Annotated in this window: 50 protein-coding genes (2 of these 50 only partly in view); 24 read left to right on the plus strand and 26 right to left on the minus strand. The window is 73.4% G+C overall.

Going from position 1 to position 56,356, the window contains the following annotated elements; all coding sequences use genetic code 11:
* Together ACRB68_RS03860 and ACRB68_RS03865 are read left to right on the plus strand one after the other, a co-directional pair.
* Window positions 1-475, plus strand: partial view of a SigE family RNA polymerase sigma factor gene (locus tag ACRB68_RS03860; RefSeq protein WP_153532254.1) — the 3' portion only. It extends 113 nt beyond the left edge of the window; the window shows 475 of its 588 coding nt (coding positions 114-588); its start codon lies off the left edge, out of view; it ends in the stop codon at window positions 473-475.
* A complete protein-coding gene (locus ACRB68_RS03865) occupies window positions 472-1,134 on the plus strand; it encodes a hypothetical protein (protein ID WP_153530849.1) in 663 nt (220 codons plus the stop codon). Before ACRB68_RS03860 ends, ACRB68_RS03865 begins: the two co-directional genes overlap by 4 nt.
* Window positions 1,135-1,149: 15 nt before the next feature.
* On the opposite strand, the gene ACRB68_RS03870 is transcribed toward ACRB68_RS03865, so the two are convergent.
* Genes ACRB68_RS03870 through hrcA form a run of 3 tightly spaced genes read right to left on the minus strand, consistent with a single transcriptional unit; the run spans window position 1,150 to window position 4,039 of the window.
* The gene (locus tag ACRB68_RS03870) at window positions 1,150-1,881 is read right to left on the minus strand and encodes a 16S rRNA (uracil(1498)-N(3))-methyltransferase (protein WP_153530850.1); all 732 of its coding nucleotides are present in this window, start codon (window positions 1,879-1,881) and stop codon (window positions 1,150-1,152) included.
* Window positions 1,882-1,891: 10 nt separating this feature from the next.
* Window positions 1,892-3,025 carry a molecular chaperone DnaJ gene (gene dnaJ / locus ACRB68_RS03875; RefSeq protein WP_328593716.1) on the minus strand — a complete coding sequence of 378 codons (1,134 nt, stop codon included), beginning with the start codon at window positions 3,023-3,025 and terminating at the stop codon, window positions 1,892-1,894.
* Window positions 3,026-4,039 carry a heat-inducible transcriptional repressor HrcA gene (hrcA, locus tag ACRB68_RS03880; protein ID WP_328593717.1) on the minus strand — a complete coding sequence of 338 codons (1,014 nt, stop codon included), beginning with the start codon at window positions 4,037-4,039 and terminating at the stop codon, window positions 3,026-3,028.
* Between the two features lie 114 nt (window positions 4,040-4,153).
* Between hrcA and ACRB68_RS03885 the strand changes: the two genes are divergently transcribed.
* Both ACRB68_RS03885 and ACRB68_RS03890 read left to right on the plus strand, forming a co-directional pair.
* Entirely contained in the window at window positions 4,154-4,972 is an 819-nt protein-coding gene (locus tag ACRB68_RS03885; RefSeq protein ID WP_153530852.1) for a DUF3097 domain-containing protein, read from the plus strand.
* Between the two features lie 28 nt (window positions 4,973-5,000).
* Window positions 5,001-5,486 (plus strand): DUF4870 domain-containing protein, encoded by a 486-nt coding sequence (locus tag ACRB68_RS03890; protein WP_153530853.1) that lies wholly within the window; start codon window positions 5,001-5,003, stop codon window positions 5,484-5,486.
* 10 nt (window positions 5,487-5,496) lie between these two features.
* Here the strand turns inward: ACRB68_RS03890 and hemW are convergent, their stop codons facing one another.
* Complete coding sequence (hemW, locus tag ACRB68_RS03895; protein ID WP_328593718.1) at window positions 5,497-6,705, minus strand: radical SAM family heme chaperone HemW; 1,209 nt, start codon at window positions 6,703-6,705, stop codon at window positions 5,497-5,499.
* 42 nt (window positions 6,706-6,747) lie between these two features.
* Window positions 6,748-7,191, minus strand: coding sequence for an antitoxin YezG family protein (locus ACRB68_RS03900; RefSeq protein ID WP_328593719.1), 444 nt, complete (start codon window positions 7,189-7,191; stop codon window positions 6,748-6,750).
* 148 nt (window positions 7,192-7,339) lie between these two features.
* Between ACRB68_RS03900 and ACRB68_RS03905 the strand changes: the two genes are divergently transcribed.
* The 3 genes from ACRB68_RS03905 to ACRB68_RS03915 all read left to right on the plus strand — a co-directional run bounded on the left by ACRB68_RS03905 (window position 7,340) and on the right by ACRB68_RS03915 (window position 10,299).
* The gene (locus ACRB68_RS03905) at window positions 7,340-8,233 is read left to right on the plus strand and encodes a hypothetical protein (protein ID WP_153530854.1); all 894 of its coding nucleotides are present in this window, start codon (window positions 7,340-7,342) and stop codon (window positions 8,231-8,233) included.
* 79 nt (window positions 8,234-8,312) lie between these two features.
* Window positions 8,313-9,701 (plus strand): hypothetical protein, encoded by a 1,389-nt coding sequence (locus ACRB68_RS03910; RefSeq protein ID WP_153530855.1) that lies wholly within the window; start codon window positions 8,313-8,315, stop codon window positions 9,699-9,701.
* A gap of 88 nt (window positions 9,702-9,789) precedes the next feature.
* Window positions 9,790-10,299, plus strand: a complete 510-nt coding sequence (locus ACRB68_RS03915) for a DUF4870 domain-containing protein (protein WP_153530856.1) — start codon at window positions 9,790-9,792, stop codon at window positions 10,297-10,299.
* Between the two features lie 6 nt (window positions 10,300-10,305).
* Here ACRB68_RS03915 and ACRB68_RS03920 read toward each other — a convergent pair whose 3' ends face one another.
* Complete coding sequence (locus tag ACRB68_RS03920; RefSeq protein WP_153530857.1) at window positions 10,306-11,070, minus strand: Uma2 family endonuclease; 765 nt, start codon at window positions 11,068-11,070, stop codon at window positions 10,306-10,308.
* A gap of 182 nt (window positions 11,071-11,252) precedes the next feature.
* On the minus strand, window positions 11,253-13,094 hold the full coding sequence (lepA, locus tag ACRB68_RS03925) for a translation elongation factor 4 (protein WP_328593720.1): 1,842 nt from the start codon (window positions 13,092-13,094) through the stop codon (window positions 11,253-11,255).
* Window positions 13,095-13,363: 269 nt separating this feature from the next.
* Here lepA and rpsT point away from each other — a divergent pair, with 269 nt between their 5' ends.
* Both rpsT and ACRB68_RS03935 read left to right on the plus strand, forming a co-directional pair.
* Window positions 13,364-13,636, plus strand: a complete 273-nt coding sequence (gene rpsT, locus ACRB68_RS03930; RefSeq protein WP_328593722.1) for a 30S ribosomal protein S20 — start codon at window positions 13,364-13,366, stop codon at window positions 13,634-13,636.
* Window positions 13,637-13,698: 62 nt separating this feature from the next.
* Window positions 13,699-14,226: an RNA 2'-phosphotransferase gene (locus ACRB68_RS03935; RefSeq protein WP_153530859.1), complete on the plus strand. Its 528-nt coding sequence runs from the start codon at window positions 13,699-13,701 to the stop codon at window positions 14,224-14,226.
* On the opposite strand, the gene ACRB68_RS03940 is transcribed toward ACRB68_RS03935, so the two are convergent.
* Window positions 14,171-14,713, minus strand: a complete 543-nt coding sequence (locus ACRB68_RS03940; RefSeq protein WP_153530860.1) for a hypothetical protein — start codon at window positions 14,711-14,713, stop codon at window positions 14,171-14,173. The genes ACRB68_RS03935 and ACRB68_RS03940 overlap by 56 nt on opposite strands.
* A gap of 69 nt (window positions 14,714-14,782) precedes the next feature.
* On the opposite strand from ACRB68_RS03940, the gene ACRB68_RS03945 reads away from it, so the two are divergent.
* Window positions 14,783-15,652, plus strand: coding sequence for a LysR family transcriptional regulator (locus ACRB68_RS03945; protein WP_153530861.1), 870 nt, complete (start codon window positions 14,783-14,785; stop codon window positions 15,650-15,652).
* A 209-nt stretch (window positions 15,653-15,861) separates the two neighbouring features.
* Here ACRB68_RS03945 and holA read toward each other — a convergent pair whose 3' ends face one another.
* From holA to hflX, 6 genes are all read right to left on the minus strand, one after another.
* Window positions 15,862-16,821 (minus strand): DNA polymerase III subunit delta, encoded by a 960-nt coding sequence (gene holA / locus ACRB68_RS03950; RefSeq protein WP_328593723.1) that lies wholly within the window; start codon window positions 16,819-16,821, stop codon window positions 15,862-15,864.
* Window positions 16,822-16,887: 66 nt separating this feature from the next.
* On the minus strand, window positions 16,888-19,080 hold the full coding sequence (locus ACRB68_RS03955) for a ComEC/Rec2 family competence protein (protein WP_328593724.1): 2,193 nt from the start codon (window positions 19,078-19,080) through the stop codon (window positions 16,888-16,890).
* A 305-nt stretch (window positions 19,081-19,385) separates the two neighbouring features.
* Complete coding sequence (locus ACRB68_RS03960; RefSeq protein ID WP_153530862.1) at window positions 19,386-20,069, minus strand: ComEA family DNA-binding protein; 684 nt, start codon at window positions 20,067-20,069, stop codon at window positions 19,386-19,388.
* 61 nt (window positions 20,070-20,130) lie between these two features.
* Window positions 20,131-20,979: a DegV family protein gene (locus ACRB68_RS03965; protein ID WP_153530863.1), complete on the minus strand. Its 849-nt coding sequence runs from the start codon at window positions 20,977-20,979 to the stop codon at window positions 20,131-20,133.
* A gap of 47 nt (window positions 20,980-21,026) precedes the next feature.
* Window positions 21,027-22,241: an imidazolonepropionase gene (gene hutI / locus ACRB68_RS03970; protein ID WP_153530864.1), complete on the minus strand. Its 1,215-nt coding sequence runs from the start codon at window positions 22,239-22,241 to the stop codon at window positions 21,027-21,029.
* A 490-nt stretch (window positions 22,242-22,731) separates the two neighbouring features.
* On the minus strand, window positions 22,732-24,162 hold the full coding sequence (gene hflX, locus ACRB68_RS03975) for a GTPase HflX (protein WP_153530865.1): 1,431 nt from the start codon (window positions 24,160-24,162) through the stop codon (window positions 22,732-22,734).
* Between the two features lie 268 nt (window positions 24,163-24,430).
* Here hflX and aceB point away from each other — a divergent pair, with 268 nt between their 5' ends.
* The 5 genes from aceB (at window position 24,431) to ACRB68_RS04000 (ending at window position 30,911) form a co-directional block, all read left to right on the plus strand.
* The gene (gene aceB / locus ACRB68_RS03980) at window positions 24,431-26,038 is read left to right on the plus strand and encodes a malate synthase A (RefSeq protein ID WP_153530866.1); all 1,608 of its coding nucleotides are present in this window, start codon (window positions 24,431-24,433) and stop codon (window positions 26,036-26,038) included.
* Between the two features lie 110 nt (window positions 26,039-26,148).
* Window positions 26,149-27,603, plus strand: coding sequence for an FAD-linked oxidase C-terminal domain-containing protein (locus tag ACRB68_RS03985; RefSeq protein ID WP_153530867.1), 1,455 nt, complete (start codon window positions 26,149-26,151; stop codon window positions 27,601-27,603).
* Window positions 27,603-28,742, plus strand: a complete 1,140-nt coding sequence (locus ACRB68_RS03990; protein ID WP_153530868.1) for an FAD-binding oxidoreductase — start codon at window positions 27,603-27,605, stop codon at window positions 28,740-28,742. Before ACRB68_RS03985 ends, ACRB68_RS03990 begins: the two co-directional genes overlap by 1 nt.
* Window positions 28,742-30,031 carry a (Fe-S)-binding protein gene (locus ACRB68_RS03995; protein WP_153530869.1) on the plus strand — a complete coding sequence of 430 codons (1,290 nt, stop codon included), beginning with the start codon at window positions 28,742-28,744 and terminating at the stop codon, window positions 30,029-30,031. Before ACRB68_RS03990 ends, ACRB68_RS03995 begins: the two co-directional genes overlap by 1 nt.
* 157 nt (window positions 30,032-30,188) lie before the next feature.
* Complete coding sequence (locus ACRB68_RS04000) at window positions 30,189-30,911, plus strand: hypothetical protein (protein ID WP_153530870.1); 723 nt, start codon at window positions 30,189-30,191, stop codon at window positions 30,909-30,911.
* 6 nt (window positions 30,912-30,917) lie between these two features.
* Here ACRB68_RS04000 and ACRB68_RS04005 read toward each other — a convergent pair whose 3' ends face one another.
* The 5 genes from ACRB68_RS04005 to ACRB68_RS04025 all read right to left on the minus strand — a co-directional run bounded on the left by ACRB68_RS04005 (window position 30,918) and on the right by ACRB68_RS04025 (window position 37,596).
* Entirely contained in the window at window positions 30,918-32,594 is a 1,677-nt protein-coding gene (locus ACRB68_RS04005; RefSeq protein ID WP_153530871.1) for an ABC transporter family substrate-binding protein, read from the minus strand.
* Entirely contained in the window at window positions 32,591-34,696 is a 2,106-nt protein-coding gene (locus tag ACRB68_RS04010) for a dipeptide ABC transporter ATP-binding protein (RefSeq protein ID WP_153530872.1), read from the minus strand. Before ACRB68_RS04010 ends, ACRB68_RS04005 begins: the two co-directional genes overlap by 4 nt.
* Window positions 34,693-35,505, minus strand: a complete 813-nt coding sequence (locus ACRB68_RS40955; RefSeq protein ID WP_328593725.1) for an ABC transporter permease — start codon at window positions 35,503-35,505, stop codon at window positions 34,693-34,695. The genes ACRB68_RS04010 and ACRB68_RS40955 overlap by 4 nt, the downstream gene beginning before the upstream one ends.
* On the minus strand, window positions 35,502-36,500 hold the full coding sequence (locus tag ACRB68_RS40960; RefSeq protein ID WP_153530873.1) for an ABC transporter permease: 999 nt from the start codon (window positions 36,498-36,500) through the stop codon (window positions 35,502-35,504). Before ACRB68_RS40960 ends, ACRB68_RS40955 begins: the two co-directional genes overlap by 4 nt.
* 112 nt (window positions 36,501-36,612) lie before the next feature.
* Window positions 36,613-37,596: a hypothetical protein gene (locus ACRB68_RS04025; protein WP_153530874.1), complete on the minus strand. Its 984-nt coding sequence runs from the start codon at window positions 37,594-37,596 to the stop codon at window positions 36,613-36,615.
* Window positions 37,597-37,700: 104 nt separating this feature from the next.
* Here ACRB68_RS04025 and ACRB68_RS04030 point away from each other — a divergent pair, with 104 nt between their 5' ends.
* Window positions 37,701-38,312 (plus strand): TetR/AcrR family transcriptional regulator, encoded by a 612-nt coding sequence (locus ACRB68_RS04030; protein ID WP_153530875.1) that lies wholly within the window; start codon window positions 37,701-37,703, stop codon window positions 38,310-38,312.
* A gap of 65 nt (window positions 38,313-38,377) precedes the next feature.
* Here ACRB68_RS04030 and ACRB68_RS41945 read toward each other — a convergent pair whose 3' ends face one another.
* On the minus strand, window positions 38,378-39,943 hold the full coding sequence (locus ACRB68_RS41945; RefSeq protein WP_194293181.1) for a S1 family peptidase: 1,566 nt from the start codon (window positions 39,941-39,943) through the stop codon (window positions 38,378-38,380).
* A gap of 160 nt (window positions 39,944-40,103) precedes the next feature.
* On the opposite strand from ACRB68_RS41945, the gene ACRB68_RS04040 reads away from it, so the two are divergent.
* Window positions 40,104-42,065, plus strand: coding sequence for a sensor histidine kinase (locus ACRB68_RS04040; protein WP_153530876.1), 1,962 nt, complete (start codon window positions 40,104-40,106; stop codon window positions 42,063-42,065).
* 181 nt (window positions 42,066-42,246) lie between these two features.
* On the opposite strand, the gene dapF is transcribed toward ACRB68_RS04040, so the two are convergent.
* Together dapF and miaA are read right to left on the minus strand one after the other, a co-directional pair.
* Window positions 42,247-43,065 carry a diaminopimelate epimerase gene (dapF, locus tag ACRB68_RS04045; protein WP_153530877.1) on the minus strand — a complete coding sequence of 273 codons (819 nt, stop codon included), beginning with the start codon at window positions 43,063-43,065 and terminating at the stop codon, window positions 42,247-42,249.
* Complete coding sequence (miaA, locus tag ACRB68_RS04050; protein WP_328594069.1) at window positions 43,052-43,948, minus strand: tRNA (adenosine(37)-N6)-dimethylallyltransferase MiaA; 897 nt, start codon at window positions 43,946-43,948, stop codon at window positions 43,052-43,054. Before miaA ends, dapF begins: the two co-directional genes overlap by 14 nt.
* 108 nt (window positions 43,949-44,056) lie before the next feature.
* Here miaA and ACRB68_RS04055 point away from each other — a divergent pair, with 108 nt between their 5' ends.
* Window positions 44,057-44,299 carry an antitoxin gene (locus ACRB68_RS04055; protein WP_153530878.1) on the plus strand — a complete coding sequence of 81 codons (243 nt, stop codon included), beginning with the start codon at window positions 44,057-44,059 and terminating at the stop codon, window positions 44,297-44,299.
* A gap of 55 nt (window positions 44,300-44,354) precedes the next feature.
* On the opposite strand, the gene miaB is transcribed toward ACRB68_RS04055, so the two are convergent.
* Window positions 44,355-45,890 (minus strand): tRNA (N6-isopentenyl adenosine(37)-C2)-methylthiotransferase MiaB, encoded by a 1,536-nt coding sequence (gene miaB / locus ACRB68_RS04060; protein WP_153530879.1) that lies wholly within the window; start codon window positions 45,888-45,890, stop codon window positions 44,355-44,357.
* Between the two features lie 208 nt (window positions 45,891-46,098).
* On the opposite strand from miaB, the gene ACRB68_RS04065 reads away from it, so the two are divergent.
* The 6 genes from ACRB68_RS04065 (at window position 46,099) to ACRB68_RS42780 (ending at window position 52,692) form a co-directional block, all read left to right on the plus strand.
* Window positions 46,099-46,884: an amino acid ABC transporter ATP-binding protein gene (locus tag ACRB68_RS04065; RefSeq protein ID WP_153530880.1), complete on the plus strand. Its 786-nt coding sequence runs from the start codon at window positions 46,099-46,101 to the stop codon at window positions 46,882-46,884.
* A 38-nt stretch (window positions 46,885-46,922) separates the two neighbouring features.
* Complete coding sequence (locus tag ACRB68_RS04070; protein WP_328593726.1) at window positions 46,923-47,744, plus strand: glutamate ABC transporter substrate-binding protein; 822 nt, start codon at window positions 46,923-46,925, stop codon at window positions 47,742-47,744.
* A gap of 79 nt (window positions 47,745-47,823) precedes the next feature.
* The gene (locus ACRB68_RS04075) at window positions 47,824-48,513 is read left to right on the plus strand and encodes an amino acid ABC transporter permease (protein ID WP_153530881.1); all 690 of its coding nucleotides are present in this window, start codon (window positions 47,824-47,826) and stop codon (window positions 48,511-48,513) included.
* Window positions 48,510-49,463, plus strand: coding sequence for an amino acid ABC transporter permease (locus tag ACRB68_RS04080; RefSeq protein WP_153530882.1), 954 nt, complete (start codon window positions 48,510-48,512; stop codon window positions 49,461-49,463). Before ACRB68_RS04075 ends, ACRB68_RS04080 begins: the two co-directional genes overlap by 4 nt.
* Window positions 49,464-49,535: 72 nt before the next feature.
* Complete coding sequence (locus ACRB68_RS04085) at window positions 49,536-50,627, plus strand: NAD(P)-binding domain-containing protein (RefSeq protein WP_328593727.1); 1,092 nt, start codon at window positions 49,536-49,538, stop codon at window positions 50,625-50,627.
* 964 nt (window positions 50,628-51,591) lie between these two features.
* Window positions 51,592-52,692, plus strand: a complete 1,101-nt coding sequence (locus tag ACRB68_RS42780) for an alpha/beta hydrolase family protein (RefSeq protein ID WP_407924285.1) — start codon at window positions 51,592-51,594, stop codon at window positions 52,690-52,692.
* Window positions 52,693-52,775: 83 nt separating this feature from the next.
* On the opposite strand, the gene ACRB68_RS04095 is transcribed toward ACRB68_RS42780, so the two are convergent.
* From ACRB68_RS04095 to ACRB68_RS40970, 3 genes are all read right to left on the minus strand, one after another.
* Window positions 52,776-53,675 (minus strand): trypsin-like serine peptidase, encoded by a 900-nt coding sequence (locus ACRB68_RS04095; protein ID WP_194293182.1) that lies wholly within the window; start codon window positions 53,673-53,675, stop codon window positions 52,776-52,778.
* Window positions 53,676-53,767: 92 nt separating this feature from the next.
* Window positions 53,768-55,324 (minus strand): ribonuclease Y, encoded by a 1,557-nt coding sequence (rny, locus tag ACRB68_RS04100; RefSeq protein ID WP_153530886.1) that lies wholly within the window; start codon window positions 55,322-55,324, stop codon window positions 53,768-53,770.
* 419 nt (window positions 55,325-55,743) lie between these two features.
* A protein-coding gene (locus ACRB68_RS40970) for a RecX family transcriptional regulator (RefSeq protein WP_153530887.1) crosses the window boundary here: on the minus strand, window positions 55,744-56,356 show its 3' end. The gene runs 1,460 nt beyond the window's last position; the window shows 613 of its 2,073 coding nt (coding positions 1,461-2,073); the start codon falls outside the window, past its right edge; it ends in the stop codon at window positions 55,744-55,746.

Genomic DNA, 56,356 nt, shown 5'->3' on the forward strand with positions numbered 1-56,356 from the left:
GGTGACGGCGCTCTACAGCGCCAACTACCGCTCGCTGGTGCGCCTCGCCGCCATGCTGGTGCGGGACGCGGGAACGGCCGAGGAGGTCGTCCAGGACGCGTTCGTCGCCATGCACGGCGGCTGGCGGCGCCTGCGCGATCCCGACAAGGCCCTGTCGTACCTGCGCCAGTCGGTGGTGAACCGGTCGCGCTCGGTGCTGCGGCACCGCGCCGTCGTGGAGAAGTACGCCCCGAAGGGGCTGCCGGACGCGCCGAGCGCGGAGGCGGGCGCCATCGGGGAGCTGGAGCGCTCCGCGGTGGTCCAGGCCCTGCACCGGCTGCCGGCCCGCCAGCGCGAGGCGCTCGTGCTGCGCTACTACGCCGACCTGTCCGAAGCCGAGATCGCCAGCACCATGGGGATCTCCCGCGGCGCCGTCAAAAGCCATACCGCGCGGGGCATGGCCTCGCTGCGCAACGTTCTGGAGCAGTTCTCATGACCACCGACCCCCACGACGAGCACGGCGAGGTCCTGCGCCGCGCCCTGAACGCGGAGGCGGGCGAGGTCATCCCCTCGGCGGACGGCCTGGAGCGCATCCGGGCCCGGATCGAGGAACGCCGGCAGCGCCGGTTCGGCTGGGCCTGGTTCACCGCCAACTGGGGACGCCCGGTGCTCGCGGTCGGCGCGGCGGTCGCCATCGCCGGCATCGGCGTCTCGGCGCCGCAGACCCTGCACATCATCCAGACCGGCGGCAACGGCGACTCCGGGCACGGCCACCACAGCCCCGAGGGCGCCGACGGCGCGCAGAGCGTGGTCCCCGGCACCCAGCCGCCGGTCCCGCCGGGCCCCGGCAGCACCAGCGTGCCGACCTATCCCTCGTCCCCCACCAGCGCGAGCCCGTCGGGCAGCCCGACCTGCCCGCCGCCGGCCGGCGCCTCCCCGACGACCAGGACCAGCCCGCAGCCGGGCACCAAGGGCGGCAAGCCCAAGAAGGCGTGCCCGACGCCGAGCCCGACGGTCACGCCGACGCCGCAGCCCACGGTCGCCCCGCCCTCGCCGACGCCGCAGCCGAGCGTGACGCCGACGCCCGAGCCGTCCGGCACGCCCGTCGGGTCGGGCGAGGCCAACAACAGCAACCTCACCACCACCACGCCCTGACCGGGCGGGCCGGTTCTACCAGCGTCCCGTGGCGGCCATCAGCACGGCCGCCGCGGCGACGCCTGCGGTGGAGGTGCGCAGCACCGTCGGGCCGAGCCGGGTGGTGCGGGCGCCGGCCGCGGCGAACGCGGCCAGCTCCTCCTCGCTGATCCCGCCCTCGGGGCCGACCACCACCACGATCTCGCCCTGCGCGGGCGGGCGGAGCGCGCTGAGCGGCTCGGCGGCCTCCTCGTGCAGCACCAGGGCGCACGCGGCGGCGGCGATCCGCTCGGCGACGGCGGCGGTGCCGGCCAGGTCCGCGACCTCGGGCAGCCGGCTGCGGCGGGCCTGCTTGGCGGCCTCCCGGGCGGCGTTGCGCCACCGGCCGAGGGCCTTGTCGCGGCGCTCGGCGCGCCACTGGGTGACACACCGCGCCGCCGCCCACGGGACGATCTCGTCCACGCCGGCCTCGGTCATCGTCTCCACCGCCAGCTCGCCCCGGTCGCCCTTCGGCAGCGCCTGCACCACGACCAGCCGCGGCTCGGGCGGCGGCTCGTGCCGGCGCGCCAGCACCTCCAGGGTCAGCGAGACCTTGTCGGCGGCGGCCACGACGCACTCGGCGAGCAGCCCGGCCCCGTCGGTGAGGTCGACGCGCTCGCCGGCCCGCAGCCGCCGCACCGTCGCGGCGTGGCGGCCTTCCGGGCCGTCCAGCACGACCCGGTCGCGCGCCAGCAGGCCGGCGTCGGCCAGGAACACCGGCGGGCTCATCGGTCCCGCCTCAGTGCTGGTTGAAGACGTCGCGGATGCGGGAGAACACCCCGCGCTGCCCCGGCGCGAACTTGCCGGGCGGGCGCTCCTCGCCGCGCAGCTTGGCCAGGCGGCGCAGCAGCTCCTCCTGCTCCTCGTCCAGCCGGCCGGGGGTCTCCACGGTGACGTGGATGTTGAGGTCGCCGCGGCCGCTCTCGTTCAGGTGCCGCACGCCCCGCCCGTACAGGGTGATCACCTGGCCGGACTGGGTGCCGGGCTTGATGTCGACCTCCTCGGCGCCGTCCAGGGTCTCCACGGTGACGCTGGTGCCGAGCGCGGCGGCGGTCATCGGGATCTCCACCGAGCAGTGCAGGTCGTCGCCCTCCCGCTCGAAGATCGGGTGCGGCTTCTCCACGATCTCCAGGAACAGGTCGCCGGGCGGGCCGCCGCCGGGGCCGACCTCGCCCTCGCCGGCCAGCTGGATGTGGATGCCGTTCTCCACCCCGGCGGGGATCTTGACCTTGACGGTGCGGCGGGTGCGCACCCGGCCGTCGCCCGAGCACTCCGGGCACGGGGTGCGGATCACGCTGCCGAAGCCGCCGCACTGCGGGCAGGGCCGGGCCGTCATGACCTGGCCGAGGAAGGAGCGCTGCACCTGCTGCACCTCGCCGCGGCCGTGGCAGGTGTCGCAGGTGTCGGGGTGGGTACCCGGCGCGGTGCCCTCGCCCTGGCAGGACGTGCAGGCCACCGCGGTGTCGATGGACAGCTCGCGGGTGGTGCCGAACGCGCTCTCGGCCAGGTCCAGCTCGACCCGCAGCGTGGCGTTGCGGCCGCGGCGGGCGCGGCTGCGCGGCCCGCGCGAGGCGGCGGTGCCGAAGAAGGCGTCCATGATGTCGCTGAAGGGGAACCCGGCGCCGCCGAAGCCGGCGCCGGCGCCCGCCCCGCCGCGCGCGAACGGGTCAGCGCCCATGTCGTACATCTCGCGCTTCTGCGGGTCGGAGAGCACCTCGTAGGCCTGGGTGATCTCCTTGAACCGCTCCTGCGTCTCGGGGTCGGGGTTGACGTCCGGGTGCAGCTCGCGGGCGAGCCGGCGGTATGCCTTCTTGACCTCGTCCGGGCTGGCGTCCCGCCGGACGCCGAGGGTCGCGTAGTAGTCGTTGGCCACTTACGACCCCGCCAGAATCTGTCCGACGTAGCGTGCCACTGCCCGTACCGCTCCCATCGTGCTGGGGTAATCCATGCGTGTCGGCCCGAGTACTCCGAGGCGGGCCAGCGTCAGGTCGCCGACGCCGTAGTCGGCGGCGACCACCGAGGTGGATCGGAGCCCCTCGTCGGGGTTCTCGGTGCCGATCCGCACCGTAACAGTAGAGGAGTCGCCGGTCTCACCGAGCAGCCGCATCAGCACGACCTGCTCCTCCAGCGCCTCCAGGACGTCGCGCAGGCTCTGTGAGAAGTCCACGTGCGCCAGGTTCGCCGCGCCGGCGAACACGATCTTCTCCTCGTGCCGGTCGACCAGCGACTCCATCAGCACCGACAGCACCGCCGCGGCGATCGGCCGCTCGTCGGGGCCCACCTTCTCCGGCAGGTCCGACACCGTGGTCGGGACCTCGGCGAGGCCGCACCCGTCCAGGCTGGTGTTGAGCAGCGCGCGCAGGTGCCCGATCGACTCCTCCGACACCGGGTCGCTGGTCTCGATCAGCCGCTGCTCCACCCGGCCGGTGTTGGTGATCAGCACCAGCAGCAGCCGCTGCGCGGCGACCGGGACCAGTTCCACGTGGCGGACCGTCGAGCGGGTCAGCGAGGGGTACTGCACGACCGCGACCTGGCGGGTGAGCTGGGCGAGCAGCCGCACCGTGCGGCCGACGACGTCGTCGAGGTCGTAGGCGCCGCCGAGGAAGGTCTCGATGGCGCGGCGCTCGGCCGACGACAGCGGCTTGATCTGCGACAGCCGGTCCACGAACAGCCGGTAGCCCTTGTCGGTGGGGACCCGCCCGGCGCTGGTGTGCGGCTGGGCGATGTAGCCCTGCTCCTCCAGCACCGCCATGTCGTTGCGGATCGTCGCCGAGGACACGCCGAGATTGTGCCGGTCCACCAGAGCCTTGGAACCGACCGGCTCGTTGGTGGAGACGTAGTCCTCCACGATGGCACGCAGGACAGCGAGTTTCCGGTCGTCGAGCACGTGGTCACCTCCTGCCCCGTACTGGCACTCCATCCTTATGAGTGCCAAGTGTACGGCCCGCCGGGGACACTCTGGAGATGCCGGCGGGCCACCCGGTCGTTAGGGTCGGGTCCCATGGCGAGTCGCGACTATGGCGAGGACGTGCTGGCGGGCGACTGGCGGCGGCCCCGCAAGGGGATGATCCCCCAGATCCCGGCCGAACCCGGGCTGGTCGCCGAGGATCCCGGCAGCGGGTTCTGCGGCGCCGTCGTCGGGTGCGACAAGTTCGGGGTGACGCTGGAGGACCGCTTCGGCAAGCGCCGTGTGTTCCCGCTCACCCAGGCCGGATTCCTGATCGACGGCAGGCCGGTGACGCTGGTGCGGCCCGCGGCGGCGGCGCCCGCGCGCCCGGCGCGGTCGGCGTCCGGCTCGATCGCCGTCCGGGGGGTGCGCGCCCAGGTGGCCAAGGAGAGCCGCATCTACGTCGAGGGCGTGCACGACGCCGAGCTGGTCGAGAAGATCTGGGGCCACGACCTGCGCGTCGAGGGCGTGGTGGTGGAGTACCTGGAGGGCGTGGACGACCTGCCCGCCATCGTGGCCGAGTTCGGCCCCGGCGAGGACCGCCGGCTCGGCGTGCTGGTCGACCACCTGGTGCCCGGCTCCAAGGAGAGCCGCATCGCGGCCCAGGTGACCTCCCCGTACGTGCTGGTCGCCGGCCATCCGTTCATCGACGTGTGGGAGGCGGTCAAGCCCGCCGCCGTCGGCATTTCGGCCTGGCCGCGCGTGCCCCGCGGCGTACCCTGGAAGGAGGGCGTGCTGGAGGCGCTCGGCTGGGGGGAGGACACGGGCGCGGCCTGGAAGCGGATCCTCGGCTCGGTCTCCAGCTACACCGACCTTGAACCGGCCCTGCTGGGCCGCGTCGAGGAGCTCATCGACTTCGTGACCGTCCCTTAGCTCCTCCCGGACCGAACAGGAGCGTGCGATGACGTACGGACCCCCCACCGGCGGGCCGGACCACGGTCAGGATCACGGGCAGCAGGGCTACGGCCAGGAGGGCCACGGCCAGTACCCCGGTTACGAGCAGTACCCCGGCCACGGGCGGCAGCCGGGGCAGATGCAGTACTACGGCGGCGGGCCGGGCCCGACCTCCGACGAGCGCACCTGGGGCCTGCTGTGCCACCTCGGCCAGTTCCTGGTCGGGCTGCTCGCGCCGCTGATCGTCTACCTGACCAAGAAGGACGAGTCGCCGTTCCTGCGGCACCACGGCGCGCAGGGGCTGAACTTCGCCGTCACCCAGCTGGTCTACTTCGTCGTCAACTTCATCCTGATCTTCCTGATCATCGGCATCTTCACGATGATCGCGCTGGCCATCGCGCAGGTGGTGTTCCTGATCCTGGCGGCGGTCGCGGCCAACCGGGGCGAGTGGTACACCTTCCCGTCGTTCATGGCGTGGCCGATGTTCCGCTGAGCCCGCGGGCTCAGGTCAGGTCGCGCACCACGGCGTCGGCGAGCAGGCGCCCGCGCAGGGTGAGCACCGCGCGGCCGTCCTCGTAAGGGCCGGGCTCGATCAGCCCCTCGGCGATCGCGCGGCGGGCCGCGGCGTCGTCCAGCAGCCCGGCCGGGCAGCCGCCGGCCAGCCGCAGCTCCAGCATGATCCGCTCGATGTGCCGGTCGGCGTCGTCCAGGACCTCGCGGGCGTGCGCGGGCGTGGTGCCCTCGGCGAGCCGGGCGGCGTAGGCCGCCGGGTGCTTGACGTTCCACCAGCGGGTGCCGCCGACGTGGCTGTGCGCGCCGGGCCCGACGCCCCACCAGTCGGCGCCGGTCCAGTAGAGCAGGTTGTGGCGGCAGGCGGCGTCGTCGCTCGCGGCCCAGTTGGAGATCTCGTACCAGCGCAGGCCGTGCGCCGACAGCAGCTCCTCGGCCATCAGGTAGCGGTCGGCCATGGCGTCGTCGTCGGGGGCGGTCAGCTCGCCGCGGCGGACCCGCGCGGCCAGCCGGGTGCCCTCCTCCACGATCAGCGCGTACGCCGAGACGTGGTCGGGGCCGCAGGCCAGGGCCGCCTCCAGCGAGGCGCGCCAGTCGTCGTCGCTCTCCCCCGGCGTGCCGTAGATCAGGTCGAGGTTGACGTGCTCGAAGCCCGCCGCGCGGGTCCACTCCACCACCTGCGGGACGCGGCCGGGGGTGTGCGTGCGGTCCAGGACGGCCAGGACGTGCTCGCGGGCGCTCTGCATGCCGTAGGAGACCCGGGTGAACCCGGCCTCGCGCAGCCCGCCGAGGTAGGCCGCGTCCACCGACTCGGGGTTGGCCTCGGTGGTGACCTCCGCGCCCGGCGCGAGGCCGAACTCGGCGTCGATCGCGGCCAGCACCCGGCCGAGGTCGTCCGGGGAGAGCAGCGTCGGGGTGCCGCCGCCGACGAACACCGTCTGGACGGGCAGCTCGGCGTCGCCGAGCACCCGCCGCGCCATCCGCACCTCGGCGATCGCGGTCTCGGCGTAGGAGTCGCGGCTCGCGCCCGGCCCGAGCTCGGTCGCGGTGTAGGTGTTGAAGTCGCAGTATCCGCAGCGCGTCACGCAGAAGGGGACGTGCACGTAGAAGGCGAACGGGCGCGTGCCGAGCCCCTCCAGCGCGCTGCGGGGCAGCGCGCCGTCGGCGGGCACGGGGTCGCCATCGGGCAGGGTCGCGGGCACCCCCCAAGTCTGCCCTGCCTGCGGCGCTGCTCGGGCCGGTGCTCAGCCCTCGCCCGCCAGGCGGGCGCGGAGCCAGCCGGGGATGTGCTCGTCGCTGCGGGGGAACCGGTCCAGGTCGGCCTGGAAGGCCGCGGAGGTGAGGGGCGGGTTGAAGCCGGGCTCGCCGTCGTAGTCGAACTCGGCGCTGTAGCGGCCGGAGCGCTCCACCTCCAGGCGGGCGGTGAACCAGGCGCCCTTGTCCTGCCGGTACATGACGCGGCGCAGCTCGTCCATCTTGCCCATCGCCTGCCCGGGGGGCATGGAGGTGCGGGTGGCGCCGGACGCGTCGACGATCTCGAAGAGCACGCTGTCGATCCCGACGATCGCGCGGAACTCGAAGCCGAGCCGCTCCCAGCCGAAGGGGGCCGCCGCGCGCAGCGCGCGCACGGCGCCGTTCACCATCTCCCGCTCTTTGGCGGAACGCAGAACCTGATCTGCGTGGGTCACGCGCGGAACCTCCGGAACGTTCGCCTGCCGTTGCGCTCCGACCGTACCCGCATATCCGCGCAGGCCAGCGGAGGTCGGCCGTGTCGCGGGCCGGCCCCGCCGGACGATCATGGCGTGCCGGCCCGGGCGGTCGGATAGGGTCGGCCGGATGGTGGAAGGCGGCAAGCCCGGGCACGGGCCGGTCAGATACGGGCGGGTGCCCGCGCGGGTACTGCTGCGCGGCGGCCCGGACGGCTGGCACTACGAGATCGTCGACGACAAGGACGGCCGCGAGCGCGTCGCGCTGCCGGGGCCGGGCACCGGCTGGGCGCCGGCGCACCGCCGCGACCCCGAGCCGGCCTGGTGGCCGCGCCGCCTCGCCGAGACCGCCGAGGGCCTCCGCCTGGTCGTCGAGCACGCGCTGACCGACCGGGTGTTCGCCGAGCTCGGCGTCGAGGCCGCCATCTCCTGGTTCGCGGTGGACGAGCCCGCCGAGTGGGAGGGCCTGGTCACGCTGCGCGACCCCGACCCGGCCCGCTTCCCGGGCGAGGTCGCCCCCTACGCGGTGGTGCTGGAGCCGGGGCGCGGCGCCGTCCTGCCGGACGCGCACCTGCTGTTCTCCACGCTCGCCTCCGACGTGCCGGCGGCGCTGGAGGCGGTCGCGCAGCGCTGCGGCAGCCCGCCCGCGACCTCCTCGTTCCTCTGCGGCTACCAGGAGCACCTCAGCGTGCGGATCGGCCGGGGCTCGCTGTCGGCGGCGTCCGCCCGCGGCCCCGACGGGGTGGCGCGGGTGGCGTGGATCTACGGCGAGCGCGCGGCGGGCTGGGGCGGCAACCCCGAGCTGCGGCTCCGGCTGGACGGCGTCGACCTGCTGGACGAGCCCGCCGCCGACGTCGTCGCGCTGTTCCGCGACCTCGGCCACGAGGTGCTGCAGAACGGTTTCCGGGCGCTGCTGCCCGCGCTCGGGGTGAGGCTGTACGCGTCCGGGGGCGGCCGGGCGCCCGGCCGGTTCATCGGCGTCTCGCTCCAGTTCCCCGCGCCGCCCGGCGCCGGGTATAGATGACCCCCGTCAACGGATCCGTCACCCGCGGGGAATCCGATCTTCACCGGAACGCGATCGCGTCCCCCTAACGTCGCGGGGCATGAGAAGCCGCGCGCGTTACGCCGCTTTCGGCCTGTCCGGCGCCCTCCTCGGCGCTCCCCTCCTGGTCTCCCCCGCCGCCGCCGCACCGGGCACCCTGGTCGTCGAGCGCGGCGGCCCCGCCCGCACCCTGCGCTTCACCGCCGGCCACGCGGGCGAGGCGGTCATCGGGTTCACCGCCGCCGCGCCGGGCGTCTCCTGGGCGCGCAAGGGCGCCGAGGCCGCCGTCGTGTCGTTCTCGGTGGACGGGCGGCACGTCACCGACCTGGTGGTGCCGTCCGCCGACGGCGTCGCGCGCAGCCTCGGGCTCGGGCCGGTCGGGCCGGGCGCGCACACGGTGACGCTGCGGTTCGCGCGCGGCAGCGCCCCGGCGGCGCGGCGCGTCGTCCTCACCCGCCCGGCGGTGCGGCTGCCCGGCGGCGACCAGGCCGTGCTGCGGCACGCGCCGGTCGTGGTCGGCCGGACCGGCTGGCCGTTCGGCGACCCGTACCAGAACGCGCGGACCGACACCCCGCTGGTCGCCTGGCACGAGTCGCGCCCGGCGGCCGGCGGCCACCGGGTCCTGGAGTACTCGCTGGTGTGGAGCAACGAGGACGGCGGCACCGACACCCCGGCGCTGATGTCGCGCTGGGGCCGCTCCACCGACATCGAGTGGGTGTACCGGGTCGAGGTGGACGCCGCCGGGCGGCGCGTGCCCGACACCGGCGTCTACCAGGCGCCGCTGCACCAGACGCTGAGGTTCACCGGCCGCTACGAGGGCGACCACCCGGTGCTGCAGACCTGCACCGACAACAACAACATGTGCGACGTGGTGTCGCCGAACGCGCCGCTGCGGTTCCTGCCGGACGCCTCGGCGACCCGCCCCGCCGACCGCGCCCGCGAAGTGATCATGGACCGGAACCCGTGGACGTACCGGGTGGCGGCGCAGGAACTGGTCCGCGAGGGCAAGATCGAGAAGCGGCCCGATCCCGCGACCAAGGCCGTCGGCGACCCGCGCACCTACCTGTTCGTGGAGTACACCAGGACCGCCGGCGCCGCGACGGGGCAGGGCTCGGCGCCCGGCGTCGCGCTCGGGGTGCGGCTGAAGGCGGACCCGTCGCGGCTGTACCGGTCCGACCACGGCGACCGCAGCGTGGCGATCGACCGGGACGGCGCCGTCGCGACCACGGTCGAGCTGCCGGCCGGCACCTCCGTCGGCGACATCGCGAGCGTCGAGGCGCTGCGGACGCCGGTCGGGTCCGGCGACAACGGCGCGCCGGTGACGGTGACCTCGGTCCATCGCGGGTTCTTCCTGGACCGGGCCTACCTGCCGCGGCCCTCGGCGATCCGCTGGACGGGCGCGGCGACGCTGACCGGGGCGCGGCCGACGGCGGTGCTCTGGCGGAACTGACCCGGGCGGGGGAACCCGTGAACCGCCGGTGCGTCCGAGTAGTCGTAGACTTCGAAATCACCTCGAAGCCCTTGGAGAGGACGCCCTCATGGCCTACGGGCCTCCCCCGTCACCGGGCCGCCACGGCGGCCGGCAGCAGCACGGCCAGCCGCAGTACGGGCAGCAGCAGCCCGCGTGGCAGCAGCAACAGCAGCAGCAACCGCCCGCCTGGCAGCAGCAGGCGCAGCAGCCCCGGCAGGCCGCCCCGCCCATGCCCGAGCACTTCGGTCCCGTCGGCGACGACGAGAAGTCCTGGGCGATCATGGCCTACGTGGGCCAGTTCCTGGTCGGCGCGATCGCCCCGGCCGTCGTCTACCTCGGCAAGGCCCGCACCCCGTTCATCCGGCGGCACGCCGCGCAGGGCCTGAACATGGGCATCGCGGCGATCGTCGTCTGGTTCGTCGGGCTGCTGCTGATGTTCGCCCTGGAGGCGCTCATCTGGATCCCGGTGATCTACAGCGCGCTGATCATGGCGGCGCTGGTGTGGGCGGCGATCGCGGCCAACCGCGGCGAGTTCCGCAAGGTGCCCGCCGTGCTGGCCTGGCCCCTGATCAAGTAGCGCCGGCTACCCGCCGTCGCGGGCGGCGGGCACCGCCGGGCCGGGCAGGACCGTCATCGTGCCCGGCTCGCCGGGCGGCTGGTCGAGCCGGACGACCCGGCCGGGGTAGGCGCGCTCGGCGATCTCCACGTCGCGCTCGTCCCACTCCCCGTAGAACACCGGGCAGCCGTCCCACAGCTCGACCTTCTCCGCGCCGGTCGGCCAGCGCCGCCCGAACGCGTCGATGAGGATCGGCTCCTCGCAGTGCGGCAGGTCGGGGCCCGCCTGGTCGGTGGTGTCGGTGGACACGATGGTGCGCCTCCTCGGTGCGCTGCGCCGGGGCAGCCGGTCGAAGATCTCATCGGGGGTGAGCCGGATGCGCAGCGGCCTGGTCAGGTCGGCGGACCGGCCCCCGACGATCCGCTCCTCCTCGGCGTAGCGGCCGTCGTCGCCGAGCTCGAACACCCAGATCTCGGGGTCGTCGCCCTTGGCGTCCACCACCCAGTACGCGGGCACGCCGGCCCGCTCGTACAGGTCCTTCTTGGCGCCGAGATCGGCGGCGCGCGAGGCGTCGGAGGTCACCTCGACCGCCAGCAGGGGGGCGCCGCGGATGTACCACAGGTCGCCCCGGGCCTGCTCCTTGCGGTAGACCATCAGGTCACAGCGCAGCCAGGTGCCGTCCGCCACCCGGGCACCGGATCCCGTGAGGGACTCCTGCCCGGGCGCCTCGGCCAGCCCCACGGGGACGACCAGGTCGGAGACCAGGACCTGATGCAGCAACGTATGCGTCACAACGCCTAGTGTCCTCGCGCGGACACCCCGTCACCACCGGTTTGGCAGAACCCCTCTGGCGGAGCTCACTTCTTCGCCTTGTCCGCCGACGAGTCAGAGGTGGACAGCGCGGCGACGAAGGCCTCTTGCGGGACGTCGACCCTGCCGAAGGGCGCACAGCATCCGCTTCTTGCCACCCCGCGCTACTTCTTCGCCTTGTCCGCCGACGAGTCAGAGGTGGACAGCGCGGCGACGAAGGCCTCTTGCGGGACGTCGACCCTGCCGATCGTCTTCATCCGCTTCTTGCCCTCCTTCTGCTTCTCCAGCAGCTTGCGCTTACGGGAGATGTCGCCGCCGTAGCACTTGGCGAGGACGTCCTTGCGGATGGCGCGGATGTTCTCGCGGGCGATGATGCGGGCGCCGATCGCGGCCTGGATGGGGACCTCGTACTGCTGGCGCGGGATGAGCTCCTTCAGCTTGGAGGTCATCATCAGGCCGTACTCGCGGGCCTTGTCCTTGTGCACGATCTGGCTGAAGGCGTCGACCGACTCGCCCTGCAGCAGGATGTCGACCTTGACCAGCTCGGACTCCTGCTCGCCGCTCGGCTCGTAGTCGAGCGAGGCGTAGCCGCGGGTGCGCGACTTCAGCTGGTCGAAGAAGTCGAAGATGATCTCCGCCAGCGGCATGGTGTAGCGGATCTCGACCCGGTCCTCCGACAGGTAGTCCATGCCGAGCAGCACGCCGCGGCGGCCCTGGCAGAGCTCCATGATCGCGCCGATGTGGTCGCTCGGGGACAGCACGGTGACCTTGACGATCGGCTCGAACACCTTGCCGATCTTGCCCTCGGGGAACTCGCTGGGGTTGGTGACGGTGTGCTCGGTGCCGTCCTCCATCTCCACCCGGTAGATGACGTTGGGCGCGGTGGAGATCAGCGTGAGGTTGAACTCGCGCTCCAGCCGCTCCCGGACGATCTCCATGTGCAGCAGGCCGAGGAAGCCGCAGCGGAAGCCGAAGCCGAGCGCCGCCGAGGTCTCGGGCTCGTAGACCAGCGCGGCGTCGTTCAGCTGCAGCTTGTCCAGGGCGTCGCGCAGGTCGGGGTACTGGTCGCCGTCCATCGGGTACAGGCCCGAGAACACCATCGGCTTCGGGTCCTGGTAGCCGCCGAGCGCCTCGGGCGCGGGCCGGGTGGAGGTGGTGACGGTGTCGCCGACGCGGGCCTGGCGGACGTCCTTCACCCCGGTGATCAGGTAGCCGACCTCGCCGACGCCGAGGCCGCCGACCGCCTTCGGCTCGGGCGAGATGACGCCGACCTCCAGCGTCTCGTGCGCGGTGCCGGTGGACATCATCATGCTCTTCTCGCGGCGCGACAGCTGGCCGTCGATGATCCGCACGTAGGTGACGACGCCGCGGTAGGTGTCGTAGACCGAGTCGAAGATCAGCGCGCGGGCCGGGCCGTCGGGGTCGCCGACCGGGGCCGGGACCGTCTGCACGATGCGGTCCAGCAGCTCGGCGACGCCCACGCCGGTCTTGCCGGAGACCTTCAGCACATCGCCGGGGTCGCAGCCGATGATGCCGGCCAGCTCCTCGGCGTACTTCTCCGGCTGCGCCGCCGGCAGGTCGATCTTGTTCAGCACCGGGATCAGGTGCAGGTCGGCCTCCAGGGCCAGGTACAGGTTGGCGAGCGTCTGCGCCTCGATGCCCTGCGCGGCGTCCACCAGCAGCACCGCGCCCTCGCACGCGGCCAGCGAGCGCGACACCTCGTAGGAGAAGTCGACGTGGCCGGGGGTGTCGATGAGGTTGAGGACGTAGTCGGTGCCGTCCGACGTCCACGGCAGGCGGACCGCCTGGCTCTTGATGGTGATGCCGCGCTCGCGCTCGATGTCCATCCGGTCGAGGTACTGGGCGCGCATCTGGCGGTCCTCGACCACCCCCGTCAGCTGCAGCATCCGGTCGGCCAGGGTCGACTTGCCGTGGTCGATGTGCGCGATGATGCAGAAGTTGCGGATGATCGCGGGGTCGGTCTTGTTAGGCTCGGGCGCTGGCACCGGGATCCGTTCGCATACTCACAGGTGGACGTGGACAGGGAAGTGGCAGATCTTGCCTCATTCCATAGTCCCATGCCCGGCGCCGTGCTCGGTGCAGCGTCCCTTTCCGGCGCTGGTTTGGGCGGGGCGGAGGGCATTGGTAAGCTGTGCCACTGCGTGTGGCGTAGCGTCGTGCCTTGGGGCACCGTCCGCCCCGTTAAACGTTCGTTGGATGCCTGCCCGTATCCCGAGGCAGGCGAGGATCGCAACCAAGGCTGAGGCACTACGACGTGGCTAACATCAAGTCCCAGATCAAGCGGAACAAGCAGAACGAGAAGGCCCGCCTTCGCAACAAGGCCGTCAAGTCCGAGCTGAAGACGGCGATCCGCAAGTTCCGCGAGGCCGCCGATGGTGGCAGCGTCGAGGACGCGGTCGCCGCGCAGCGCGACGCCGCCCGCAAGCTGGACAAGGCCGCCAGCAAGGGCGTCATCCACAAGAACCAGGCCGCCAACCGCAAGTCGGCGATCGCCAAGCGCACCGCCGAGCTGCAGGCCGCCAAGTAAGCCCCCTGCGCTTTCCGACGAGGCCGCGGTCCCCCGGGACCGCGGCCTCGTCGTTATCCGCCATGGACCGTATGACCGAGATCTCCAAGTACCTGTCCAAGCACCTGCGCCACCGGCCGGAACGCATCGGCGTCACACTGTCGCCCGGCGGCTGGGTGGACGTGGACGAGCTGCTGGAAGCGGCCGCCCGGCACGGCTTCCCCATCACGCGGGCGGAGCTGGACGAGGCCGTCGCCGGGAACGACAAGCGGCGCTTCGCCATCGAGGACGGGCGCATCCGCGCCCTTCAGGGGCATTCGGTGCCCGTCGACCTGGACCTGCCGGCCGTCGCGCCGCCGCCGCTGCTCTACCACGGGACGACCGAGCGTTTCCTTCCGGCGATCCGGCGCGAGGGGCTGCGGCCGATGGGCCGGCACGCCGTGCACCTGTCCCCCGACCGCGAGACCGCCCGGCGGGTCGGGGCGCGCCGGGGCCGGTCCGTCGTGCTGACCGTCGACGCGGCCGGCATGGCCGCCGCCGGGCATCTCTTCCAGGTCAGCGCGAACGGGGTGTGGCTGACCGCGGCCGTGCCGCCGGAGTATCTGCGCTGATCAGCTCCGCGGCGGCGGCCCAGTCGGGCACCGGCCGCACCCAGTCGGGCGCCGGACCCTTCTGCGGGCCGAACAGGAACCGATACGGCACGACCTCGCGGACGGCGCGCAGCACGTCCAGCCGGTCGTCCACCATGTGCGTGATGCCGAGCTCGGCGCAGTGGCCGGCCTTGTCGGCCCGTTTGCGGCAGAAGCGCACGTTGCCGCGCGGCAGGCCGGTGCGCTCGTAGAAGTCGTGGTGGTCGAGCCACGCCAGCGTCTTGCGGCGCACCTGGTCGCCGCACTTGGAGATGATCCAGGCGCGGCCGCCGAACCGCGCGACGAGCTCGGGCAGCACCTCGAACACGCCCTCGTTGGCCGGGGAGGCCAGCGCGGCCGCCATGCCGCCGTCGAGGAAGGCGGTGTCGGCGCCGCCGGGGGCGAGCGCCCCGCCCTGGATGACCCGCCCGAAATCGACCCCGAGCCGGGGCTCGCGCAACTGTTCCATGGCTCCAGGGTCAGGCCCTGCTTCCTAAAAGGGAACTATTTCCTGACTGTCCCTCTATAGTTCCTGCCTATGGATCTTCATCGGCTCTCCACGGACGCCCTCGCCTCGTTCGCGGTGTTCGCCGACCATCTCAGCTTCACCCGCGCCGCCGCCGAGCTGCACATCTCCCAGCCGGCCCTTCACGTGAAGGTGGGCAAGCTCGCCGAGACCCTCGGCCACCCCCTCTACCAGCGCCGGGGCCGCGCTCTGACACTGACGCCGCAAGGCGAGGCGGTGGCGCGCTTCGCCCGCGAACTCGACACCAGGATGGGCGCCTTCCTCGCCGAACTGGACGGCGGGCCACCCACCCGCGTCCCGGTCCTGTCGGCCGGCGAAGGCGCCTTCCTCTACCTGCTCGGCGACGCGATCCGCACGGCCGCGCCCCGGCCCCGGCTGCTCAACGGCGACCGCGCCCGCACCCTGGCCGCCGTCCGGACGGGCCGGGCCGACCTGGGCGTCGCCGTCCTGGACGTCCTGCCGGACGACCTGGCCGCCGTCCCGCTGGCGACCTACCCCCAAGCCCTGATCCTGCCCGCCGGCCACCCGCTGGCGGACCGCCCCACCCTGTCCATCACCGACCTGGCGGGCGCGCCCCTGATCGTGCCGCCCCCGCAAGGCCCCCTGCGCGTCACCCTGGAACGGGCCCTGCGCGCCGCCGACGTGCCGTGGACGGTGGCGGTGGAGGCCACCGGCTGGCCGCTGCTCCTGCACTTCGTGTCGCTCGGGGTCGGCCTGGCCGTCGTCAACGGCTGCGTCCGCCCGCCCGCCGGCCTGGTCCGCCGGGAGATCACCGACCTCCCGGCCGCCCCCTACTACGCCCTCCACCAGCCGGACCGCGCGGAGGACCCCCTGGTCACCGACCTGCTGACGACCATCCGCGCCACCCTGCCGCCCCCATGAGACCAGCATGCCCCTGAACCGCCCACCCCTCAGCGCCCAAGCCATGCGCCGCACAATCCACCCAACGCGCAGCATGAACCGCGCGAGCCGCCCCACGCGCGAGTCATCGGGCACATGGATCGCGCGCTGGACGAAGCCCCTCATGCGCGAAGAATCGAGCGCACGGCTCACCGGAAGGTGATTCAGCCCGCCAGGTGAGCGCGGACGGGTCAGCGGGCGGCGCGGGCGGCGACGATCGTCGAGACGGTCTTCTCCAGCGCGTACGCCGGGTCGGCGGCGCCGCCCTTGACCGCCAGGTCGGCCTCGGTGACCGCCATCAGAGCGCGTGCCACGCCGTCGCCGGTCCAGCCGCGAAGCTGGCGCTGGACGCGCTCGATCTGCCACGGCGGCATGCCGAGCTCCTTGGCCAGACTCGCGCCACGGGCGCCGCGCGGGGCGCCGCCCACCTTCGCCAGCCCCCGTACGCCCCTGGCCAGCGCGCTCACGATCAGCACCGGCGGCACGCCGGTCGCCAGCGCCCAGCGCAGCTGCTCCAGGGCCTCGGCGAGGCGGCCCGCGATCGCCTCGTCGGCCACGTTGAAGCCGGTGGTCTCGGCGCGTCCCCGGTAGTAGCGGGCGACGGCGGCGTCGTCGATCCTCCCGCCGTTGTCGGCGACGAGCTGGCTGCACGCGGCGGCCAGCGACCGCAGGTCGTTGCCGACCGCCTCCACCAGGTTGTGCGCGCCGTCGGGGGAGATCTTCCCGCCGGCCCGGCGGATCTCGCCGCGCACGAAGTCGATCCGCTCCCCCGCCTTGGTGATCTTCGGGCAGGAGACCCGGCGGGCGCCGAGCTTGGCCAGCCCGTCCGCCAGCGCCTTGCCCTTGGCGCCGCCGGGATGGACCGCGACCAGCGCGACGCCCTCGGCGGGGTCCTTGGCGTACCTGAGCACCTCGGCGGACAGGTCCTTGCCGAGGTCCTGGGCGGCGCGCAGCACCAGCACCTTGCCGCCGCCGAACAGCGAGGGCGAGGTGAGCTCGGCCAGCCGGCCCGGCTCCAGGCCGCCGGGGCCGAGGTCGACCACCTCGGTCTCCGGGTCGTCCGCGCGGGCGGCGGCGACCACGTCGCCGACCGCCCGGTCCACGAGCAGCTCTTCGTCTCCGACGATCAGGGTGATGGCGTCCGCTGGCACCCCTGCAGCATGCCACGCCCGCCCCCATGATCAGGCCGCTCGACCCCACCTCCCGGGAACCGGGCCTCAGTGCCGGGAGACGACCGCCAGGCCTCCTCTCGTGCGGACGACGGCGATGTCGCCCTCCCGGTCGGTGCGGTGGACCCGGGTCCCGATCCGTTCCAGCAGGTCCAGGGTGGAGCGGGACGGGTGGCCGTAGTCGTTGTCGCGGCCCACCGAGACGATCGAGATCGCCGCGTGCGCGGCGGCCAGGAAGCCCCGGTCCTGGCTGCGGGAACCGTGGTGCGGCACCTTCAGGACCTGGACGGGCGGCACGCCGTCCGCCAGGGAGCGCTGCGCCTCCTCTTCGGCGTCGCCCGCGAGGAGCGCGCTGAAGCCGGGGCGGCGGGCCACCAGCACCACGCTGGCGTTGTTGATGGTGGTCCCGTCGTCGGCCGGGGTGAGGCGAGCGCCCGACGGCGGCGGCCCCAGCACGCTCAGGGAGAGGTCGCCCACGCTCCATCGCGCACCGGCCTGGGCGAACCCGGTGGTCAGGCCGCCGGTGAAGCGCGTCTCGCGGCCGGGGCCGCGCGGGGTGGTCAGCACCATGCGCACCGTGCAGCCCCGCCGGACGCCCGGGACGCCGTCGATGTGGTCGGCGTGCGGGTGGGTGAGCACGAGCAGCGGGACGTCGCGGACGCCGAGGCGGTGCAGGCAGGCGTCGACCGGCCGCGGGTCCGGGCCCGCGTCCACGACCACCGCCCGGCCGGGACCGGCCGCCAGGGCGAGCGCGTCGCCCTGCCCCACGTCGCAGGCGACCATGAGCCAGCCGGGCGGCGGCCAGCCCGGCGCGACGGCCCGCAGCGCCACGACCGCCGCGAACACCCCGGCCAGCGCGGCGGCGGCGAGCAGGCGGAGCCGCCGGGACCGCAGGACCAGCACGGCCACGCCGCCCGCCGCCAGCAGGCCGAGCGCGCCCAGCCCGCCTTGGCGCCACGGGACGGTGGCGTACGGGAGCGCGGCGGCGGTGCGGGCCACCCAGACGATCCAGCCCACGGCGAGCCCGGCGGGCCACACGACGACCTCGGCGGCGGGCGGCCACACCGGGGCGGTCACCGCGCCGAGCGCGCCGAGCAGCGTCGCGGGCGGCACCGCCGGGGCCGCGAGCAGGTTGGCGACGACGGAGACGACGCCGATCTCACCCGACAGCATCACCAGGACCGGCGCGACCGCGACCTGCGCCGCCGCCGCGACCGCCAGCGCGTCCGCGAGGGGCCCCGGCATCCGGCGGCGCAGGCGATCGCGCCACGGCGGCGCGAGCAGCAGCAGCCCGGCGGTGGCCAGCACCGACAGCGCGAACCCGTAGGAGCGCGCCAGCGCCGGGTCGATCAGCACCAGCAGCAGGACGGCGGCGCCGAGTGCGGGCACGCCCTGCCGGGGCCGCCCGCTGAAGAACGCCAGCAGCCCGATCATCCCCATCACCGTGGCCCGCAGCACGCTGGGCTCGGGCCGCGCGATGACGACGAACACCAGCACCGCGACGGCCGCGAGCGGCGGCGCGTACCGCCGGCCCAGCCCGGCGCACCGGCACAGGCCGAGCACCGCCCCGATGACGATCGCCAGGTTGGCGCCCGACACCACGAGCAGATGGGTGAGGCCCGCGACGCGGAAGTCCTCGGCCAGGTCCGGGTCCAGCCGCGAGGTGTCCCCGACGACCATGCCGGGCAGCACCCCCCGCTGTGCCGGCGGCAGGTGCCGGACCGCCTGCCGCAGCCGGGACCGCACCCGCCCGGCGGCCCGCTGCACCGCCGACGGCGGCCCGAGCACGGCCGGCGGCCCGCGCACCAGCACGACCGCCCCCAGCAACCCGGCGCCGCGCGGCGCCTCGAACCGTCCGCTGAACCGCACCCGCCGGCTGGGGACCAGGTCGCCCCACCGCGGGTCGGCCGCGATCAGCAGCACCGGCACCCGCACCCGGATCCGCCGCCCGTGCTCGGTCACCAGCACCGCCCGCGCCCGGACGATGACCATCGGCCGCCCGCCCCCGCGCCGCACCTGCGGGTCCCCGGTCACCACCGCCTCGGCGACGGCCCGCCCGCTGTGCCGCGCCAATTCCCGGACGGGCCCGTTCCCCACGGCCGACATCCGCAGCCCGGTCCCGCCCGCCGACGCGGCCGCACACGCCAGCGCCACCCCCACCACCACCCGCCCCGCCGCCCCACCCCCGAGAACCCGCTCCACCTCCCACCGCCGCACGATCGTCCGAACCCGCTGCACCACCCCCCGGCCACTCCCGCCTCCCCGCACATCACGTCCCCCGAGTCCTTCCACGTCGTGGATCCCCCGCGGGGTTCCGGGGGCTCGGGTAGGGCGGAGGGGTTCCGCAGTGCGAGCTCTTCGAGTGTGGCCAGAGGCTCGGCGGCGAGGTAGAAGGAGTACCGCGGCCATGAGGGCCAGGACGGCTGACAGGAAGTAGGTGACGGTCGGCGGGGTGCCCAGGGTCAGGACGGCCGACAGCCATACCGCCAGGGCGGACGGGACCAGGCGCAGGTCGTGGGGTGGGCGCTCCTTTTCCGGGACGGTGTTCATACGCGGAGCAGAGGTTTCAGGTCGGCCAGGCGGCGAGCGCCGATGCCGGTGACCTCCTGGAGCTGGTCGACCGAGCGGAACGCGCCGTGCTGGGTGCGGTGGTCGAGGATGCGCTGGGCGAGGACGGGGCCGACGCCCGGCAGCTGGTCCAGTTGCTCCAGGGTGGCCGTGTTGAGGTCCACGGGTGTTCCGCCGGGCGCCGCCGGCGAGCCGGGGGCGGTGGGCGGCGGGCCCTGGGCTCCCGCGACGCCGACCGGGATCTGCTCGCCGTCCACCAGCCTGCGGGCCAGGTTCAGCTCGCCGGTACCGGCGTGCGGGCGCACTCCGCCGGCCGCCTTGATGGCGTCGGTGACGCGGGAGCCCGCCGGGAGGGTGATCACGCCCGGGCGCCTGACCTTGCCGAGGACGTGGACCAGGAGCGTGCCGCCCGGGGACGGGGCGGCGGACGGCGCGGTGTCGGAGGCCGAGAGCCGGACCGGGGCGGCGGGCACGGGTTCGGGGCGGGGGCGGGCCTGCCACAGGTAGGCCGCCCCGGCGACGACCGCGACCAGTGCCACGGCCACCAGGGCGCGGATGCTCGGCGGGCGTTCCCTGCCCGGCGGTTCGGGGCCCGAGCGCAGGCGGACCGAGGGCGGGGCGCCGAAGGTGGCCGGCTGGCGCAGCCGGTCGGTGAGCTTCATGTCACCGACGGTAGGGAGCGGGGCGCGGGGGGCGGTAGGGGTGCGCGGAACTGTGGATAACTCAGCCGAGCTGGGGTGCGACGACCACGCCGATCATGCCCGGGCCGACGTGGGCGCCGATGACGGGGCCGACCTCGCCGACGTAGACGTCCTCGACGTCCGGGATGCGTTCGCGCAGCCGGGCCGCCAGGGCCTCGGCGCGCGACGCCGCCGCCAGGTGCTGGACCCCCAGGTCCACCCGGCGGGTGCCGGCCTCGGCGACCGCGAGCTCCTCCAGGCGGGCCAGGGCCCGGGAGGAGGTGCGCACCTTCTCCAGCGGGGTGATCTTGCCGTCGGCGATGCCGAGCAGCGGCTTGACCATCAGGGCCGAGCCGAGCAGGGTCGCCGCGGCGCCGATGCGGCCGCCGCGCCGCAGGTGCTCCAGGGTGTCGACGTAGAACAGCGAGCGCGACTCGTCGGCGCGCCGGTTCGCGGCGGCGACGGCCTCCTCGGCGGTGCCGCCGGCGAGCGCGGCGGCGGCCGCGGACAGGGCGGCGAAGCCGAGACCGAGGCCGATCGTCCCCGAGTCGACGATGTGCACCGGCACCGGCGCCGATCCGGCGGCCAGCCGCGCCGCCTGGGCGGTGCCCGACATCTCGGCCGACAGGTGCACCGAGACGATCGCGGACGCGCCCGCGGCGGCGGCCGCGGCGTAGGCCGCGGCGAACCGCTCGGGCGCCGGCCGGGAGGTGGTGACCGGGCGCCACTCCTTGAGGGCCGCGGCGGTCTCGGCGGCGGTGGTGGCCCCCTCGTCGCGGACCGTCCCGCCGATCATGATCTGCAGCGGGACGACCGTCACCCCGTGGCGTTCGGCGAGACCCGGCGGCAGGTAGGCGGTGGAATCGGTGACGACGGCGACCGCACTGGCCATGGGGGGAGGGTGCTCCTCGCTGTCGGTCGCGCCGGGACGGTGCGGGGTCAGGGCTGGACGGGCACGCCGCCGCGCCAGACGCGCAGGGCCCGCAGCCCGAACGCCCAGGCGAACGCGCCCTCGTGGTCGGCGTCCCACAGGACGATGTCGGCGCGCATGCCCGGCGCCAGCGAGCCGCGGTCGCCGACGCGCAGCGCGGCGGCGCCGCCGAGGGTGGCCGCGCGCAGGGCCTCGGTGACCGACAGTCCGTACATCGCCACCGCCAGGCCGATGACCAGCGGCATCGAGGTGATGCCGCACTGGCCGGGGTTGTGGTCGGTGCCGAGCGCGACGGTCACGCCGCGCTCCAGCATGGAGCGGACCGGGGCGGGCGGCCGGGAGCTGTTCAGCGCGCTGCCGGGGCAGACCGTGGCGGTGACGCCGGCGTGCGCGAGGGCCTTGATGTCGTCGTCGTTGGCCTGGGTGAGCAGGTCGGCCGAGGCGCAGCCGACCTCGGCGGCGACCTGGGCCGCGCCGATGCGCTCGTTGGCGCAGGCGTGCATGCGCGCCTTCAGCCCGGCGCGCTTGCCGGTGAGCAGCAGGACGCGGGCCTCCTCGGCGGTGAAGTGGCCCTCGTCGCAGTAGACGTCGATGGAGTCGGCGCCCGCGGCGGCGGCGTCGCCGGCCCACAGGCGGACGGCCTCGATGTAGTCGCGGCGGCGGCCGAAGAACTCCGGCGGCAGGATGTGCGCGGCCAGGAAGGTGGCGTGGATGCGCGGCATCGACGGCTCGCCCTCCAGCGAGCGCAGCATCCGGATGTCGGCGAGCTCGCCGTCGCGGGTCAGGTGGTAGCCGGTCTTGGCCTCCACGGTGGTGGTGCCGGCCAGGATCCACTGCCGCAGCCGCTCGCGGACGCCGTTGCACAGCGTCCAGGGGTCGGTGCCGCGGGTCACGGTGACGGTGGAGTTGACGCCGCCGCCCGCCGCGGTGATGGCCGAGTGGGACGAGCCGCTGGTGCGCATGGCGAGCTCGGCCCAGCGGTTGCCCGCGTAGACGGGGTGGGAGTGGGCGTCGATGAGCCCGGGGGTGACCAGGCCGCCGCCGAGGTTCTCCACGTGGTCGACGTCGACGATGTCGTCGATGATGCCGGGGACGCTCTGCGGCAGGTCCGACGCCGGGCCCGCCCAGACGATCCGGTCGTCGTGGATGAGGACGGCGGCGTTGCTGCAGACGTCGGTGCCCGTCCAGAGCCTGCCGATGTTCGTCAACAGCCGTACCGTCATAGGGTCACCGACCGGGAAGGGGCAATGCGCCGTACGGCGCTGTACCGGACGCCATGGAGGGGGCCACCTGCTCTCGAACCGGGACGCCGACTGGGTGCCGGCGGCTCTCCGCTGGGGGGACGGGTGGCCGGATGACCACCACGAGCAACGAGACCGGAGATATCGGTTTCGTCACGGTAGTGCACTGAAGGCCCGCCCGACAACCTCTGGCGGGGGAACGCGGGGGCCGGCGGAAAGGTTCCCACCGGAAGGGCATGCCGATGCACGCGCATATGCACGTTCACCCAGGTCATCGCAGCCCGTCAATCCGACAAAGACCGCAGTTCTCCCGATATCCGGTGAATATCCGCTCGCTGAACATCGACAGTCATCACCCGCCCCTTGGTGATACGACCGTACGGAATCCGGGCGTCCCGTCAAGCGGAATCGAAAAGCTGTCACCGTTCGGCGACCGCCTCCGGGCCGGGGCGCGCCGCCCCGGCCCGGGAGGTCAGTGCGTGCGGGCCAGATCCTCGAAGGTCTCCAGCTCGTCCACCAGGTCCACCGGGACGCGCGCGCGCAGCACCGTGCCCGCCGCGACGTGCTCCTGCTCCAGGACCTCGCCGCGCTCGTGCACGCGGGTGACCAGGTCGCCGCGCCCGTAGGGCAGCAGCACGCGCATCTCGCGCTCCAGGCCCGGCAGCCGCTCCTCGATCGCCGCGCGCAGCCCGTCGATGCCGGCGCCGGTCTTCGCCGACACCACCACGCTGTTCGGCTCGCGCCGCTGCAGCCGGGCGAGGGTCAGGTCGTCGGCCGCGTCGGCCTTGTTGATGACCACCAGCTCGGGCAGCCTGTCGGCGCCGATCTCGCGGAACACCTCGCGGACGGCGGCCAGCTGCGCCTCGGGGTCGGGGTCGGAGGCGTCCACCACGTGCAGCACCAGGCCGGCGTCGGTGACCTCCTCCAGGGTGGAGCGGAACGCCTCCACCAGCTGGTGCGGCAGGTGCCGGACGAACCCGACGGTGTCGGCCAGGGTGTAGGCGCGGCCGCTCGGCGTCTCGGCCCGCCGCACGGTCGGGTCCAGCGTGGCGAACAGCGCGTTCTCCACCAGGACGCCGGCGCCGGTGAGCCGGTTCAGCAGCGAGGACTTGCCGGCGTTGGTGTAGCCGGCGATGGCCACGGCCGGGACCTCGTTGCGGCGGCGCTCGCCGCGCGAGGTGGTGCGGGCCTTGGACATCTCGGCGATCTGCCGGCGCAGCTTGGCCATCCGGGTGCGGATCCGGCGCCGGTCCAGTTCGATCTTGGTCTCACCGGGGCCGCGGCCGCCGATGCCGACGCCGCCCGCGGCCCGGCCGCCGACCTGGCGCGACAGGTTGCCGCCCCAGCCGCGCAGCCGCGGCAGCAGGTAGTTGAGCTGGGCCAGCTCGACCTGGGCCTTGCCCTCGCGGCTCTTGGCGTGCTGGGCGAAGATGTCCAGGATCAGCGCGGTCCGGTCGATGACCTTGACCTTGACGATCTCCTCCAGGTGCCGCAGCTGGCCGGGGGCCAGCTCGCCGTCGCAGATGACGGTGTCGGCGCCGGTGGAGATGACGACGTCGCGCAGCTCCTCGGCCTTGCCCGAGCCGATGTAGGTGGCCGGGTCGGGGCGGCTGCGGCGCTGGGTGAGCCCCTCCAGCACCTCCGAGCCGGCGGTCTCGGCGAGCAGGGCCAGCTCGCGCAGCGAGTTGTCGGCCATCTCGGCCGTGCCCTCGGTCCAGACGCCGACCAGGACGACCCGCTCGAGCCGCAGCGCGCGGTACTCGACCTCGGTGACGTCGGTCAGTTCGGTGGACAGCCCCGCGACGCGGCGTAGTGCGCGGCGGTCCTCGAGATCGAGCTCCCCGGTGAGCGGCTCGGCCTCGTAGCGGTCCGTGGTGTGGTCTTCAGAGAAAGATTGAGTCATATGTCCTCTGTAGAACGCCGCAGCGCGGCTCTGTCTTCCCGGGCGATCGTCTCACGCGCACGACCTGGGGTCATTCGATTATCACCCGCGCGCCGGGGCATGCCCGGAAGGAGACGGCCCACCCCTCATGACCAGGGCGGCGGACGTCCGGGACGGGGTCCGCGGGGTGGCCGAGACCACCGGACCCCGCTTTGACCCGGGTCAGTACCGGCGAGTAGCGTCTCCACGTAACAGAAGTGGAATTTCACGATACGAAAGGGCGGGCCAGATGGCTGCACTCGAAGGCATCGAGATCACCGGTCCTCTCAACGAGCGGTACGACGAGATCCTGACCCCTGAGGCGCTGAGCCTGCTGGCCTCCCTGCAGCGCGAGTTCGGCGGCCGCCGCAAGGAGCTGCTGAAGGCGCGCGAGGAGCGCCAGCAGCGCCTGTCGGCCGGCGGCACGCTGGACTTCCTGCCCGAGACCGCCGGCGTCCGCGCCGACGACTCCTGGCGGGTGGCCGAGGCCGGCCGCGGCTTGGAGGACCGCCGCGTCGAGATCACCGGCCCGACCGACCGCAAGATGACCATCAACGCCCTCAACTCGGGCGCCAAGGTCTGGCTGGCCGACTTCGAGGACGCCAACACCCCGCTGTGGAACAACATGATCGAGGGCCAGCTCAGCCTGCGCGACGCCCTCGACCGCACCATCGACTTCACCGACGAGCGGACCGGCAAGTCCTACGCGCTGAAGGCCGACGAGGAGCTGGCGACGATCGTCGTGCGCCCGCGCGGCTGGCACATGGAGGAGAAGCACCTGCTGGTCGACGGTGAGCCGATGTCGGGCTCGCTGTTCGACTTCGGCCTCTACCTGTTCCACTGCGCCCGCCGCCAGCTGGACAAGGGCAAGGGCCCCTACTTCTACCTGCCGAAGATGGAGAGCCACCTGGAGGCGCGTCTGTGGAACGACGCCTTCAACCTGGCGCAGGACGAGCTGGAGATCCCGCGCGGCACCATCCGCGCCACCGTCCTGATCGAGACGATCCCGGCCGCGTTCGAGATGGAGGAGATCCTCTACGAGCTGCGCGACCACTCCGCGGGCCTGAACGCCGGCCGCTGGGACTACCTGTTCTCGGTCATCAAGAAGTTCCGCGACCGCGGCGAGGAGTTCATCCTGCCCGAGCGCAACGCGATCACGATGACCGCGCCGTTCATGCGGGCCTACACCGAGCTGCTGGTGCGCACCTGCCACAAGCGCGGCGCGCACGCGATCGGCGGCATGGCGGCCTTCATCCCCTCCCGCAAGGACGCCGAGGTCAACAAGGTCGCACTGGAGAAGGTGCGGGCCGACAAGACCCGCGAGTCCGGCGACGGCTTCGACGGCTCCTGGGTCGCCCACCCCGACCTGGTCCCGATCTGCCGCGAGGTCTTCGACGGCGTGCTCGGCGACAAGCCGAACCAGCGCGACCGCCTCCGCGAGGACGTCAAGGTCGCGGCGTCGGACCTGCTGAACGTGGCCGCCACCCCCGGCGACATCACCGAGGCGGGCCTGCGCGGCAACATCGACGTCGCGCTGCGCTACCTGGCCGCGTGGCTGAACGGCTCGGGCGCGGTCGCCATCCACAACCTGATGGAGGACGCCGCCACCGCCGAGATCTCCCGGTCCCAGGTGTGGCAGTGGATCTACAACGGCGTCTCCACCAAGGAGGGGCAGAAGATCACCAAGGAGTGGGTGGCCGAGCTGCTGGACGAGGAGCTCGCCAAGATCCGCGCCGAGCTGGGCGACGCCTACAACGAGCCCCGCTACGAGCAGGCCGTGGCGCTGTTCAAGCAGGTCACGCTCGCCGACGAGTACTCCGAGTTCCTGACCACCCCGGCGTACGAGACGATGCCGTAGCACGGTCGTCGCTCAGGCCGCGTAACCCCAGGTCAGCGCGCCGGCCGCCCGTGGGCAACGGGCGGCCGGCGTCCCTGTGTTCCAGCCCCCCGGCATGGAAAAGTGGTGACATGACCGAGAAAGTGACCCGCCTGGCGGAACGTCTCGCCGTGCTGCTCGGCCCGGACGCGGTCATCACCGACCCCGTCCGGCTGCGCACCTACGAGTGCGACGGGCTCACCAACCACCGCGCCCGGCCCGCCCTCGTCGTGCTGCCGGACGACGGCGCGCAGATCGCGCAGATCGTCCGGGCGTGCGTCGCGGCCGGCGTGCCCTACGTGGCGCGCGGCTCGGGCACCGGCCTGTCGGGCGGGGCGCTGCCGCGCACCGACGGGGTGCTGATCGTCACCTCCCGGCTGCGCCGCATCCTGGAGATCGACATCGCGAACCAGCGGGCGGTGGTCGAGCCCGGCGTGATCAACCTGGACGTGACGCGGGCGGTCCGCCCGCACGGCTACTACTTCGCGCCCGACCCCTCCAGCCAGCAGATCTGCTCGGTCGGCGGGAACGTGGCGGAGAACTCCGGCGGCGCGCACTGCCTGAAGTACGGCTTCACCGCGCACCACGTGCTGTCCTGCGAGGTCGTCACCCCTGACGGGGAGGTGGTGGAGCTGTCCGCGGACGGCCCCGGCTACGACCTGCTCGGGGTGTTCGTCGGCGCCGAGGGCACGCTCGGCATCGCCACCAAGGTCACGGTGCGGCTGACCCGCGTGCCGCAGACCGTGCAGACGCTGCTGGCGGCGTTCGGCTCCATCGAGGGCGGCGGCACCGCGGTGTCGGCGATCATCGCGGCCGGGGTGGTGCCCGCCGCGATCGAGATGATGGACGCGCTGTCCATCGAGGCCGCCGAGGCGTCGGTGGCGTGCGGCTACCCGCCGGGCGCGGGCGCGGTGCTGATCGTGGAACTGGACGGCCCGCAGGCCGAGGTCGAGCACCAGTTCGCGCAGGTCAAGGCCCTGTGCGAGGAGGCCGGCGCGTTCGAGATCCGGGTCGCCGCCGACGACGCCGCCCGCGCGCTGATCTGGAAGGGCCGCAAGTCCGCGTTCGCCGCCGTCGGCCGGATCAGCCCCGCCTACCTGGTGCAGGACGGCGTCATCCCGCGCACCTCCCTGCCCCGGGTGCTCGCCCGCATCGACGAGCTGTCGGCCGAGTCGGGCGTGCGCGTCGCCAACGTCTTCCACGCCGGCGACGGCAACCTGCACCCCCTGGTGCTGTTCGACGACGCCGAGCCGGGCGCCGCCGAGCGGGCCGAGGGGGTCTCCGGCGCCATCCTGGACCTGTGCATCGAGCACGGCGGGTCGATCACCGGCGAGCACGGCGTCGGCGTGGACAAGGCCCGCTACATGCCGCGCATGTTCACCGCGGCCGACCTGGACACCATGCAGATGGTGCGGTGCGGCTTCGACCCGGCCGGGCTGTGCAACCCCGGCAAGATCTTCCCGACGCCGCGGCTGTGCGGCGAGGTGCCCGGCGTCCGCAAGGGCGTGCATCCGCTGGTCGAGCAGGGAAAGGCGGACCTGTTCTGATGAAGGCCCTGGAAGCGGTCTGCGCCGATGTGCGGCCCGCCGCGTCCGGCGACGCCCTGGTGGCGGCGCCCGCGTCGGTCGAGGAGGCCGCGGCCGTGCTGCGCGTCGCCGCCGAGCACGGCCTGGCGGTGATCGCGCGCGGCGGCGGCGGCCGGCTCGGCTGGGGGCCGCCGCCGTCCCGGCGCGACCTGTTCGTCGACACCCGGAACCTGGACCGTGTGGTCGAGCACGCCGCCGGCGACCTGGTGGTGAAGGTGCAGGCCGGCCTGCGGATGGACCGCCTCGCCGCGGTGCTCGCCGAAAGCGGCCAGCGCCTCGCCCTGGACGCCCCGCTGCCCGCCGCGACGGTCGGCGGGACGATCGCCACCGGCGCCGCCGGGCCGCTGCGCCACCTGTACGGGACGCCCCGCGACCTGGTCATCGGCCTCACCATCGTGCGCGCGGACGGGGAGATCGCCCGCTCGGGCGGCAAGGTCGTCAAGAACGTCGCCGGATACGACCTCGGGCGGCTGTTCAGCGGCTCCTTCGGCACCCTCGGGCTGATCGTGGAGGCCGCCTTCCGGCTGCACCCCGTCCCGGCCGTCCGCGAGTACCTCACCGCCGTCTACGCCGATGCCGACGCGGCGCACGAGGCCGTGCAGGCGGTGCTGCACTCCCCCGCCGCCCCGAGCGCCGTCGAGTGCGCGACGATCCCGGACGGCATCGCCGTCGGCGTCCTGCTCGAAGGCGCCACCGGCCGCGCCGCGCAGGTCCTCCCGCTCCTCGGCCAGGGCGCCCGGGTCGGCGACGCCGCGCCGGAGTGGTGGGGCCGCTATCCCGAGGGCGCCGTCCTGATCGAGGTGACCGGCAAACCCACCGCGCTCCCCGACTTCCTGCGGGCGGCGCCGAACCTCACCTGGTCGGCGTGCGGACACGGATACGTCGGCCTCGCCGGGGAGACCACCCCTGCGCAGGTCGCCGATCTCCTCGTGGCACTACGCCGCATCGGCGGGGCGGTGGTCCGGAGCGCGCCCGCGCAGATCCGGGACGCCGTGGACGTGTGGGGCCCGATTCCGGCGCTGTCGCTGATGCGGCGCGTCAAGGACCAGTTCGATCCGGAGCACCGGCTGTCCCCCGGCCGCTTCGTTGGAGGGATCTGATGAGCGCCTCGGACGAGGAACTGCCCAAACTGCTCGGCGACTGCGTGCACTGCGGGTTCTGCCTGCCGACCTGCCCCACCTACGTGCTGTGGGGCGAGGAGATGGACTCCCCGCGCGGCCGCATCCACCTGATGCAGCAGCACGCCGAGGGCGCCCCGCTGTCGGAATCGATGGTCGGGCACTTCGACGCCTGTCTCGGCTGCATGGCGTGTGTGACGGCCTGCCCGTCCGGCGTCCAGTACGACCGGCTGATCGAGCACACCCGGGCCGAGGTGGAAAGCGAGCATCCGCGCCCGCTGCGGGAGCGCGCGCTCCGTGAGGCGATTTTCGCGCTGTTCCCCTACCCGCGTCGGCTGCGCGCCCTACGCGGGCCGCTCCGCCTCTACCAGCGCGCGCGCTTGGACGAGCTGGTGCGCCGTACCGGTCTGCTGGAGCGCATCTCCCCCTCGCTCGCCGCCATGGAACGGCTCGCGCCGCCCCTCGGCAAGGCGCCCCGGCTGCCCGAACGGGTCGCCGCACGCGGCGGCCGCCGCGCCACTGTCGGGATGCTGACCGGCTGCGTGCAGCGTGAGTTCTTCCCCGGCGTGAACGCCGCGACCGCCCGCGTGCTGGCCCTGGAGGGCTGCGACGTGGTCATCCCCCGCACGCAGGGCTGCTGCGGCGCGCTGTCGCTGCACTCGGGACGCGAGGACGAGGCCAAGGAGTTCGCCCGCCGCACCATCGAGGCGTTCGAGGCCGTCGACGTCATCGTGGTCAACGCGGCGGGCTGCGGCTCGTCGATGAAGGAGTACGCCGCGCTGCTCGCCGGCGACCCCGCCTGGGCGCGCCGGGCCGAGGCGCTGTCGGCCAGGACCCGCGACCTGGCCGAGTACCTCGTGGAACTCGGGCCCCGCGCGGAACGGCGGCCACTTCCGGTCACCGTCGCCTACCACGACGCCTGCCACCTCGCCCACGCGCAGGGCGTGCGCAGCCAGCCGCGCGCGCTGCTGGCGGGCATCCCCGGGCTGACCGTCCGGGAGATCACCGACCCCGACGTGTGCTGCGGATCAGCCGGCGTCTACAACCTGCTGCAGCCCGAGGCGGCGGGCGAGCTGGGCGACCGCAAGGCCGGGCATGTGCGCGGAACGGGCGCCGAACTGCTGGTCGCGGCCAACCCCGGCTGCGCCATGCAGATCGCCACCGCGCTGCGCCGGCAGGGCGCCGAGATCGCCGTCGCGCACACCGCCGAGGTGCTGGACGCCTCGCTGCGGGGCCTCGGCCGGGGGGCCCTGATCACCGATGCTCCGTAGCATCCGCCCAGCTTGATCATCCTTTTCGGGCAGCCGGCCACCCCCGCCGCAACGGATACGGTTGTCCTGTATTGTGTCGTCCCCCCCAGCCGGGACGCGATCGCCGACCGGCCACGTGTACCAGCCTGGGATGGCCCGAGGGAGCACGGGAACCACCATGTCCAACCGCCACCGTTCGTCAGGAAGCCGCCGCCGGCGCAAGCAGGGCAACGCCGGCCGGCTCGGCCTCGTCGGCGCGCTCACCGGCGCCGTCGGGATCGCCGCGGTGGCCGGGGCCATCGTGGTGATGCGCCCCGACGGCAAGGAGGACAAGGGCTCGCCGGTGCTGGCCGGGCAGGACGGCGCGAGCGTCGCGCCGGGCGCCCCCGGCACCACCCCCTCCCCCAGGTCCGGGCCGGTGCTGTCGTTCAACACCCCCGAGGGGTACGGCTACGGGCTGGCCGCGGTCAAGGCGGGCGTCGACGCGCACCCGCTGAAGACCAGCAAGGCCACCACCGCGGGCGCCACGTTCGCCTACGCCGACTACGTGCTCACCAACAACCAGAAGCGCCCGGTGCTGCTGGACTACCCCGCCGACCTGTTCGTGCCGGCCGCCCAGGTGCCCGCGGCCGCCCGCGACCGCTGCATGCCGCAGCCGGGCATCCCCGGCAGCATGTGCACGCTGCCGAACCACAGCCAGATCCTCGCGCGGCTCGGCGGCTCCAAGCCGCCCGTCCGGCAGGACGCCGACACCATGATCCCGGCGGGCGCGTCCTACCTGGTCCGGATCGCCACCGACCTGCCGGTGCAGAGCGGCCTGGACGCCGGCGACATCAAGCTGTACGTGTGGAACGTGCGTTTCACCAGCGACCGCAAGGGCGTCGGGCTCGACTTCCCCTAAGGGGCGCTAGGGCACGTCCACGCCGGTGAAGCCGATGTCCTGGTAGGCGGGCTCGGAGAAGCCGCCCGCGCCGAGGTTGGCCAGGCCCGCGCGGGTCGCCACGATCTGCGGCCGCTGGTAGAGGGGCAGCACGGTCGCCTCCTGCCAGACGAGCCGGTCGGCCTCGTTGGTCAGCCGCCGGGCCCGGGCCGGGTCGAGCGCGCCGATCGCGCGGTCCATCGCGTCGTCGATCGCGGCGGTCCCGGTCCGCGCGTAGTTCTGCTGGATCCGGTCGCCGTGCGGCTTGGCGAACACCGACCGCAGCGACGACAGCGGGAACGCGGTGCCGAGCCAGGAGAACGCGACGATGTCGAAGTCGCCCGGCGTGATGTAGCGGTCGAACAGGTCGTCGGTCGGCACCGGCCGGATGTCGACCCGGATCCCGACGCGCTCCAGCAGCGCCCGGGTCAGCTCGCCCTCCTGCTTGCTGCCGGGCACCCCCGACGGCACGACGAACCGCAGCGCGAGCGTGCGGCCGCCGCGGGCCCGGTACCGGCCGCGGCGCGGCCAGCCCGCCTCGTCCAGCAGCCGCCCGGCGGCCTGCGGGTCGTAGCGGCCGAGCCCGCCGGAGTTGTCGGCGTACCCCTCCTGGGTGTTGACGAAGAAGTGGTTGCCGAGGGTCTGCACCGGCCAGCCGAGGTCGGCGAGGCCGGAGCGGGCGATGGCGCGCCGGTCGATGCCGAGCATCACCGCGCGCCGCACCCGCGGGTCCGACAGGACCGGCCCGGCGGCGTTCAGGGTGAGGTGCCGCCAGTCGGGGCCGCCGGCGCGGTGGATCACCGCGCCGGGCACGCCCGCGGCGCGGCGCAGCGCGCCCGCGTCGGTGCCGATGTCCATCAGGTCGACCTCGCCGTTGGCGAACGCGCCCGGCGCCGCGCTGGAGTCCATCGCGCGGAACACGATCCGGTCGAGCTTGGCGGGCCGCCCCCACCAGCCGGGGTCGCGGTCGATCGTGACGGTCTTGGCGACCTGGTCGATCCGCCCGGCCTGGAACGGCCCGGCGGTGACCGGCAGCCGGTTCAGCCAGCCGTTGTTGAAGGCGGCGGGGTCGTCGCAGGTCGTGGCGGGGTACAGCGGGCTGAACAGGCTGCGCCAGTCGGCGTAGGGGCGGTCGAAGGTCACCTTGACCTCGCCGGCGCGGCCGCGCTCGACCCGGGCGATCTGCCGGTAGCCGGTGACGTTGGCGACCTGGAAGCGCGGGTCGCGGCCTGACAGGGCGTGCGCCTGCGCGGCGAAGTCGCGGTATCCGATCGGCCGGCCGTCCGACCAGCGCGCGCGCTTGTTGAGCCGGTAGGTGACGACCTGCCTGGGCTTGGTGCGGGTCACCTCCGCCGACACCACGTATTCGGGCACCGGGTGCGGGACGCCTCTGGCGTCGGCGCGCATCAGGAACGGCAGCAGCCCCCGCACGACCACGTCGACGACGCCCCTGCTGCCGTTGATCTGGTGGAAGTTCCACTGCGCGGGGAACTCCGGGAGGGGCCAGCGCAGGGTGCCGCCGGAGTGGATGCGGTCGCGGGCCGTCGGGTTGACGTCGGAGGCGGGCAGCCGGCCGGCGGCCGACGGGCTGTCCCCGCCGCCGCCCGAGCATGCGGCGGCGGCGACGGCCAGCACCGCCGCCATGACGATCGGCCCTGTTCTCATGGCGACTTCCACCACGGGGTCTCCCCTTGGGGGTAGTGGCAGGCCGCCCGCTGGTCCTGGCCGCCGGGGGCGGCGCGCAGCACCGGGTCGATCTCGGCGCACAGCCGCCGCTGCTCGCCGTCCAGGCCGGCGTGGCGGGGGCAGCGCGGCCGGAACCGGCAGCCTTCGGGGGGTGCGGACGGGTCGGGCGGGTCGCCGGCCAGCGGGGTCCGGCGGCGGCGGCGCTCGCGCTCGGGATCGGGGTAGGGGACGGCGTCCAGCAGCGCGCGCGTGTAGGGGTGGGCGGGCGCCTCGTACACGGCGTCGACCGAACCGATCTCCACGATCCGGCCGTGGTACATCACCGCGACCCGGTCGGCGATCTGCCGGACGACCGCCAGGTCGTGCGCGACGAACAGGTAGGCCAGGCCCATCCGGGCCTGCAGTTCCTCCAGCAGCTCGGTCACCCCGGCCTGGACGGACACGTCCAGCGCCGCGACGGGCTCGTCCAGCAGCAGCAGGCGCGGCTCCAGCGCCAGCGCGCGGGCGATGCCGACGCGCTGGCGCTGCCCGCCCGACAGGTCCTGGGGGTAGCGCGAGGCATGCTCGGGCTCCAGCCCGACCAGTTTCAGCAGCTCCTGGACCCGGCCGGGGATGAGCGCCTTGCGCACGCCATGAGTGGTGAGCGGTTCGGTGAGGATCGCCGCCACCCGCATCCGGGGGTCGAGGGAGGCGAACGGGTCCTGGAACACCACCTGCAGGTCGCGGCGCAGCGCCTTGCGGCGGGCGGCGGTGAGCGCGGCGGTGTCCTGCCCGAACACCGTGATGCGGCCCTGCTGCGGCGTGCCGAGGCGCAGGATCTCCATCAGCGCGCTGGTCTTGCCGCAGCCCGACTCCCCGACCAGGCCGAGGGTCTCCCCGGCGCGCACGTCCAGGCTGATGCCGTCGACGGCGCGGACCGCGCCGACGCGCCGCTTGTAGAGCGTGCCCCGGTAGCGCGGGTGGTGCTTGACCAGGCCCGTCACCTCCAGCACGGGCGGCCGCTCGTGCCGCGGCGGGCGCGGTGAGCGCAGCACCGGCTCGGGGTCGGGGAACACCCTGTCCTGCCGCTCGGTGGCGGCGGTGTTGACGCAGGCGGCCACGTGGCCCGCCGGGCCGACCGGGGCGGGCGGCGGCTCGCCCCGCGCGCAGGCCGGCAGCACGACGGGGCAGCGCGGCGCGAAGGGGCAGCCGGTCGTGGCGGGCGCGCCCTCCATCGGCAGCGCCCGGGCCGCGCCGCCGTCCAGCCGCGGCAGCGACCGCATCAGCCCGATCGTGTAGGGCATCCGGGGCCGCCGGTACACCTCGCCCACCGGGCCGGACTCCACCGCGCGGCCCGCGTACATGACCATGACGCGGTCGGCGAACCCGGCGACGACGCCGAGGTCGTGGGTGATCAGCACGATGGCGGCGCCGGTGGCCTCCTTGGCGACCCGCAGCACCTCCAGCACCTGCTCCTGCACGGTGACGTCCAGCGCGGTGGTCGGCTCGTCGGCGACGATGGCCAGGGGGTCGTTGGCGATGGCCATCGCGATCATCACGCGCTGGCGCATGCCGCCCGACAGCTCGTGCGGGTAGCCGCGCGCGACCCGGGCCGCGCCCGGGATGCCGACCAGCTCCATCAGCTCCACCGCGCGGGCGCGGGCGGCGCCGCGGGTGGCGCCGGCGTGCACCCGGATCGTCTCGGCGATCTGGTCGCCGATCTGGTGCACCGGGGTGAGGGCCGACAACGGGTCCTGGAACACCATCGCCAGGTCCTTGCCGCGCACCCGCGACAGCTCGGCGTCGGAGCGGCCGAGCAGCTCGCGGCCGCGCAGCCGGACCGAGCCGCGCACCCGCGCGCTCTCGGGCAGCAGCCCGAGCGTGGCGAGGGCGAGGGCGGTCTTGCCCGACCCGGACTCGCCGACGACGCCGAGGACCTCGCCGCGCCGCACCGCGAACCCGACGCCGCGCACCGCGCGCACCCCGGGCGCGTAGGTGACGTGCAGGTCGGCGATCTCCAGCACGGGCTCGGCCGCGGGTTCGAGCACGGGTTCGGCCGCGGGATGCAGCACCGGGGGCGGCACGGGCTCGGGCACGGTCATGGCATCGTCCGCCGGGTCGCCGGGTCCAGGGCGTCGCGCAGGCCGTCGCCGAGCAGGTTGACCGCGAGCACGATCAGCACCAGCAGCCCGGCGGCGAACCCGAACAGCCACGGGTAGGCGGTGGTGCTGCCGCGCGCGTCGGCGACCACGGTGCCGAGCGAGGTGTCGGGCGGCCGCACCCCGAACCCGAAGTAGGACAGGCCGCTCTCGGCCAGGATCGCGACGCTGACGTTCAGCGCGGCGTCCACGGCCAGCAGCGACGCCAGGTGCGGCAGGATGTGCCGGGCGATGACGCGCGGGGCGCTCACCCCGAGGAAGCGGGCGGCCAGCACGTACTCGCGCTCCTTCAGGGAGATCGTCATGGCCCGCACCATCCGCGCGGTCACCATCCACATGAACCCCGCGAGCAGCAGCACCAGCATCGGCCAGCCGCCCGGCAGCACCGGCGACAGCACCGCCACGACCAGGAACGACGGCAGCACCAGCAGCAGGTCGACGCCGAAGGTCAGCGCGCGGTCGGGCCAGCCGCCGCAGAAGCCCGCGACGGTCCCGACGAGGGCGGCCAGGCCCGTCGACAGGACCGCGACGAGCAGCCCGATGAGCAGCGAGCGCCGCATGCCGCGCAGGGTGAGGGCGAACACGTCGTGGCCGCTCTGGGTGGTGCCGAACCAGTGCTCGGCCGACGGCGGCGCGCGGAACGCGGCGAAGTCGGTGTCGTCCCAGCCCCACGGGGACAGCAGCGGGCCGGCGAAGGCGAGCAGGAACAGCGCCGCGAGCAGCGCGAGCCCGGCGCGGGTGCGGCGGTTCACCGGGCGCCCACCCGTACCCGCGGGTCCAGCACGCCGTACAGGACGTCGGAGACCAGGCCGGCCAGCAGCACCGCGACGGCGGCGAAGCAGTCGACCGCGGCGACGACGTTGGCGTCGCCGCGGGTGATGGAGTCGATCAGCCACTCGCCGAGGCCGTGCCAGCCGAAGACCTTCTCGGTGAACATGGCGCCGAGCAGCAGCAGCCCGCTGGTGTAGGCGAAGTAGGTGCACATGGGGATCAGCGCGGTGCGCAGGCCGTGCCGCAACAGCGCGTCGCGGCGGCGGAGGCCCTTGGCGCGGGCGGTGCGCACGAAGTCGGCGTCCAGGACGTCGAGCATCATGCTGCGCTGGTAGCGGCTGTAGAGGGCGAGCTGGGCCAGCGCGATGGTGGCGGTCGGCAGCAGCAGGTGGCGGACGCGGTCGCCGAGGCCGCCGAGCGCGCCGAACGTGCCGTCGGCGGCGCCGGGGCTGGACTCGCCGACCCATTCGAAGACCTGCAGGCCGGTGACGTCGTTGACCTGCTTGGCGGCGGTCTGCAGCAGCATCGCCAGCACGAACACCGGGACGGCCAGCAGCAGGTAGGAGCCGAGGGTGATGAGGCGGTCGGGCATCCGGTGCCGCTTCATCGCCGCCCAGGCGCCGAGCAGGACGCCGAGCGCGAACCCGGCGACCGCGCCGAGCACGAGCAGCCGCAGGCTCACCTGCAGCCGCCGCCACAGCTCGTCGTTGACGGGGGAGCCCTGCCAGGTGCGGCCGAAGTCGCCGTGCAGGACGCCGGTGGCCCAGACGCGGTAGCGGTCCGCCAGCGGGGTGCGGTCGTTGAGGTTGAGCCGGGTCAGCTCGGCCTCGACGACCGCCGCGGGCGGACGGGGGGTGCGGTCCTCGAAGTTGGCGCGGGGCTTCAGCGCGGCGGCCGCCAGCAGGTAGGCGAGGCTGGCGGCGACGACGACGAGGACGGCGTGGTTCACCAGACGGCGTAGCAGGAAACTCGCCATCCTCCCCCTCCCCGCGCGCGAGCCGGTCACGGAATGCTATTGAGCATTCACGGTACGCGCGGGGAGAACGAGGAAACTCGCAACCCAACGTGACCCAACGGTGACGTTGGGGCTAGGAGGCCAGCGCCGGCTCCCGCTCGGGGGCGGGGGCGCCCTTCGCCCGGCCCCGGCCCCGGACGAGGCCCACGCCGAGCAGGGCGGCGGCGCCGGCGATCCAGAGGCCGAGGACGAGCAGCGGGCCGCCCGCGCGGGCGCCGTCGAAGAAGGCGACCGAGCGCAGCAGCGTGGCGGCGGCGCCGGGCGGCAGGGCCTGGCCGATCGCGCCCCAGGGCTGGGGCAGCAGCTCGGGCGCCGAGGTGGCGGCCGACAGCGGGTTGCCGAGCAGCAGGAACGTCAGCGCGCCGATGCCGATGCCGGGCCGGCCGACCGCGGCGGCCAGCCCGACGATGCTGCCGGTGACCGACAGGATCGTCAGCGCGACGGCGCCAGCGAGGGGGGGGTAGGAGCCGGGCAGCAGCGACAGCCAGCCCTGCGCGATCGCGGGCACGGCGAGCCCGCCGAGGAGGGCGAAGGCGCCGACGCCCGCGGCCCGCCAGGCCAGGGACGAGATGAGCAGGGTCAGCAGCACCGCGGCGGCGATGCCGGACATGACCAGCGGCAGCGCGAGGGCGCCGAACCCGGTGCCGCGCGGGTCGTCGGGGTCGGCCGCGACGACGTCCTGGACGGGCGCGGGCCGCTCCCCCGCCATCTGCTGGGCCACCTGGCCGAGCAGCTGGGCGGTCAGCGGCGAGGCCGCGGAGGCGACCAGGACCTTCGGCCCGGCCGGGGTGGTGACGATGGCGCCGTAGGCGGAGCGGCCGGTGAGGGCGGCGCGGGCGGCGACCTCGTCGGGCTTGGCCGTGATCTCGAACGCGCCGGGGCGGGCGTGCTGGAGCCGCTCGGCGACGGCGGCGGACTGCGGCCCGGCGACGACGATCGGCAGGTCGCGCGGGGCGACGCGGGCGGCGGGCCAGGCGAACGCGACGACCATGACCAGCTGCAGGACGGTGGCGGCGAGGGCGACGCCGAGCGCGCGCCCGGCGATCGGAGACGACATGGGGAGCCTCCACTAAAAGCGAATGTTCGTTCTCTTTACTGGACCCAGCGTGGCACCGGGCTGCCACGGTTGTCAAGAACGAGCGTTCGTTTTAGATTGGGGTCATGCCCCGAGTCAGCGAAGAGCACCTGGAACGCCGCCGGCAGCAGATCCTGGACGCCGCCCGCGTCTGCTTCATCCGCAAAGGCCTGCACGAGACCTCGATGCAGGACATCTTCACCGAGTCGGGGCTGTCGGCGGGCGCGGTCTACCGCTACTTCCGCAGCAAGAACGCCATCATCGAGGCGATCACCCTCACCACGATCGGCGACGTGCGGGCCCTGCTGACCAGGCTGGCCCACCAGGACCCCGTCCCGCCCCTGGACGAGACGATCGGCACCGTCTGCGCCCGGCTGATGGAGCTGACCGAGAACGACGGGCCCGTCCGGCTCGCCCCGCAGGCCTGGGCGCTCGCCCTGTACGACCCCGAGGTCGGCGGGCACGTCCGCGAGACCGTCATCGCCATGCGCGACCTGTGGGCGCTGTACATCCGGCGGCTGGCCGAGGCGGGCGCGCTGCCCGCCGACACCGACGCCGAGGCGGCCGCCAAGGCGCTGTTCGGGCTGATGCCCGGCTTCCTGCTGCAGCACCTGCTCATCGGCGACGTCACCCCCGAGGACCTGCGGCACGGGGTGCGCGCCCTGGCCCGGCAGAGCACGCTCGCCGCTCCCGTCTGACCACGGCGAACGGCCCGCCCGGTGCGTGCACCGGGCGGGCCGTTCGGTCAGGTGTCACCCGCGCGTCACCACGGCGGGGGCGTACCGCCCTGCGGGACCGGCGGGGTGTGCGAGGCCGGCGCGGACGGGCCGGGAGGCGGCGGCAGCGACGGCAGGCCCTGCGGCGCGGGCGCCGCTCCCGGGTAGGGCAGGCCCATCCCCTGCGGTCCGCCGAACCCGCCCCCGGGAGGACCCGCGGGACGGCGCCGGCGCCGCGTCACCAGCAGCAGGACCACCACGACGCCCGCGACCGGCGCCAGCACGACCACCGCGATCACCACCAGGGTCCCGGCGCCCATGGGCGTCTCGTCCTTGCCGGCCGTGATCGCGCTCTGCGCGTCACTGATGTACTTGCTCACGTACGGGTGGGCCGGGTAGAGGTTCTGCACTTCCTTGAACTTCGGCACCGCGGCCTTGTAGTGGTGCTGGTGGTAGGAGTCCAGCGCCTCGTTGTAGGCCCTGCTCGTGGGCGAGACGACCGGCTGCACGTTCTTCTCGCGCAGCTTCTCCTTGACGATGCTGACCGGCAGGACGAGCTGCTCGTTCTGCGCGGACTGCCCGTCGGCGGTGTTCAGGCCCGCGATGAGGATGCCGACGACCTTGCCGTTGTCGGCGAACACCGGGCCGCCGGAGTTGCCGCCGTAGGCGGGCGCCTGCGTCTGGAAGTAGGGCACGCCGCCCTGCGTGGCGCGCTGGGCGTTGTAGGGGCCCTGGGTGAAGGCCGGCTGGAGCCGCGAGTCCACGCTCAGCGACCCGTTGTTGGTCACCGTGCCGGGGAACCCGTCGATGTACAGGGTGTTGCCGACCTGCACGTCGTGGTCGTCGCCGAGCCCCAGGGTGGGCAGGTTCGCCTGGCCGCCGACCTTCAGCACCGCCACGTCCTTGCCGGGGTAGCTCTCCCCCGCCGCGACGACCTCGGCCGGCAGCTCCTTGGCGCTCTTGTCGACGCCGCCGCCAGGCACGCTCTGCAGCACGCTGGTGCTCTGGGTCAGCCCGCGCATCTTCAGGTGGCGGGCGTTGAAGGTGGCGAACATCGCGGCGCTGGTCCGCTTGATCTCGTCGTCGGCGCGCACCCCGTTCAGCAGCGCCCGCACGTTGGCCGCGTCCCCCTTGGCCAGGTCGGTGAGGGCCTGCTTGGCGAAGGTGGTGGCGATCTGCTTGTCGTCGGGCTTGACGCAGTGCGCGGCGGTGACCATGTAGCCGTCGCCGGTGACCCACCAGCCGGTGCAGGTGCCGGCGGTGGACGCCTTGACCGTGCGGTCGGGCCCGACCGGCCTCAGGTAGGTGTCGACGTCCTTGGCCATCCGGCCGATCAGCGCCTTGGCGATGTTGAGCTTGTCGCGGGGGATCTCACCGGCCACCACGTCCTGGGCGACCTCGCGGGTCAGCCGGTCGAAGTTGTCCTTGCGGAGGTCCACCGAGGGGACCACCAGCTCGGCCGAGTACCTGGTCACGATGAGCTGCACCGCCGGATGCGACCGGGCGGCCAGCCTGGTGGCGCGCGGCACCTCCTTGCCGTCCGCCGCCGCGACCCCGGGCGTGGTCAGCACGACCATCCCGGCCGCGACCAGCGCTCCCATCACCCTGCGCATGTCCCCGTCCCGCCTCTCCGGCCCCCGTAGGCCCGTTCTGTTCCGAGGTGCCCAGGATCATCCGCCCGAAGTCCCGCCGTCCTGAGGCCGGCGCCCCGCTCGTTCGAGGACATGCCCCCAGGACGTTTACCATTCATTTACTTTGATCGCAGGAGAGCCCATGGGAACGGTGCAACGGCCACACCCCGGCGGGCGGGCCGCCATGCCGCTCGCCCTGGTCGCGGTGACCGCCGTCGTCGGCACGCTGGTCCTCGGACTGTGGGTGCCGCCGGGACGGCGGCTGGTCTGGTGGCATCCCGAGATCGTCATCGCGCTGTTCTGGACGCCGGTCGCCGCGCTGCTGCTCCGGCACCGCCCCGGCCTGCGCGTCGGCTGGCTGATGCTGACCGCCGGCCTCAGCGCGGCCCTGTACGTGCTGGCGCTGAACCTCGGCCCCTGGATGCAGATCCGGCACGTCCCGGGCGCCGGGGCCTTCCTCTGGCTCGGCCAGTGGCTGTGGGCGGTCGACACCTTCGCGCTCACCCTGGTGCTGCCGCTGGTCTTTCCCGACGGCCGGCTGGTGTCGCGCTGGTTCGCGCCGGTGCTGGCCGCCGCCTTCGCGGCGCCGGTGATCGTCTGCGTGCACCTGACCGTGGACCCCGGCGCGCGCCGGTTCCACAACGGCGTCTCGGTCTACCCCTTCCAGGACATCCCGTGGCCGATCGCCGCGACGATCCTGACCACGCTCGCGCTCGGCTTCGTGTCGGTCGTGGTGCGGTTCGTGCGCGCGCCCTCGGACGTGCGGCGGCAGATCGCCTGGGTCATCTACCCCGGCGTGCTGGCCCAGACCATCATCTACGTGGGCGAGTCCACCCCGATCGGCGACCCGATCCGCAATGTCACGATCGCCGCCGTGCCGATCTGCATCGCGATCGCCATCACCCGCTACCGGCTGTACGACATCGACCTGGTCATCAGCCGCACCCTGGTCTACGCGGGCCTGGCCGTCATCATCACCGGCGTGTACTTCGCGCTCGTCGGGACGGTCAGCTCGCTGGTGGCCGACCACGGCCAGCTCGCCGGGCTGGCGGGCGCGATCGCGGCGGGCGCGGTGTTCGAGCCGGCCCGGCGCCGGCTCCAGCGCGCGGTGGACCGGCTGCTGCACGGCGAGCGCGACCCGTACCGGATCGCCGACCGGCTGAACCGGACGCTGCAGACCATCTCCGACCCCGCCGCCGCGCTCGCCGCCGCCGCCGCGACGGTCCGGCACGCCCTGCACGCCGACGGCGTGATCATCGAGGTGCTGGACCGCGAGGGGCAGACGATGGCGGCCGAGGACGGCGCGCTCGGCGACCGGCCGCAGCTCATCCCCCTGGTCTGGCACAGCGAGCCGGTCGGCCGGCTGATCTTCGGCGTCACCCGCACCCCCGACGCGCGGCTGGCCGGCATCCTGGCCCGCAACCTCGCCGAGCTCGCCAGCTCGACCCGGCTCGCGCTCGACGTGCAGCGCTCGCGCGAGCGCATCCTGCGCACCCGCGAGGAGGAGCGGCGGCGCCTGCGCCGCGACCTGCACGACGGGCTCGGCCCGACCCTGGCCAGCCTGGCGATGACGGTCGACGCCGCCCGCATCACCCTGAAGACCGACCCGGCGGCGGTGGACCCGCTGCTGGAGCACCTGCGCACCACCATGGGCCAGACCATCGGCGACATCCGCGAGCTGGTCTACGGCCTGCGCCCGCCGGCCCTGGACGACCTCGGCCTCACCGGCGCGATCGAGGCGCTCGGCGGGGTGGTGGCGTCCGGCGACGGGCCGCAGGTGGACGTGCGGGTGGAGGGCGAGCTGGACTGCCTGCCCGCCGCCGCCGAGGTCGCGGCGTACCGGATCGTCCAGGAGGCCCTGACGAACGTGCACCGGCACGCCAAGGCCGACCGCGCCGTCGTCCGGCTCACCGTGAACGGCGACCTGCACGTGTCGGTGCGCGACGACGGCATCGGGCTGCCGCAGCGGACCCGGTCGGGCGTGGGGATGTCCTCGATGCGCGAGCGGGCGGCCGAGCTCGGGGGGACCTGCACGGTCGAGCCGGCTCCGGAGGGGGGCACCCTCGTCCGCGCCCGGCTGCCCCTGACCGGGGCGCTCAACTAGCTGAGGCTGGTGGTGGGAGGGCCGGCCGCCGCCCCCCGCCAAGAAGGTCGCGACCGGCCCTCAGGCGCCGCATGGATCCGGGGCTCCCATCCCGAACCCGGCGGGCCTCTCCACCAGAGGGTGTGCACGTCAAAAATTAAACCTCTTGCGGTCCCGGCGGTAGGGGACCGTAGTCCCGACCCTACCGGGATCGGCGGCCACCCGGCCGAATGTCTCCCTCGGCGACCAGAACAGCCGGTCCGCTGAGATAGCTGGTACTGCCGTCCAGGGTGACGGTGACGCGCCCGCCCGGCACGTCGACGGTCCACTCGCCGGCGGGCACGGCGTCCCCGGACGCCAGCGACGCGGCCACCGCGACCGCGACGGTCCCGGTGCCGCACGAGCGCGTCTCCCCCGAGCCGCGCTCGAACACCCGCATCTCCACGTGCCGGTCGCCGAGGAAGCGGAAGAACTCCACGTTGACGCCCTCGGGGAACATCGCCGCGTCGAAACCGGGCGCCCGGGACAGGTCCAGGCCCGCGACCGGCTCGTCGACGGGGCAGGCCAGGTGCGGGTTGCCCGTCGACACGCCCTGGCCGGCGAACGTGCGGCCCGCCAGCTCGGCCTCGCCCGTCCCGAGGAGGACCGGCGCGCCCATGTCCACCCGCACGTCACCGGCGGCGCCGACACTGATCCCCCGCAGCCCGGCGCGGGTGGCCACGTCCCACTCGCCGGGTTCGGCGAGGCCCGCGTCGACCAGGTAGCGGGCGAACACGCGGATGCCGTTGCCGCACATCTCGGCGATGCTGCCGTCGGCGTTGCGGTAGTCCATGAACCACTCGGCGGCCTCGTCCTGCCCGGCCGCCTTGCTGCGCACCACGCGCAGCACGCCGTCGCCGCCGATCCCGGCGCGCCGGTCGCACAGCCACGCCACCAGCTCCGGCGTGAGATCCAGCCCGCCGTCCGGGTCCGGCAGGATCACAAAGTCGTTCTCGGTCCCGTGCCCCTTAACAAACCGCATGTGCCGATCGTATTGCCTGCTCCAGCAGGTCCGGCGCGTCGTAGGGCAGCCAGACGACGCGCGGGTCGCGGCGGAACCACGACTCCTGGCGGCGGGCGAAACGGCGGGTGGTGCGGACCGTGTCCTCCTTGGCCTGCTCCTCGGTCCACTCCCCCGCCAGGAACCGCAGGACCTGCGCGTATCCGAGGGCGCGGCCGGCGGTCAGGCCGTCGCGCAGCCCCGCCTTGTCCAGCTCGCGGACCTCCTCGACCAGGCCCGCCGCCCACATCCGCTCGACCCGCAGCGCGATCCGCTCGTCCAGCTCGGGGCGCGGCACGCTCAGCCCGATCTGCACCGCGTCGTGGCGGTAGCGGTGCTCGGGCAGCGTGGCGGTGAACGGGCGGCCGGAGATCTCGATGACCTCCAGCGCGCGCACGACGCGGCGGCCGTTGCTCGGCAGGATCGCCTCGGCGGCGGCGGGGTCCAGCTCCCGCAGCCGCCGGTGCAGGGCGCCCGAACCGTGCTCGGCCAGCTCCTCCTCCAGCCGCGCCCGCACCGCCGGGTCGGTGCCGGGGAACTCCATGTGGTCCAGGGCGGCCCGCACGTACAGCCCGGACCCGCCGACCAGGACCGGGACGTGCCCCCGGCCGCGGATGCCCGCGAAGGCCTCCTCGCTGAGCCGCTGGTACTCGGCGACGCTCGCGGTGACGGAGACGTCCCAGATGTCCAGCAGGTGGTGCGGGACACCGCGCATCTCGGCCGGCGTCAGCTTGGCGGTGCCGATGTCCATGCCGCGGTACAGCTGCATGGAGTCGGCGTTGACCGCCTCGCCGCCGAGGCGCAGGGCCAGTTCCACGGCGAGGTCGGACTTGCCGGCCGCGGTCGGCCCGACGACGGCTATCACGTCTCTGGAGGTCACGTGCTAATTGTGGCAAGGATCTGGGTAGGGGCCGAATGCACGGGCGCCGCCCGGGACGGACGGCGCCGCCGGACAGGGCATGGAGGGATGCACATGTCGTTCGTCGACAAGGTCAAGGAGATGCTCGGCCAGCACGGCGACAAGGCCAAGCAGGGCGTCGAGAAGGCCGGCGACATGTTCGACCAGCGCACCGGCGGCAAGCACGCCGACAAGGTGGACAAGGCGCAGGAGCAGGCCGGCAAGTACATCGACAAGAACAACACGGGCGGCAACGCGGGCCGTACCGCCCCCGATCCGCAGGCGCCGCCTCCGGAAGGCGGTCAGCCCTCGTCATAGCCGGCGGCCTGCACCCGGCGGCGCGGCCGGCATCGGGACGCCCGATGCCGGCGCGCTACGGGCAGGTGGCGCAGCCCGCCGACGCCGCCGCGGGCTGCGCGGGACGGCCGATGGACGGCATCCCAAGCCCGACGGCGGGCTTCGCCGTGCCCTGGCGCGCCTCCCAGGCGTCGCCCGCGCGGGTGCGGCGGACCGGCCCGGCGAGCTCGTCGGCGACCAGGTGGTGCGGCGCGGCGTAGGTGACCACGACGGGCACCATGTCGCCGGGGCGCACCGGCCCGTCCGGGGCCGCGAAGTGCACCAGCCGGTTGTCGGCGGCGCGGCCCGACAGCCGGCGCGTGGCCTCGTCCTTGCGGCCCTCGCCCTCGGCGACCAGCACCTCCAGCGTGCGGCCGAGCTGGCGCTTGTTCTCGGCCCAGGAGATCTCCTCCTGCAGCGCGACCAGCCGCTCGTAGCGCTCCTGCACGACCTGCTTGGGGATCTGGCCGTCCATCGTCGCGGCCGGGGTGCCCGGGCGCTTGGAGTACTGGAAGGTGAACGCCGAGGCGAACCGGGCCTCGCGGACCACGTGCAGGGTCTGCTCGAAGTCCTCCTCGGTCTCGCCGGGGAAGCCCACGATGATGTCGGTGGTGATCGCCGCGTCCGGGATCGCGGCCCGCACCTTCTCGATGATGCCGAGGTAGCGGTCCTGCCGGTAGGAGCGGCGCATCGCCTTCAGCACCCGGTCCGAGCCGGACTGCAGCGGCATGTGCAGCGAGGGCGTCACGTTCGGCGTCTCGGCCATCGCCGCGATCACGTCGTCGGTGAAGTCCTTGGGGTGCGGCGAGGTGAACCGGACCCGCTCCAGGCCCGCGACGCCGCCGCAGGCCCGCAGCAGGCCGGCGAACGCGGACTGGCCGCCCGCGGTCATCTCGCGGACCTCGGCGGGGGCCGCGGCGAGCGCGCCGAAGCCGCTGCCGTAGGCGTTGACGTTCTGGCCGAGCAGGGTGATCTCCACGACGCCGTCGGCGACCAGCGCCTCGATCTCGGCGAGGATCTCCCCGGGGCGGCGGTCCTTCTCCTTGCCGCGCAGCGCGGGCACGATGCAGAACGTGCAGGTGTTGTTGCAGCCCACCGAGATCGACACCCACGCGGCGTAGGGCGACTCGCGGCGGGTCGGCAGCGTGGAGGGGAAGGTGACGAGGGACTCCTCGATCTCCACCTGCGCCTCGGCCTGCACCCGCGAGCGCTCCAGCAGCGCCGGCAGCGCGCCGATGTTGTGCGTGCCGAACACCACGTCGACCCAGGGGGCGCGCTGGACGATGGTGTCGCGGTCCTTCTGCGCCAGGCAGCCGCCGACCGCGATCTGCATGCCGGGGTGGCCGTCCTTGACGGGCCGCAGATGGCCGAGGTTGCCGTACAGGCGGTTGTCGGCGTTCTCCCGCACGGCGCAGGTGTTGAACACCACCACGTCCGGCTCGGCACCGCCGGCCCGGACGTACCCGGCGTCCTCCAGCAGCCCGGCCAGGCGCTCGGAGTCGTGGACGTTCATCTGGCAGCCGTAGGTACGGATCTCGTACGTGCGGGGGCCGCTCTCGTCGGTCGCAGTCATGACAGTGCAAGGGTACGCGTCGCGCACCACTCCCCGTGCGCCCCCGCGGCCCCTCCCAAGATCGTTCCCCCCGGGCGCCACGCCCGTCGCGACCCGCGCCGCGCGGCCGTCGTGATCTCCTGAATCCCCTGTCGACGTGGGCTTCTGTGACCTGATCGGAACGTCGCGTACCTTGCCGCGTGATGGAGATGACGTAAAGTCCGGGCCCATGACGGACATCGGCAACGTGGCGGATGACGAGGTGGCGCCGGCCGGGGGCGGGCCTCTGGTGGTCTTGGAGAACGTCAACAAGCACTTCGGCGAGCTGCACGTTCTCAAGGACATCAACCTCACCATCAACCGGGGTGAGGTCGTCGTGGTGATCGGCCCCTCCGGCGGCGGCAAGTCGACCCTGTGCCGGTCGATCAACCGGCTGGAGCCCATCGACGGCGGCACCATCCTGCTGGACGGCAAGAAGCTCCCGAGCGAGGGCAAGGAACTGGCCCGGCTCCGCGCCGATGTGGGCATGGTGTTCCAGTCCTTCAACCTGTTCGCCCACAAGACCATCCTGGAGAACGTCACGCTCGGGCCGATCAAGGTCCGCAAGCGGGGCAAGCAGGAGGCCGAGAAGCACGCCATGGAGCTGCTGGACCGGGTCGGCATCGCCGCCCAGGCGCAGAAGTTCCCCGCGCAGTTGTCGGGCGGCCAGCAGCAGCGCGCCGCCATCGCCCGCGCGCTCGCGATGAAGCCCAAGGTGATGCTCTTCGACGAGCCCACGTCGGCACTGGACCCCGAGATGGTCAAGGAAGTGCTCGACGTGATGACGGGCCTGGCGCAGGAGGGCATGACCATGATCGTGGTGACCCACGAGATGGGCTTCGCCCGGCGCGCCGCCCAGAAGGTCGTCTTCATGGCCGACGGGCAGGTGGTCGAGGAGAGCACGCCCGAGGAGTTCTTCACCAACGCGCGAACCGACCGCGCCAAGGACTTCCTTTCCAAGATCCTCTCGCACTGAGCCGCGGGGCTCCGGCGTTAAACAGCACAGGGAGAGTAATGATGCTCGTTCGCAAGTTCGGGGTTGCGCTCGCCGCGCTGGCCGCGACCTCCATGGTGGCGTCCGGCTGCAGCGCCAAGAAGGAGAGCACGGTCGACGGCAAGAAGGAGCTGATCGTCGGCGTCAAGGCCGACCAGCCCGGGATGGGCCTGAACACCCCGCAGGGTTACCAGGGCATCGACATCGACGTGGCGAACTACATCGCCAAGAAGCTCGGCGCGACCAAGGTCACCTTCAAGGAGGCCAAGTCCGCCAACCGCGAGTCGTTCCTGGCCAACGGCACCGTCGACATGGTCGTGGCGACCTACTCGATCACCCCCGAGCGGCTGCCCAAGGTCACCTTCGGCGGCCCCTGGGTGATCACCCACCAGGACATCCTGGTGCGCGCCAACGACAGCGCCATCAAGAGCGTGGACGACCTGAAGGGCAAGAAGCTCTGCCAGGTGTCGGGCTCCAACTCCTGGAAGCGCGTCACCGAGGAGAAGAAGGTCGCCGCCAAGCTGGTGCCGGCGCAGGGCTACGAGGACTGCATCACCAAGCTGAAGGGCGGCACGGTCGACGCGGTCTCCACCGACGCGACGATCCTGGCCGGTTACGCCCAGCGCGAGGGCACCGCCTTCAAGCTGGTCAACGCCCCCTTCACCGACGAGAAGTACGGCGTCGGCCTGAAGAAGGGCGACAAGAAGGGCTGTGAGGCCGTCAACAAGGCCATCACCGACATGTACAAGGACGGCACCGCCAAGCAGCTGTGGGACAAGTGGTTCGGCAAGACGAACCTGAAGTTCGACGCCACCCAGCCGCCCGCCCAGGGCTGCAGCTGATCGCCTCCTGTCACCGTCTCCCCGGAACGCCGGCGGGCCCGTGCGGGCACGCCGGCGTTCCGCCAGAGGATGAAGCTCAATGAACTGGGACGTTCTCTTCGACTTCAGTCCGTTCGCCAAGGAGTCCGACAAGGTACTTGAGGCGTTCTGGGCCACCATCCGGCTGTCGGCCACCACCGGCGTGCTGTCGCTGATCCTCGGCACGCTGCTGGTCGCGATGCGGGTCTCGCCGACGCCGGTGCTGCGCGCCATCGGCACGTTCTACGTCAACACCTTTCGCAACACCCCGCTGACGCTGATCCTGGTGTTCTGCAGCCTCGGGCTCAGCGACACCCTCAAGATCAATATTTCGGACGAGACGTCGGTCAACAGCTTCTGGCTGGCGGTCTTCGGGTTCTCTGCCTACACCGCGGCGTTCGTCTGCGAGTCGCTGCGCGCGGGCATCAACACCGTGCCGCTCGGCCAGGCCGAGGCGGCGCGCGCGATCGGCCTGCCGTTCACCCAGTCGCTGCGGCTGGTGATCCTGCCGCAGGCGTTCCGGGCGTCCATCGCCCCGCTCGGCAGCGTCCTGATCGCGATGATCAAGAACTCGACGGTCGTGCTGGTGGCGGGCTATATCGAGGCCGCCGCGCAGATGAGGCAGATGTTCGAGGACTACGGAGCGACCTTGCCGATCTTCCTGGGCTTCGCCGCCGGGTTCATGGTGCTGACGCTGCCCGCGGGCCTGCTGGTCAGCCACCTCAGCAAGCGGCTGGCGGTGATCCGATGACCACGCTGACCAGTGCGACGCCGCCCAAGAAGAAGTCCAAGCGGCCCAAGGCCGAGCCCACGGTGCTGTTCGACGCGCCCGGGCCGAAGGCGCGGCGGCGCAACGCGATCCTCACCGTCCTCGGTGTGGTGGTCGTGGCCGGCATCCTGTACGCGATCTACCACCGGCTGGACCAGGCGGACCAGTTCCAGGGCCGGCTGTGGAAGCCCTTCGTCGAGGGCAGCACCTGGACCAAGTACATCCTGCCCGGCCTCGGCGGCACGCTGAAGGCCGCGGTCGTCGCCGCCGTGCTGGCGCTGCTGTTCGGTGTGGTCTTCGGCCTCGGCCGGATGTCGGACCACGCCTGGTTGCGGGTGCCGAGCGCGATCGTGGTGGAGTTCTTCCGCGCGATCCCGCTGCTGCTGCTGATCTTCTTCATCTTCTCCGGCCCGGCCACCATCGCGACCGGCCTGAACCGGGAGCCCCCGCACATCAGCGCGTTCACCGCGGTCGTGGCCGGGCTGATGCTCTACAACGGCTCGGTGCTGGCGGAGATCTTCCGGTCCGGCATCCAGTCGCTGCCGCGCGGCCAGTCCGAGGCGGCCTACGCCATCGGCCTGCGCAAGAACGCGGTGATGCGGCTGATCCTGGTGCCGCAGGCCACCACGGCGATGCTGCCGGCGATCATCAGCCAGCTGGTGGTGCTGTTGAAGGACTCGGCGCTCGGCTACATCATCGCCTACGAGGAACTGCTGAACGAGGGCTTCAAGCAGATCCCGGCCAACTACGGCAACCTGCTGCCGGCCGCGATCGTCATCAGCGTCATCTACATCCTGCTCAACCTGACGCTCAGCCGCATCGCGACGGTACTGGAGCGGCGCTCGCGCCGCAGCCGCAAGAGCTCGGCGCCGACGATGGCGGCCGGGGCTCCCACCCAGATCGAATCCGGGATGGGCAACGCCGCGTTCTAGCCGCCACTGTCTCGTCCACCACACGGGGGCGCCGCCGGGAATCCGGGGGCGCCCCCGCTGGTTTGCGCGGGCGTGACGTACGACGTGGACGTGGCCGTGATCGGGGCCGGGCAGGCGGGGCTGTCGGCCGGGTACTTCCTGCGGCGGGCGGGACTGGGCTTCGTGATGTTCGACCACGCTCCCCGCGCGGGGGGCGCCTGGCAGCACCGCTGGCCGACGCTGACGCTCGGCAAGGCGCACGGCATCCACGATCTGCCCGGGATGCCGCTCGGCGAGCCTGACGGGTCCCGGCCTGCTTCGGAGGTCGTCTCGGAGTACTTCGCCCGCTATGAGCGGACCTTCGACCTGGACGTGCACCGGCCGGTGGACGTGATGGCGGTGTCGGACCTGCCGGACGGGCGGCTGCTGCTGGAGACGTCCGAAGGCGAGTACGCCGTCCGGGCGCTGATCAACGCGACCGGGACGTGGGAGCGGCCGTTCTGGCCCTACTACCCCGGGATGGAGTCGTTCGGCGGGCGGCATCTGCACACGGCGGACTACCAGGGGCCCACGGAGTTCGCCGGGAAGCGGGTGGTGGTCGTCGGCGGCGGCGCCTCGGGCGTCCAGGCGCTGCTGGAGATCGCTGAGGTGGCCGCAGAGACGACGTGGGTGACGCGGCGGCCTCCGGTGTGGGTGGACGGCCCGTTCGATCACGAGCGGGGCCGTGCGGCCGTCGCGCGGGTGGCCGACCGGGTCCGGGCGGGGCTGCCGCCGGCGAGCGTCGTCAGCGTGACCGGCCTCACCGTCACCGATGAGGTGCGCGCGGCCCGCGAGAGCGGGGTGCTGGCCCGGCGGCCGATGTTCGAGCGCGTCACCCCGGGCGGCGTCGCGTGGGCGGACGGCGCCGAGGTCCGCGCCGACGTGATCCTGTGGGCGACGGGCTTCCGCGCCGCGCTGGACCATCTGGCGCCGCTCCGGCTGCGCGGCCCCGGCGGCGGCATCGCGATGGACGGCACGGCCGTCGCCGCCGACCCGCGGATCCACCTGCTGGGTTACGGTCCGTCCGCCAGCACGATCGGAGCGGGCCGCGCGGGACGGGCCGCCGTCCGGGAGGTCGGCGGGCTGCTGACCGGCGCCCGGAACACCGGAAATGTGGCGGCGGTGACGATCTCCGCCGCCGGCTGAGCCCGCCCCGGTCCGCGGCTTGTATCTTTCCGAGGTCAACTGCCCCGTCATGGCCCCAACCGATCGCCGTATGCGGGACGATTCGGTTATGACCGCTCGCGCGACCCTCCCCTACGGCTCCTGGCCCTCCCCCATCTCCGCCGCCGACGTCGCCCGCGCCCGGCTGCGCCTCGCCTTTCCCACCGTGTCGGGTTCCGACGTGTGGTGGCAGGAGTCCCGTCCGGAGGAGGACGGCCGTACCACGGTCATGCATCTTGAGGGCGGGCAACGCACCGAGCTGCTGCAGGCCCCCTGGGACGCCCGGACCCGGGTGCACGAGTACGGGGGCCGCTCCTACCTGCCGGTCCCGGCCGACGACGGCCATGTGATCGTCTTCTCCAACTACGAGGACCAGCGGCTGCACCGGCTGGATCCCGGCGATCCGAAACCGCGGCCGCTCACCCCCGAGCCCGCCGAGCCCGGCGGGCTGCGCTACGCCGACTACGTGCTGTCGCCCGACGGCACCGAGATCTGGTGCGTCTGCGAGGGGCACACCCCCGACGGCGGGATCCGGCGCGCCATCGTCGCGGTCCCGCTGGACGGCAGCGCCGCCGAGGACGCCGGGGCCATCCGCGAGCTGGTCACCGGCGCGCACTTCTACGCCTCCCCCGCGCCGTCCCCGGGCGGCGGCCACCTGGCCTGGGTGCAGTGGAGCCACCCCCGGATGCCCTGGGACGGCACCGAGGTGCGCGTCGCCGCGCTGGAGGACGGCCGCACCGTCGTGCCGCAGTCGGGCCGCACCGTCAAGGGCGGGCTCACCGAGTCGGCGCTCGCGCCGCTGTGGGCCGGCGACAGCGCCCTGTACGTGATCTCCGACTGGCCCGGCTGGTGGAACATCTACGAGGTCGGGCTGCACGGCGAGTCGGCGCAGGCGCTCTACCCGGCCGAGGAGGAGTTCGCCGGGCCGCTCTGGCAGCTCGGCGGGATGCCCTACGCGCTGCTCGGCGACGGGCGCCTGGCCGTCCTGCACGGCGAGGGCGACCAGCGTCTCGGCGTCTACGACCCCGAGACGCTGGAGCTCACCGACCTGGACGTCCCCTACGACGACTGGCAGCTTGCGCTGTCGGCCGACGGCACCACCATCGTCGGCATCGCGGGCGGCGCCGACGTGCCGCCCTCGCTGGTGCGGGTCGACGTCACCACCGGCCGCGTCGAGGGACTGCGCCGCGAGCTGGCCGAGGTGCCCGACGTCGCCTACCTGCCGAAGCCGCGCGCCGAACGGCTGGAGGGCCCGTTCGGGCGGCCGGTGCACGCCTACGTCCACCCGCCGGCCAACCCCGAGGCCGCCGGGCCCGAGGGCGAACTGCCGCCGTACGTGGTGTTCGTGCACGGCGGGCCGACCAGCCGGGCGTCCAGCACGCTCAGCCTGGAGCGGGCCTACTTCACCAGCCGCGGCATCGGCGTGATCGACGTCAACTACGGCGGGTCCACCGGCTACGGCCGCGCCTACCGCGAGCGGCTGCGCCGCCAGTGGGGCGTGGTCGACGTGGAGGACGCGGTGGCGGCCGCGCAGGCCCTGGTCGACGGCGGCATCGCCGACCCGGCGCGGCTGGCGATCCGGGGCGGCAGCGCCGGCGGCTGGACCACCCTCGCCGCGATCACCCAGACGGACCTGTTCAAGGCCGCCACGTCCTACTTCGGCATCAGCGACCTGCAGAGCTTCGCCGCCGCCACGCACGACTTCGAGTCGCAGTACCTGTTCGGCCTGATCGGGCCGCTGCCCGGATTCGAGCGGGCCTACGAGGAGCGGTCCCCGCTGAACCGCGCGGACAACGCCTCCTGCCCCGTCCTGCTGCTGCAGGGGCTGGACGACCCGGTGGTGCCGCCGGACCAGTCCGAGCGCTTCGCCGTCGCGCTCGCGGACAAGAAGATGCCCTACGCCTACCTGACGTTCGAGGGCGAGTCGCACGGCTTCCGCAAGGCCGCGACGACCATCGCCTGCCTGGAGGCCGAACTGGCCTTCTACGGGCAGACCCTCGGCTTCGAGCCGCGCGGGGTGCAGCCGATCGACCTGGCCGCCGGCTGAGCCGTGCCGCGCCCAGGCCCGCGCGGCTCGCCGCTGGACCGGCGCCGGCGCGCCCCGGGGCTCCCCCGGGGCGCGGCGCGCGGTCAGGCGCGCTTGTCGGCGGCGGTGCGCAGGTCGTAGACGTCCCTGTCGAAGTAGGGCGAGTACGAGGTGGAGGCGGTGCTGCCGCCGCCCTGGTAGCCGCCGATGACGCCGTTGATGTAGCCGGTGTGGGTGCGGCCGCTGTAGTTCAGCAGCCAGGGGCTGCCGCTCGTGCCGCCGTAGAACCCGGTGCAGTCCATCCGGATCTGGTACTTGCTCTTGCGCTTGGTCTTGGTGCGGCAGTAGATCGGGTGGTCCCGCCGGTCGTGCACGATCTTGGGGTAGCCGGCGATGTTGACCCACTTGCCGGTGCCCTGGTTGATCGCCAGCTTGTTGTAGCCGACCGCCTTCTCGATGGTGCGGCCGCCGCGCTTGTTCAGGGCGGCGTAGCCGAAGTCCAGGTCGACGTCGCCCTTGCTCACCCAGTTGCGGTGCACGGTCATCGACTTGACCGTCCAGACGCCGTAGGGGCGCCGCCCCCGGTCGTACTTGGGCACGAAGGCGATCTTGCGCGCGTAGTGGCCGCCGCGGCCGCCGTGCAGGCAGTGCGCCGCGGTCAGGATCAGGCTGTGGGACCCGCTGTGCACGACGCTGGCGGTGCAGTAGTGGTCACCGCCGCCGTTGTTGAAGAACAGGGCGCCGAGCGTCGGGATGCCGCCGAAGGTCTTGGACCGCGCGACACTGCCGGACGCGGCCCGCACGCCGTCGTCGGCCCGCTGGTCGATCGGGGTGGCGCCGCCCATCCGCCGGTCGGTCCAGTACCGCTCGGTCTCACCGGCGTCGGTGGCGCTGATCAGCACCCCCGCCGACATGTCTCCGACGACATGCCCCTGTGCCCGGTTCCCGGCCAGCAGGACCGCGCCTGCCCCCGCGACGACCACCCCCGTGGAAGTCGCGGCCACTACCGTCCAACGCGTGCGCCCCATTCGCATTCGCACGAAACTACCGACTCGAGCGCCCCGTCACAATCCGAATGATCATTTATCCCGGTGTGTCAGCGGGCGAACTCGGTCGCGCGCGACTCCCGCACGACCGTCACCCGGATCTGGCCCGGGTAGGTCAGCTCGTCCTCGACCTGCTTGGCGATGTCGCGGGCGATCACCTGGGCCTGGATGTCGTCGACGGCGTCGGGCTTGACCATCACCCGGATCTCCCGGCCGGCCTGCATGGCGAAGACCTTCTCCACGCCCTCGTGCTTCTCGCGGGCGATCTCCTCCAGCCGCTCCAGCCGCTTGACGTAGGCCTCCAGCGACTCGCGGCGGGCGCCGGGCCGGCTGCCGCTGATGGCGTCGGCGGCCTGGGTGAGCACCGCCTCGACGGTGCGGACCTCGACCTCGTTGTGGTGCGCCTCGATGGCGTGCACCACGTCCTCGTGCTCGCCGTACCGGCGCGCGATCTCCGCGCCGATCAGCGCGTGGCTGCCCTCCACCTCGTGGGTGAGGGCCTTGCCGATGTCGTGCAGCAGCGTGCAGCGCTTGGCCGGCTCGACCGGCAGCCGCAGCTCGCTCGCCATGATCCCGGCCAGGTGCGCCGACTCGATCAGGTGCTTCAGCACGTTCTGCCCGTAGGAGGTGCGGTACCTCAGCTGGCCGAGCAGCGCGATCAGCTCCGGGTGCATGTCGGTGATGCCGACCTCGACCAGGGCGTCCTCGCCGGCCCGCACGCACAGCTGCTCGACCTCGTGCTTGCTGCGCTCGTAGATCTCCTCGATGCGCTGGGGGTGGATGCGGCCGTCCAGCACCAGCTTCTCCAGCGTCAGCCGGCCGACCTCGCGGCGCACCGGGTCGAAGCAGCTGAGCAGCACCGCCTCCGGCGTGTCGTCGATGATCAGGTTGACGCCGGTGGTGGACTCGAAGGAGCGGATGTTGCGGCCCTCGCGGCCGATGATCCGGCCCTTCATCTCGTCGCCGGGCAGGTGCAGCACCGTCACCACCGACTCGGCGGTCTGCTCGCTGGCCACCCGCTGGATGGCCAGCGTCACGATCTTGCGGGCGCGCTTGTCGCCCTCGGCCCGCGCGGCGTTCTCGATCTCCCGGGTGAGCGGGATCGCCTCCCGCTTGGCCTGGTTCTCGATGGCGGCGACCAGCTCGCCCTTGGCGTCCTCGGCGGTGAGCCCCGCCGCCCGCTCCAGGACCCGCCGGCGCTCCTCCGCCAGCTCCCCGATCTCGGCGCGGCGCTCCTCCAGGGCGCGCTCGGTGCCGGTGAGCCGCCCGGCCCACTCCTCCAGCCGCCGCGCCTCGCGGTCCAGCCGCTGCTCGCGTTCGGCGAGCCGCTCCTCCCGGCGCTCCAGCTCGGCGCGCTGGGCGCCGAGGGTCTCGCGCTGCGACCTGGCCTCCTCCTCGGCCTCCTCGCGGGCCGCCCCGAGGAGCTCCTGGGCGCGCGTGTCGGCCTTGCGCAGCATCTCCTCGGCGTCGGCCCTGGCCTGGAGGAGGATCTCCTCGGCCGCCCGCGCGGCCTCCTCCCGCGCCGTGGTGCCGGGCCGCCGGACCAGCAGCACGACCAGAGCGACCAGGGTCACCAGCAGCGCCGCACCCAACAGGACGCTCATCATGAGGCAGACCCTTCCTCGCCGATGGGCCCCGTGGGAGTCGGAGCCCTGCCACGCGAGGATCTACCCGCACCCCTGCGGACCACCGGGTACGCCGATCACCCGGGCGCCGCGACGCGGGCCCGGTGACCACCGGCCCCTCGGCCGAGGCGGTGTCGCCGCTCTACCTCTCAGCTGCTCGAAATGCTCAGATGTATGACAATCCGCAGTGCGCGGAGTAACTCCTCACTGCCGTTACGGTAAGCGGCGGGAAGGTAATGAGCAAGCAAACGCCTGGCATTCCGGACTAACCGAACGCCCTCGTGAGGAGTTCCTTACCGAACCCCACCCTGGCCCACCTGCATCATCGCCCGGCCACCGCGAGTCAGCGCGCCGTCACCATCGCGTCAGGATCGCGCGTCACCCCGGCGTGTCGCCGCGCCTCACTCCCAGTCGCCCTCGGCCGCCTCCTGCCCCTCCTCGGCGAGCGCCTCCTTCACGACGCGGTACGACAGCCCGGCGGAGTACCCCTTGCGTGCGAGCACCCCCACCAGCCGCCGCGTCCGCTTGGCGGGGTCCAGCCCCTGCGTGGACCGCAGCTTGCGCTCGATCAGCGCCCGCGCGGTCTGTTCCTCCTGGTCGGCGTCCAAAGTGTGCACGGCCTCCTTGACGATCTCGTTGTCCACGCCCCGCTGCCGTAGTTCGGCGGCCAGGGCCCGCTTGGCAAGGCCGCGCCCGGCGTGGCGCGACTGCACCCACATCTGCGCGAACGCCTCGTCATCGATCAGTCCCACGTCGGTGAACCTGCCGAGCACCCGCTCGGCGACGTCGTCGGGGATCTCCTTGCGCCGCAGCGCGTCCGCGAGCTGCGCCCGCGTCCGCGGCGACCCGGTCAGCATCCGCAGGCAGATCTCCCGCGCCTTGGCCTCCGGATCGGCAGGCGCCTTCTCCGCCCGCCGCTCCCCCGAACCGCGCCCGAACGGCCCCCCGGACTCCCACTCTCCGGAACCGCGCCCCTTCCGCCGGCCCCCGAACCCCTGCCCACGCCGCCGCGGC

The organism is Actinomadura macrotermitis (assembly GCF_009604375.1).
Taxonomy (GTDB): Bacteria; Actinomycetota; Actinomycetes; order Streptosporangiales; family Streptosporangiaceae; genus Spirillospora; species Spirillospora macrotermitis.

Bases quoted from the DNA above. Each gene is read 5' to 3' on its own strand.
- ACRB68_RS03865 (WP_153530849.1), top strand. From the start codon at position 472: ATGACCACCGACCCCCACGACGAGCACGGCGAGGTCCTGCGCCGCGCC.
- ACRB68_RS03870 (WP_153530850.1), bottom strand. From the start codon at position 1,881: ATGAGCCCGCCGGTGTTCCTGGCCGACGCCGGCCTGCTGGCGCGCGAC.
- ACRB68_RS03885 (WP_153530852.1), top strand. From the start codon at position 4,154: ATGGCGAGTCGCGACTATGGCGAGGACGTGCTGGCGGGCGACTGGCGG.
- ACRB68_RS03890 (WP_153530853.1), top strand. From the start codon at position 5,001: ATGACGTACGGACCCCCCACCGGCGGGCCGGACCACGGTCAGGATCAC.
- ACRB68_RS03905 (WP_153530854.1), top strand. From the start codon at position 7,340: ATGGTGGAAGGCGGCAAGCCCGGGCACGGGCCGGTCAGATACGGGCGG.
- ACRB68_RS03910 (WP_153530855.1), top strand. From the start codon at position 8,313: ATGAGAAGCCGCGCGCGTTACGCCGCTTTCGGCCTGTCCGGCGCCCTC.
- ACRB68_RS03915 (WP_153530856.1), top strand. From the start codon at position 9,790: ATGGCCTACGGGCCTCCCCCGTCACCGGGCCGCCACGGCGGCCGGCAG.
- ACRB68_RS03935 (WP_153530859.1), top strand. From the start codon at position 13,699: ATGGACCGTATGACCGAGATCTCCAAGTACCTGTCCAAGCACCTGCGC.
- ACRB68_RS03940 (WP_153530860.1), bottom strand. From the start codon at position 14,713: ATGGAACAGTTGCGCGAGCCCCGGCTCGGGGTCGATTTCGGGCGGGTC.
- ACRB68_RS03945 (WP_153530861.1), top strand. From the start codon at position 14,783: ATGGATCTTCATCGGCTCTCCACGGACGCCCTCGCCTCGTTCGCGGTG.
- ACRB68_RS03960 (WP_153530862.1), bottom strand. From the start codon at position 20,069: ATGAAGCTCACCGACCGGCTGCGCCAGCCGGCCACCTTCGGCGCCCCG.
- ACRB68_RS03965 (WP_153530863.1), bottom strand. From the start codon at position 20,979: ATGGCCAGTGCGGTCGCCGTCGTCACCGATTCCACCGCCTACCTGCCG.
- hutI (WP_153530864.1), bottom strand. From the start codon at position 22,241: ATGACGGTACGGCTGTTGACGAACATCGGCAGGCTCTGGACGGGCACC.
- hflX (WP_153530865.1), bottom strand. From the start codon at position 24,162: ATGACTCAATCTTTCTCTGAAGACCACACCACGGACCGCTACGAGGCC.
- aceB (WP_153530866.1), top strand. From the start codon at position 24,431: ATGGCTGCACTCGAAGGCATCGAGATCACCGGTCCTCTCAACGAGCGG.
- ACRB68_RS03985 (WP_153530867.1), top strand. From the start codon at position 26,149: ATGACCGAGAAAGTGACCCGCCTGGCGGAACGTCTCGCCGTGCTGCTC.
- ACRB68_RS03990 (WP_153530868.1), top strand. From the start codon at position 27,603: ATGAAGGCCCTGGAAGCGGTCTGCGCCGATGTGCGGCCCGCCGCGTCC.
- ACRB68_RS03995 (WP_153530869.1), top strand. From the start codon at position 28,742: ATGAGCGCCTCGGACGAGGAACTGCCCAAACTGCTCGGCGACTGCGTG.
- ACRB68_RS04000 (WP_153530870.1), top strand. From the start codon at position 30,189: ATGTCCAACCGCCACCGTTCGTCAGGAAGCCGCCGCCGGCGCAAGCAG.
- ACRB68_RS04005 (WP_153530871.1), bottom strand. From the start codon at position 32,594: ATGAGAACAGGGCCGATCGTCATGGCGGCGGTGCTGGCCGTCGCCGCC.
- ACRB68_RS04010 (WP_153530872.1), bottom strand. From the start codon at position 34,696: ATGACCGTGCCCGAGCCCGTGCCGCCCCCGGTGCTGCATCCCGCGGCC.
- ACRB68_RS40960 (WP_153530873.1), bottom strand. From the start codon at position 36,500: ATGGCGAGTTTCCTGCTACGCCGTCTGGTGAACCACGCCGTCCTCGTC.
- ACRB68_RS04025 (WP_153530874.1), bottom strand. From the start codon at position 37,596: ATGTCGTCTCCGATCGCCGGGCGCGCGCTCGGCGTCGCCCTCGCCGCC.
- ACRB68_RS04030 (WP_153530875.1), top strand. From the start codon at position 37,701: ATGCCCCGAGTCAGCGAAGAGCACCTGGAACGCCGCCGGCAGCAGATC.
- ACRB68_RS41945 (WP_194293181.1), bottom strand. From the start codon at position 39,943: ATGCGCAGGGTGATGGGAGCGCTGGTCGCGGCCGGGATGGTCGTGCTG.
- ACRB68_RS04040 (WP_153530876.1), top strand. From the start codon at position 40,104: ATGGGAACGGTGCAACGGCCACACCCCGGCGGGCGGGCCGCCATGCCG.
- dapF (WP_153530877.1), bottom strand. From the start codon at position 43,065: ATGCGGTTTGTTAAGGGGCACGGGACCGAGAACGACTTTGTGATCCTG.
- ACRB68_RS04055 (WP_153530878.1), top strand. From the start codon at position 44,057: ATGTCGTTCGTCGACAAGGTCAAGGAGATGCTCGGCCAGCACGGCGAC.
- miaB (WP_153530879.1), bottom strand. From the start codon at position 45,890: ATGACTGCGACCGACGAGAGCGGCCCCCGCACGTACGAGATCCGTACC.
- ACRB68_RS04065 (WP_153530880.1), top strand. From the start codon at position 46,099: ATGACGGACATCGGCAACGTGGCGGATGACGAGGTGGCGCCGGCCGGG.
- ACRB68_RS04070 (WP_328593726.1), top strand. From the start codon at position 46,923: ATGATGCTCGTTCGCAAGTTCGGGGTTGCGCTCGCCGCGCTGGCCGCG.
- ACRB68_RS04075 (WP_153530881.1), top strand. From the start codon at position 47,824: ATGAACTGGGACGTTCTCTTCGACTTCAGTCCGTTCGCCAAGGAGTCC.
- ACRB68_RS04080 (WP_153530882.1), top strand. From the start codon at position 48,510: ATGACCACGCTGACCAGTGCGACGCCGCCCAAGAAGAAGTCCAAGCGG.
- ACRB68_RS42780 (WP_407924285.1), top strand. From the start codon at position 51,592: ATGCCCTACGCGCTGCTCGGCGACGGGCGCCTGGCCGTCCTGCACGGC.
- rny (WP_153530886.1), bottom strand. From the start codon at position 55,324: ATGATGAGCGTCCTGTTGGGTGCGGCGCTGCTGGTGACCCTGGTCGCT.